Raw genomic sequence first — 57671 nt, forward strand, 5'->3', positions numbered from 1 at the left:
CCCCCGGGGGGGCCGACCGATCCACACGAGGAGAGTGCCATGGCCATGGAGCGCCTGTTCCAGCTGATGAAGGAAAAAAACGCGTCGGACATGTTCTTCGCGGTCAATTCACCGGTCCACATCAAGATCAACGGCAACCTGATCCCCATCAACCAGCAAAAGCTGGAGCCGGACAACATCACCGTGCTGCTGGCCGAAGTGTGCACGCCGGCCCAGATGGCGGAGCTGGAGCGGGAAAATGAACTCAACATGGGCATCTCCGTGCCCAACCTGGGGCGCTTCCGCCTGTCGGCGTTCCGCCAGCGCGGCAGCATCTCGGCCGTGTTCCGCTTCGTGCCGGCCAATATCCCCGTGCTGGGCGAACTGCGGCTGCCGCCCGTGCTGTCGGACCTGATAATGGAAAAGCGCGGCCTGCTGCTGCTGGTCGGCTCCACCGGATCGGGCAAGTCCACCACCATCGCCTCCATGCTGGACCACCGCAACGAACTGCGCCCGGGCCACATCCTGACGCTGGAAGACCCGATCGAGTACCTGTTCAAGAACAAGAAGGCCATCGTCAACCAGCGCGAGATCGGCAGCGACGCCAGGGATTTCGCCACGGCGCTGCGCAATTCGCTGCGCCAGGCGCCAGACTGCATCCTGATCGGCGAGATCCGCGACAAGGAAACCATGGCCGCCGCCATGGCCTACGCCCAGTCGGGCCACCTGGTGCTGGCCACGCTGCACGCCAATAACAGCTACAACGCGCTGAACCGCATCATCTCGTTCTACCCGATCGAGAACCGTCCCGCCCTGCTGCAGGACCTGTCGTCCACCGTCAAGGCCATCGTCTCGCAGCGCCTGGTGCGCTCCATCAACGGCGGCATGCGCACGGCGGCGGTGGAGGTGATGCTCAACACGCGCCATATCGCGGACCTGATCGAAAAAGGCGAAATCGGCCAGATCAAGGAAGCGATGGACAACAGCATGTCGCCCGGCTCGCAGTCGTTCGAGCAGGCGCTGTACAAACTGGTGCAGGATGGCGCCGTCAGCCAGGAAGAGGCGCTGGCCAATGCCGATTCGTCCACCAACCTGCTTTGGCTGCTCAACAATGGCCCCGACAGCAAGCTGGCCCAGGCCGCCGAACCGGACGCACCGGCCAAGCCGGCGCCGGATACGTCGTTTACCGAGTTCACGCTCAACACCTGAAACGCGGTCGGCTCACCGCGCGCCGGTCCGTAGCGCGGCCGGCCCGGCGCCGGCCCGCGCGGCCTGTCCGCCCATCGGCTGTTCCAGCCTCACGCCGCGCAGCAGCAACCACAGTCCGGTAACGATCTCGCTGACAAAAATGGGCGCAAAGCCCAGCTGTATCGTCTCCCGGTATTCCGGCATGACGAGACTGGCCACACTGGTGCAGGCCACCAGTAACGAGGCGCAGATGCCAAACACCGACTGCACCTTCGGCAAGTACGCGCCCTTCAGGAACAGGCTGAAAAACAGCACCGAGCCCACGCTGAAAAACAGCGTCGAGAGATGGAAGCCGACAAAATGGCTGTTACGCGCCACCGTCATCAGCGCCTGCCACTGTTCGGGGCCGGCCGCTCCCGCGCCGTTAAAGCTCGTGTAGATGCGCAGCTGGTCGAAGCTGAAGATGATGGCGACGGCACCGATAAAGATCTCCCCCAGCCGGAACAACAAGGCCATCTGCGCCAGCCGTTCGTTCACCGGCCTGACGACGACGTACAGGGCGTAAGCCAGGACGATGGTGCACACGGGCGCCATGGTCTGCAGGGCCAGCGCCACGCGGTACAGCCGTTCGGCCGACGCCGCACCATGGGCCGCGGCGGCAAAGCCGCCCTCCCCGACGATGCCGCCGATGATGAATTCCCCGCTCATGAACATGACGATCAGCAGCAGATACACGCCACCGGCGATGCGTGCGTAAAAATTCCGTGCTGGTCCATCCAGGTCATCGTACATTGCGCATTCCTTTTCTGTAGATTCGGTTATTGTAGTATTCTTGCAATCTTAAATACCCGCCAATCATATCCCACTCGCCCCCGCAATAACATGACTCCAGGCGCCAACCACATGACCGCAGGTTGCACGGCACGTCCCCACCATGACTGAATTGACGGTGGCGGCCGGCATCGCGCGGGGCTTGATGGAACTGGCCGTGGCCAGGGGCGCCGCCGCCGATGTGCTGGCGCAGCGCTCCGGCATCGCGCCGTCCATGCTGCAGGACCAGGACCGGCGCGTGCCGTTCGCCGCCTACGTGGCCCTGATGCGGGCCGCCAAGGAGCTGTGCGGCGATCCCGCGCTGGCGCTGCACTATGCCGAGCAGATCGACCTGTCGGAAGTGTCCATCGTGGGCCTGCTCGGCCACGCCGCCGAGACCATGCTCGACGCCTTCGCCCAGCTGAACCGCTACGGGCAGCTGGTGGTCGAAGTGGAGGTTGAAGTTGAAGCTGAAGCCGGGGGCGCGACGGCCGCCAGCCGCTTCCGCCTGGCGCGCGAACACGATGGCTTATGGCTGATCGATACCCGCAAGCACCCGGACCGTTTTCCGGAGCTGACCGAATCGACCTTTGCCCGCATGGTGTGCGGCACGCGCCGCTTTGGCGACACGCCGTTTGTCACCGCGGTCCAGGTCACCCATGCCGATCCAGGCTATCGCGCCGAATATGAGCGCATCCTGCGGGCGCCGGTGGCATTTGGCAGCGCCAGGAACGCGATGCGCATCGACGACGCGTGGCTGACCCACCGCATCGCACTGCAGCCGCGCTACGTGTTCGGCATCCTGAGCCAGCATGCGCAGGCGTTGCTGGAGCAGCTGGAGCAATCGAAATCGACGCGGGGCCGTGTCGAGTGCCTGTTGATGGCCGTGCTGCACACCGGCAGCGCCAGCATGGACCTGGTCTGCGCCAGACTCGGGCTCAGTCGCCAGACCCTGTTCCGCAAGCTGAAGGCGGAGGGCACCACGTTCGAGCAGGTGCTCGACCAGTTGCGCCACACGCTGGCGCTCCATTACCTCGACGGGAAGCGCGCCTCGGTCAACGAAACGGCTTACCTGGTGGGCTTTTCCGATCCGGCCGCGTTCTCGCGCGCGTTCAAGCGCTGGACCGGGTGCAGCCCGCGCACGCGCCAGGCGCGCGGCCCTGTGTCGGGCTCCTGACGCCACCCGCCGTGTCGCCGGACCCAAACGGGAGGCCCCGGCCATGTTATTCTATCGGGCTTTGTCCGTTCCCGACGCCGCCCACTGTCCGCGCACAACGCCCGCGCGGCTGGATGATGCGCAAAAAATAACATTGTAAGTGTCTGATCGTATGCATAAAATTACCCTCTACGGCATCCCCAACTGCGACACCGTCAAGAAAGCCCGCGTGTGGCTGGCCGACCAGCAGCACGAATTCGCCTTCCACGATTTCAAAAAGCAGGGCCTGACGCGCGACGTCGTGGCCGGCTGGCTGCAGCAGGTGCCGCGCGACGTGCTGGTCAACCGCAAGGGCACCACCTGGCGCGCCCTGTCGGATGCACAGAAGGCGGCCGTGGTGGATGACGACAGCGCCATCGCCCTGGTGCTGGCCTTTCCCTCCATCGTCAAGCGCCCCGTGCTCGACAAGGACGGCCAGTACGCGGTCGGCTTCTCGGCCGCCCAATACCAACAGATTTTCAATCCCTGACCCCAACAATCCCCCATGATGACTTCCAAGACCCTGGCGCTGACGGAAAAACTGATCGCCCTCTCCTCTGTTACCCCGGACGACAAGGGCTGCCAGCAGCACCTGATCGACCTGCTGTCGCCGCTGGGCTTCGCCTGCGAAGTGATCGAATCGAACGGCGTGACCAACCTGTGGGCGCGGCGCGGCACGACGGCGCCGCTGCTGGTGTTTGCCGGCCACACGGACGTGGTGCCCACCGGCCCCGTTGAACAGTGGCGTTCGGAACCGTTCAACCCCACCCACCGCGACGGCAAGCTGTATGGCCGCGGCGCCGCCGACATGAAGACCTCCATCGCCGGCATGGTGGTGGCGTGCGAGGAATTCATTGCCGCCCATCCCGACCATCAGGGTTCGATCGGCTTCTTGATCACCAGCGACGAGGAAGGCCCGGCCATCGACGGCACCGTGGTGGTGTGCAATATGCTGCGCGAACGGGGCGAACAGCTCGACTACTGCATCGTGGGCGAACCGACCTCCGACGAGACGCTGGGCGACATCATCAAGAACGGCCGCCGCGGCTCGCTGTCGGCCAGGCTCACCATCAAGGGCATGCAGGGCCACATCGCCTACCCGCAACTGGCGCGCAACCCGATCCACCTGGCCGCGCCGGCACTGGCCGAACTGGTGGCCGAGCGCTGGGACGAGGGCAATGAATACTACCTGCCCACCTCCTGGCAGATGTCCAACATCCACGCCGGCACGGGCGCCAACAACGTCATCCCCGGCGAGATGGTGATCGACTTTAACTTCCGCTTCTCCACCGCCAGCACCCACGAAGGCCTGAAGCAGCGCGTGCACGCCATCCTCGACAAGCACCAGCTGCACTACGACCTGAAATGGACGCTGGGCGGCCTGCCCTTCCTGACCCCGCGCGGCACGCTGAGCGACGCACTGGCCGCCGCCATCCGCGCCGAAACGGGCGTGGAGACGGAACTGTCGACCACCGGCGGCACCTCGGACGGCCGCTTTATCGCGCAGATCTGCCCCCAGGTGATAGAATTCGGGCCTCCCAACGCCAGTATCCACAAGATCGACGAGCACATTGAGCTGCGCTTTGTCGATCCGCTGAAGAATATCTACCGGCGCACGCTGGAAAACCTGCTGCGCTGACCCCCGGCCCGGGGCGCCCCACGGCGCCCGGCCCGCGGGCCAACCTTGACCGTTATACCGAGATTGCCATGACTACGACTCCCTTCACCACGCCGCGCGACCTGCTGCGCTACGCCGTCACCCGCTTCAACACCGCCCAGCTGTTCTTCGGCCACGGCAGCGCCGAAGCGCTCGACGAGGCGGCCTACCTGATCCTGCACACGCTCAAACTCCCGCTCGACAAGCTCGATCCGTTCCTGGACGCGCGCCTGCTGCCGGAGGAAGTGGCGGCCGTGCTGGCCGTGATCGAGCGCCGCGCCGTGGACCGCGTGCCGGCCGCCTACATCACCAACGAAGCGTGGCTGGGCACCTACAACTTTTACGTCGACGAGCGCACCATCGTGCCGCGCTCCTTCATCGCCGAGCTCATTCCCGAGTACTTCGCGCCGTGGGTCAATGAGCCCGACAACATCGCCAACGTGCTCGAACTGTGCACCGGCTCCGGCTGCCTGGCCATCATGCTGGCCGACGCCTTCCCGGATGCCCAGGTCGACGCCGTCGACATCTCGGCCGACGCGCTCGACGTGGCGCGCCGCAACGTGGCCACCTACAAGCTGGAAGACCGGGTACACCTGATCCAGTCCGACCTGTACGCCAACGTGCCGGCCAAGAAGTATGACCTGATCATCACCAACCCGCCCTACGTCAACTCCGGCTCCATGGCCAAGCTGCCCAAGGAATACCTGGCCGAACCGCAGATCGCCCTCGACGGCGGCAGCGACGGCATGGACCTGGTGCGCAAGATCGTGGCCGGCGCCGCCGAACGCCTGACCGACGACGGCATCCTGATCGTCGAAATCGGCAATGAACGCGAGTTCGCCGAAGCGGCCTTCGGCCACCTGGGCCTGACCTGGCTCACCACCAGCGCCGGCGACGACATGGTGTTCCTGCTGACGGCCGACCAGCTCAAACTGTAATCACCGAACAACCTCGCCGGCCACCGCGCCGGTCTTCAAGAAGACAAGATGATCCGTTTTATTCAAGTAAGCCTGATGCGCGGCATAAAGCCGCTGCTGGAGCAAGTCGACGTTACGCTCAACCCGGGCGACAAGATCGGCCTGATCGGCGCCAACGGCGCGGGCAAATCGAGCCTGTTCGCCATGCTGCGCGGCGAGCTGCATCCCGACCAGGGCGAAATCGACTTCCCCGCCAAGTGGCGCATGGCTTACGTGGCCCAGGAAACCCCGCCGCTCGAACGCGCCGCGCTCGACTACGCGATCGACGGCGACGTCACCCTGCGCAAGCTGGAGGCCGAACTGGCGCGCCTGGAAGCGGAACCGGAGTCGCATGACAACGGCATCGCCATCGGCGAGATCTACAGCGCCCTTGCCGACGCCGACGCCTACACCGTGCAGTCGCGCGGCGAACAGCTGTTGCTGGGCCTGGGCTTCTCGCTGGACCAGATGCAGCAGCCGGTGGCCAGCTTCTCGGGCGGCTGGCGCATGCGATTGAACCTGGCGCAGGCGCTGATGTGCCCTTCCGACCTGCTGCTGCTGGACGAGCCGACCAACCACCTGGACCTGGACGCCATCATCTGGCTCGAGGACTGGCTGAAACGCTATGCCGGCACCCTGATCATCATTTCGCACGACCGCGACTTCCTCGACGAGGTGGTCAACGTGGTGGTGCACATCGACGAGCGCAAACTGAAGCGCTACTCGGGCAACTACTCGAGCTTCGAGCGCCAGCGCGCGGCGCAGATGGTGCTGGCGGCCGGCGCGCTGGAAAAGCAGCAGCGCAAGCGCGCCCACCTGGAGTCCTTCGTCAACCGCTTCAAGGCCCAGGCCTCCAAGGCACGCCAGGCGCAAAGCCGCATGAAGGCGCTGGCCAAGATGGAAGAACTGGCGCCGCTACGCGCCGCCGCCGAATTCTCGTTCGAATTCCGCGAGCCGCTCAACGCCCCCAACCCGCTGCTGGTGATGGAGGACGTCAACGCCGGCTACCGCATCGAGGACGACAAGACGGGCGACGTGGCCACCAGGAGCATCGTCCACGGCATCAACTTCTCGCTGCAGATCGGCCAGCGCATCGGCCTGCTGGGCGTGAACGGCGCCGGTAAATCGACCCTGATCAAGACCATCGCCGGCGACCTGTCGCCGCTGACGGGCACCTCCACCACCGGCAAGGGCCTGACCATCGGCTACTTCGCCCAGCACCAGGTGGAGATGCTGCGCCACGACGAATCGCCGCTGTGGCACCTGGCCAAGATCGCACCGACCACGCGCGAGCAGGAGCTGCGCAACTTCCTGGGCGGCTTCAACTTCCCCGGCACCATGGTCACCAGTTCCATTGCGCCGTTCTCGGGCGGCGAAAAGGCGCGCCTGGCGCTGGCCCTGATCGTGTGGCAGCGCCCCAACCTGCTGCTGCTGGACGAACCGACCAACCACCTGGACCTGGAAACACGCGAAGCGCTGACCGAGGCGCTGGCCCAGTTCGAGGGCACGCTGGTGGTGGTCTCGCACGACCGCCACCTGCTGCGCGCCACCACCGACCAGTTCATCATCGTGGCCGACGGCAAGCTGCAGCCGTTCGACGGCGACCTGGACGACTACAAGGATTGGCTGTTCCAGACCAAGCTCGGTAAAGGCACCGACGTGCTGCCGGCCGCCGGCAAGGCCAACAAGACGGACTTCCCCGTGGCCTCGCCCGTGGCGCCGGCCGCCGCTCCGGTGGTGGACCGCAAGGACCAGAAGCGCCAGGCGGCCGAAGACCGCCAGCGCCTGGCCGCGCTGCGCAAGCCGCTGGAACAGAAGATCAAGCGCCTGGACGACCAGATCGCCAAGCGCAGCACGCAAAAATCGGAAGTCGATGCCCAGCTGGCCGAGCCGGCCATCTACGAGGCGGCCAACAAGGCCAAGCTCAAGCAGCTGCTGGCCGACCAGTCCTTCTTCACCAAGGACCTGGCGCAGCTGGAAGGCGAATGGCTGGAACTGCAGGAACAGCTGGAGGCGCTGGCCTAACTGGCAACTGCGCTGGCACCTGCGTTGGCCACCGCGCCGGTGGCGCGCGCTGCGCTCACGCGGCCTGGCGCGCGCCGATCGGCACTTTGCGGATCGACATCAGGCGGTCGATGTCGACCACGATCAGGCGCCGCCCGTCCACCTCCCCCAGTCCCAGCAGGTAATCGACAGGCTGGCCCGCCCCGGCACCCGGGATGGGCTGGATCTGTTCCGCGCTCAAGCAGACGATGTCCGTCACGCCGTCCACCACCATCCCCATCACACAGCTCGACAGCTTGAGGATGATCACGTCCGTCATCGGGTCATGCTGCTGCGGCCGGGGACCGAACGCGATGCGCATGTCGACGATGGGCATGATGACGCCGCGCGATACGGCCACGCCGCTGATGATTTCACCGTCAGTGGCGAAGCGCTCCAGTGCCTTCAGCGGGCGCAGTTCCTGCACCTTGCGAAAGTCGAGCGCATATTCCAGGCCGCCCAGCTGGAAACTCAGGTACTGCTGGACGGCCGCTTCGACCGGTGCCGTTCCCGGCAGCGGAGGCGTGGCGCTGGCGCATTGCGTTTTCGCGGTTGGCATGGTGGTCCTTTCGTCCGAAGATCGGCGCTGCGGCGCCAGCCGCGCCGCAGCGTCCAGTAACAGGCATGTGCCATCCTAACCGCCGCCCTCCGGGCCGATGTTGAGCAGGCTCAATGATTGCCCGCGACTTCCAGTTTGCTACAATGGGCGTCCCCCTTCCTCAAGGTGCGTCCGATGTTCGACTGGATCAAACGCTTGTTGTTCCCGGACCCGGGCGCTGGCCCGGCATTGCCGGAACCGGCCGGCCGCGCAGTGCCGCCCGCATCGGCGCCCAAGCCGGCGCCCGAGCCGCCGCCCAAGACCGCGCCTGGTGTGCCAGTTGCGGCGCCGGCGTCCGGCCCAGCCGCTGCGGCGGCCACCGTCCCCAGCTTCGAGCAGCAACATGCGCTGGCCGAATCCTGCCAGCGCTGGCTGTTTGGCGCCGCCGCCGACGGCCTCGATTTCAGTGCGCGCGAAGACCAGGTCCTGGGCGGGCTGGCCGCACTGCTCGCATCGGACCAGTCGAGCGCCGAACTGGTGGGGCGCATGCCCGGCCTGGTGCCGCAGCTGCTGCAATGCCTGCGCAACCCGCAGTTTTCCGGTGCCGACGTGGCGCGCAAGATCTCCGGCGACGTCGTGCTGGTGTCGGCCGTCATCCAGCTGGCCAACAGCGCCGCCCAGCAGCACGCGCACAGCAAGGCCATCGCCAGCATCGAGCAGGCGGTACTGGTGATCGGCCAGGAAGGCTTGCGCCAGCTGGTCACCGCGGTCGCGTTCCGGCCCATCTTCAACCTGCAGTCCGGCCACTACACGCGCCAGCTGGCGCCGCGCCTGTGGGAGCTGTCCGAGCGCAGCGCGCTGGCCGCCCGCCGGCTGGCCGCCGGCGCCGGTGTCGAGCCGTTCGATGCCTTCCTGGCCGGCCTGCTGCTCGGCGTCGGCCTGTTGGTATCGTTGCGTGTGATGGATCAGGCCAGCGCTTCGGGCGCGCTGGGCTCGCCCCTGTTCTGCGCCCGGCTGCTGCGCATGGCGCACGGCCTGTCGCTGCGCGTCGCGCAGGAATGGCACTTCGCCCCGGCCGTGATCGGCGCCATCGGCGAACAGCCGCTGCTGATGCAGCGCGGCGGCGCCGCCCTGTCGGACATGGGCCGGCTGCTGGCCTGGGCCGACTACCTGGGCAAGGCCAGCGTGCTGGCCGCCCATGGCGCCATCGACGGCAACGACCCGGACTTGACCGGCGCGCTGCCGCCGCCGGCGCAAGCCTGTTACGCGGCGCTGCAAGGCGCCACGGCGGCGCCATGAACCACACGCCATCGGTCGCCGTCGATCCGCTGGAAGTGGACCTGATCGCCATCCGCGCCCAGGGGCCGGGCGGGCAGAACGTCAACAAGGTGTCGAGCGCCGTCCACCTGCGCTTCGATATCGGCGCCTCGTCGCTGCCGGCGCACATCAAGGAAAGGTTGCTGGCCTTGCGCGACCACCGCATCACGCGCGAGGGCGTGGTGGTGATCAAGGCGCAGCAGTCGCGCAGCCAGGAGGCGAACCGGGAAGATGCCCTGCGCCGCCTGCAGGAACTGGTGGACAGCGTGGCCGTGCTGCCGCCGCCGCGCCGCGCCACCCGCCCCACCCGCAGCAGCCAGCGCAAGCGCCTCGACAGCAAGAGCCTGGCCGGCGAGCGCAAACAGCTGCGCGGCAAGGTCGTGCTGTAAGGCGGGGCGCCGCGGCGCCAGGTCCGCTACTCGTCCAGCGCCCAGTCGACCGAGCCGCTGGCGCCCGAGAACAGCACCGGCAAACGGCTGCCGGCCGTGCGCAGCATGGTCTTGATGACCTTGGGCGAGCTGTCGTACAGCGGCCCCATGTCCGGATTGAACACCATCGAGCGCACCGTCACGTCGCCGTCCACCAGCCGCACGATGCAGCGCGAACCGCGCACCACCATCTGCTTCTGGCGCCGCACCAGCGCCAGCTGCTCGCGCACCTGCTCCTGGCGCACCTGCTCGGCCTTGATTGCCAGCGACAGCTTGGCCACCGCCTTCAGCGTCGGCCCCACGGCGCCGGCCATCTTGTGGAACAGCTGCTCCTGTTCCGGCGTGAGCACCACTTCATGCTTGCGCACGCGGGTGGCCAGGGTCAGGTAGTTGCGCACCTCGGGCTGTCCCGTCAGGCCGTCCATCTCGTGCTTGCGCTGGCCGGCCTCGCGCTCGTGGCGGGCCAGCTGCGCCTCCAGTTCGGCCAGCTTGAAGTCGTACTTGGCCGTATCCGGCACCAGGGCGAACAGCACCATCTCGGCCTGCTTGCGCGGGCCGGCGCTGCCCACTTCTATCCGGCGCGCGGCCACGGCGCAGCCCACGGCCAGCTTGATCACCGCCTCGTCGGCGATGATCTCGCAGTTGACGGCCTCGCCGATCATGACCCGGGTGCCGGAGATGACGCAGTTCTCGGCCCGCGCCAGTGCGATCTCGCCCTTCTTGGTCTGCAGCACGGCGCCCGAGGCCACGCCCTTCATGCGGATGTCGCCGTCGGCGTTGACGGCGCTGCCGCCCACCAGGTTACGGTGCAGGGCGATGGTGCCCCCGCGCGAGCTGATGTTGCCGAACACGTCGCCGTGGATGGTGATGCTGCCCCCTTCCACCACGCGCTGCTCCTGCACCTCGCCGAACTCCTCGTACTCGCCGCTCAGCTGCAGGTTGCCCGTGGTGCGGGCGCTCACCCCTTCCCGGCTGACGATCTTGGGCCCGATCGCGATGCGCTTGCTGGACGAATCCACGTTCAGGAAGCCCTCCACCGCCGCCACCAGGTATTCGCCGTCTGGCTGGTGCTCGATCACGGTGCCGGTGCCGGCCACGCTGCTCAATTCGATGTCGCGCGGCGGCGGCGGCTCGATCACGATGCCCGACAGCTCGTAGCCACGAGTGCCCGGCACACGCGGCACCTTGCGCAACAAGCGGGCGTGGGCCTTGACCTGCGGGAAGCGGTTCTGGAAGGTGTGCCAGTCGAGCCGGCCGTCGGCCATCTCGCGCGGCGCGTTGCTGCGGTGGATATCGCGCGACACCTCGACGAACGAAGCGTCCACCCCCGGCATGGCGGCCAGGCGCCGCGCCGCGACGATGCGCACCACCTTGCCGCCGGCGATGGCCGCCTTGACGGCCGGCGCGTCGATCCCGAAGCGGATGCCCTTGACCCACATGTCGGCCACGAACTCGTCGAAGCTGAGGCGGGCCGGCTCGGGCGGCGCGCCGGGCAGTTCCAGGAACACCGGCTCGAAATAGTATTCGGCCTCGCCATTGACCACCCGCACCGCCTTGTACAACGCGCGCCGCGCCGACAGGAACGGCTCTATGCTGTCGGCAAAGCGGATCTGGGCGTGGTTCTGCAGGCCCTCGGGCAACTCCGGGCCGCAGTTGTAGAGCACGCGGATGAAGACGGAATAATCGAGTCCGGCGAAGCAGGCGCTCGACAGGAACACCTGGTTGACGGCGGCCTGGCACGCCACGGCCTGCGCGTCGGCCTGGAAATACACGCCGTCCGGCCGCTTGACGATGGCCGGCGGCAGCGCCTCATCTTCAAGTTGGTGTTCAGCCGGGGCGTCGTTCGACACAGTCTTCCTCGATCGGGTGGGGGGCATGGCGCCGCGCGCGGGCGCGCGCTACTGCCGGTCAGCGCTTGCAGCGTACCATGAGAGGGCGGGCGCCGTCACCTGCGCGCCGTCAGCCCTGGTGGGTCGACAGGTGCCAGTCCAGCGAGCCGCCGGAGCGGCAGAACAGCTCCTCGCCGCCGACCGGCGTGCCGCGCAGGCGCTGCTTGATGTCCTTGGCCGCCAGGTGGTACAGGGCGCCGCTGTCGGCCTGGAACGGCATGGTGCGCACCACTGTCTCGCCGGCCACCATGTGCAGGCCGCAGCGGGCCAGCCCGGCCGCCTCGGCGCGCTGTGCCGCCACCCGCGCGCAGCGATCGGTGAGCAGCTTGTGCTGGGTCTGGCCGGCCTGCAGGTCCTGGGTCAGCTTGCCCAGCGCCTGCACTTCGGCGGCGACGGCGGCGGCGATCTTGCGCAGGTGCTGGCCCTGCTCGGGCGTGAGCGTCAGTTCCTGGGTGCGCAGCTTGGCCGCCAACGCCAGGTAGCGACGCACGTCGGGCTGTTGCGAAATGACGTCGATCTCCTGCTGCAGCACGGCGTTCGACGCCTCGAAGGCGGCGCTGCGCGCGCGCAGCTCGGCCAGCTCCTGGTCGAACTGGCTCACGTCGCGCACCAGCACATAGATCACCATCTCGGTGCGCTTGCGCGGGCCGCAGCTTTCGATCTCGATATTGCGGCCCGCGATGGCGCAGCCCTCGGCCACGCCGATGCGCACCTCGTCGGCCACGATCTCGCAATTCATGGCCTCGCCCACTTCCACGCTGGTGCCGGCCAGCACGCAATTCTCGGCCCGCCCCACCACCAGCTTGCCGCCGCGCGTCTGCAGCACCGCGCCCGAGGCCACGCCCTTGACGAGGATGTCGCCGGCCGCGTTGTGCACATTGCCGCCCACCAGGTTGCGGCCCAGGATCACCTGCCCGCCCTTGGAATGGATGTTGCCGAACACATCGCCATGGACCGTGATGTCGCTGCCGTTGACCTCGCGCAGTTCCTGCACGTCGCCGAATTCCTCGTAGCCGCCGGCCAGCTCCAGGTTGCCCGTGGTGCGCCCGCTCACCCCTTCCAGGCTGACGATCTTGTCGGTGATGGAGATGCGGTTCGACTTCGCGTCGACGCTGAGAAAGCCTTCCTTGGTCGAGACCAGGTATTCGCCGTCATCCTGCTGTTCGACGGCCGTGCCGTCGCCGGCCAGGTAGCGCAGCTCCAGGTCCTTGGGCGCGTCCGGCGCGCTGGGCATGCCGGCCAGGTCGTAGCCGGGCAGACCGGGCACGCAGGGCAGCTTTTTGAGCAACCGCATGTGCTGCTTGATCTGGGGGAAGCGGTTCTGGAAACTGAGCAGGTCGACCCGCCCGTCCGCCCGCGCGCGCGGGGCGTCGCTGCGGTGGATGTCCTGCGACACTTCCACCACCACCGCGTCCTGGCCCGGTGCCGGTTCCAGCTCGCGCGCCACGGTGATGCGCTCGCTCTTGCCGGCGCCGATGGCATGGGCCACGGCCGCCACGTCCACCCCGAAGCGCACGCCCTTGAGCCACAGGTCGGCCACGAATTCATCGACATCGAGCCTGGCCTGGCGTTCGGGCAGCAAGGTGCCGTCGGGCAGTTCCTCGGCGTCGAGGAAGATGGGGGCGAAGAAGTACTCGGCATAGCCATGTCCCAGCTTGACCGTCTTGTACAGCGCCTGGCGCCCGGGCGCGAACGGCGCCACCGCGGCGGCCAGGCGCAGCAGCGGCGGCTGGCCCGCCAGCGGCGCCGGCAGCGCCGGGCCCACGTCGTACAACGCCTTCATCAGGGCCGCGTAGTCAAGCCCGACGAAATAGCAGTGCGACAGGAACAGCTGGTTGACGGCCGCCACCCGCAGCGGTGCCGGCACGGCCAGGTCGGCGTACACGCCGTCGGCACGCTGCATCAATCCGGCGGGCAGCGCAGCGGCCGGCGCGGCCGCTGGCGTCACTGCCTGGGAAACTTCTGGAACCACGGTATTCCTCCAGCCTGACGGCCCGCGACGGGCGGGCGCACCACGGCGCAGTGCAATTGGGGATGGACGCAAGGGCGCGCACGCCATTGCGTTTAATAAATTAATATTACACCCGAGTCAAGGAATTTTCGAGAAATTTGCGGAACGCAAGATGAAAACCGCCACCACCTTTAGGCCAGATCAATCATCGGCGTGGCGGATGGGCATAAATGTCCTGCCCCACTTCGTTGATCTGGCGCCGCAGGTCGCGCCGCTCGTCGGGCGTCAGGCGGCCGGCGCGGCGCTCCGCGTTGTGGCCGCTCTCCTGCATGGCGCGGCGCTGCTCCTCGGCGCGCGCGTCGAACGAACGGGGATCGAACTGGCGGGGATCGGCCTGGCGGGGATCGGCCTGGCGCTGTTCCGCCTGGCGCTGCTGGAAGCGCTCGGCGCGCAAGCTCTCGCGCATGGGCTGGACGGCACGGGCCTCGTCATGGCGGCCCCCTTCGCCGGGGCCGGCCATGGCGGCCGAGGCGCCCAGCAGGCCACAGCACATGGCCAGCGTGCTCACGGAGGATCGAACGCAAAAACTTGCGCTTGCTGCCGCGTGGAGTGTTTTGTGATCGATGGTCATACTGTTCCTCATCCCTGATACTGGCCCTGGCGGACACGTGGTACGCATCCATGACCGCAGTGTATGATGCTTTATCAGACGCGGTAAGACCAAATGGGTAAAGTTTGTAACAGTTTGTAATGCCCTGCTGCAAACATTTTCGCCCGTCAAATATGACGTTACCATAGCAACATAAATATGACAAATCTGGCAGGATCATGACTACGAACGCAACAGAATCGAGCAACACCCCGGCCAACCAACATGGCCACCAAGCCAAGATTATGGTAGTGGACGACGACGTCCGCCTGCGCGACCTGCTGCGCCGCTACCTGACGGAACAGGGCTTCAACGTCTTCACGGCCGAAAACGCGACGGCCATGAACAAGCTGTGGCTGCGCGAGCGCTACGACTTGCTGGTGCTGGACCTGATGCTGCCGGGCGAGGACGGGCTGTCGATCTGCCGCCGCCTGCGCGGCGCCGGCGACCAGACCCCGATCATCATGCTGACGGCCAAGGGCGAGGACGTGGACCGCATCGTGGGCCTGGAAATGGGCGCCGACGACTACCTGCCCAAGCCGTTCAACCCGCGCGAGCTGGTGGCCCGCATCGGCGCCGTGCTGCGCCGCAAGGGCCCGGACGAGATTCCGGGCGCGCCGTCGGAAACCCCGCAGACCTTCGAGTTCGGCCAGTTCGTGCTCGACCTGGGCACCCGCACGCTCAAGAAGAATGGCGAGACGGTGCCGCTGACGACGGGCGAATTCTCCGTGCTCAAGGTGTTCGCGCGCCATGCGCGCCAGCCCCTGTCGCGCGAAAAGCTGATGGAACTGGCGCGCGGGCGCGAATACGAAGTGTTCGACCGCAGCCTGGACGTGCAGATCTCGCGCCTGCGCAAGCTGATCGAACCCGATCCGTCGAGCCCGCTGTACATCCAGACCGTGTGGGGCCTGGGCTATGTGTTCATCCCGGAGGGGCAGCCCCGCTAACTGGGGCAGCCGCGCATGAAGCTTTCCGCACCGCTCCCTCCGCTCCGATACTTGTTCAATTTCAGCTGGCTCAAAAGCGGCCTGTTCTGGCGCACCTTCGTGCTGCTGGGCGCGTTGACGACGATGAGCATGACGGCCTGGGTCGGCATGATCAGCATCGTCCAGCACGAGCCGCAGGTGCAGCAGATCTCGGCCCAGGTGATCTCGGTGGTCACCATCACCCACGCCGCCCTGACCCACTCGGCGCCCGAACTGCGGCGCGAGCTGCTGTTCGACCTGGTATCGAACGAGGGCATCCGCGTGTTCCCGCTGGAGGACGACGACAAGGTGGCGCCGCCGCCCGACAACGCGCTCATGCCCGACATCGCCGCGCTGGTGCGGGCCAAGCTGGGCGCCGACACCCGCTTCTCGTCCGAGGTGAACGGCGTGGCCGGCTTCTGGGTCAGCTTCAAGATCGACGACGACCAGTACTGGCTCATGCTCGAGCGTAACCGCATCCGCGGCCTGACGGGCATCCAGTGGCTGGGCTGGGCCAGCGTGGTGTCCATGCTCTCCCTCCTGGGCGCGGCCCTGATCTCCAGCCTCATCAACCGGCCGCTGGCGCGCCTGACGGCCGCCACCCGCGCTTTTGCCCAGGGCAAGCGCCCGGCGCGGCTGCCGGAACGGGGACCGAAGGAAATCCGCGATGCCAACCGCAGCTTCAACCAGATGGTGGACGAACTGCAGCAGGTCGAATCGGACCGCGCCGTGATCCTGGCCGGCATCTCGCACGACCTGCGCACGCCGCTGGCGCGCATGCAACTGGAAGTGGAAATGGCCAACCTGTCGGCCGAGGCGCGCGACGGCATCCAGTCCGACATCGGCCAGATGGACGCCATCATCGGCCAGTTCCTCGACTACGCCAAGCCGACGGAGGCGTCGAGCTTCATCAACGTCGACATCAGCGCCCTGCTGCAGGACATCGTGCGCGAGGCCGAACGGCTGCCCGACGTGCGCATGCAGGCCGAGATCGCCGAGCGGGCCCACGTGATGGGCAACGCCACCGACCTGCGGCGCGTGATCAACAACCTGATCGAGAACGCGCGCCGCTACGGCAAGACGGCCGGCACCGACCTGGCCGAGATCGACGTGCGCTGCACCATCAAGGGCATGCACCTGGCCAAGCGCATCGTGATCGAAGTGCAGGACCACGGCAGCGGCGTGCCGGACGACCAGATCGAAAACCTGCTCAAGCCCTTCACCCGGCTCGACGCGGCGCGCGGCCAGGCCAACGGCGCCGGCCTGGGGCTGGCCATCGTGGAGCGGGTGCTGCAGCGCCACGGCGCCGAACTGCAGGTGCGCAACCGCGACGGCGGCGGCCTGCAGTTCCAGATCACCATGCGCGCCCTGGGCTGAGCCTGGGCGCTAGCTTACCAGCGCGCTGGCCTTGAGCTGGGCCAGGATGGCGTCCGTGAAATCGTGCGCGATACCGCTGTCCGAACCGAAGCGCGAGGCCGACACCACCACCGTGCGCAGCCAGGCCGGCTCGGCGCCGCGCGCCGCCAGCCTGGCCGTCACCGTCAGCACGACCGAACCGTCGGTGTCGACCGCGATGCTCTCGACCACCAGCATCAGCGCGTGGTCCGGGTGGCCGTCCTGGTTGGCATAGGGCGCCAGGCTGGCCTTCAGCTGCAGCGGCAGTTCGCGCGCCAGCATCGCTTCCAGCGCCACGCTGCGCGCATAGGCGACGCGGCGCTCGTCGTCGCTGGTCTTGGGCTGGCTGAAGGCGCCGCGCTCATGCTTGCTGACCAGCATCTGCGGATGGCGATGGGAGACGGCGATGGCCAGCGTGCCCTTGCCGATCGGTGTGAGCTCGCCCGGGTCCGCCGAGCGCACGATGGCCGCCCCGCCACAGGCCGACAAACACAACAGAACGGATAATGCGGATGCGCGATACAGCCTCGATGGATGGAACATGTTCGGATTGAATGACTCGATAAGTGGCAAGGCCGCCCCCATGCGAGGCGGACGGAAACTATTATTTCATGCGAAAAATATATATTTGCATAAAAATATTATCAAATCAACACAATGCTTGGAGGCCACACTCCAACGCCACAGCGGGACGGGACGCGCGGCGCGGACGGTGCCAACGCGGACGGTGACCGCGCTGCTGGCGCCGCCGGCGCTGGCGTTGCCGATGCTGGCGTTGCTGTACTGCGGCGCCGGCATGGCCGGCGCCGGCGCCCTGGCCAGCCCCGTTTCCCGTCCCGCCACGGCGGCCGAGCTGCGCTCCTTCGACCAGTTCCTGCGGCAGTACGATCCGGCGCCGGGCGCCGGCAAGGCCCAGCTGACAGTGGAACGGCCAGCCGGCAAAGGGCCGTGGCAATTGAGCGCCACCATGGAAACGCCGGCCCGCCTGGCCATGCCGGGCGTGTGCCGGCTCGAACGCAGCGTGTTCCGCCATGTGCCGCGGGCGCCGGACGGCCAGCCGTGGCGCAGCGACGGCATGGCCCAGGCCTATGTATGGCTGGCCGTGGGCGGCCCCTGCGTGGCGCCGGCCCGCCCCGTACGGCTGCTGCAAGCGTTGCCGCCGCAACTGGTGCTGCAACTGCTGAAGGAAAACGCCGCCCTGCTGAACCGGGCCCGCCTGCTCTTTGCCGGCAATACCCAGTGCGCGCGGCTGCGCGCCCTGCCCTTCGCGCTCGAAGCCTTGGGCGCGGGCGCGCGGGCAGCGGGCGCCCCCACCATCTACACGCTGCTGTTTCGCGGCGAGCGGGGCGAACTGGCCCAGGTCGACGCCCGCTACAGCCGGGCCGAGCTGACGGCATGGAATGTCAGTTGCCCGGCACCATAGCGGCCGGGCCCGAGTATTGCGCCGCTAGCCGCGCACGGAGGCCGGCTCCAGCAGGCGCGACAGCAACAGCTCGGCCGAACCGTAGCCGTACAGCGAATCGGCCTCCATGCCCTGGGTGTCGTAAGGCACCGATTCCTCGCGTTCGGAGCGGCTCGGGTCTTGGTCGTTATAGGTCACGCGCCAGGCGCGGCGCAGCGCGTCGGCGCGGCGCAGGTAGGCCGGCATGGGCCACAGGGCCGGATTCCAGTTGACCGTTTCGCCCAGCACGGGCCAGCGCCCGCTGGCCAGCGCCATGTCGCCCACGCGCAGCACGCGCAAGGCGTCTTCGGCCCGCAGCCGGGCCAGCGATTCCAGCGGCGGCAGCTGCGCATGGCGCGGCCCGAACAGGTAGGCCAGCATGACGCGGCTCGACGGCGCCAACCGTGCCACCAGTCCGCAGCCGTAGCCGCCCTCCAGCAGCGGCACCGCGAACCAGCTTCCTTCGTGATATGGCTGCTTCATACATCCATCCTCTTGGTTCAGCACTGCGCCGCCGCCCGGCTCATAAGCCATATCGGCAAGGCGGCGCAAAACTGCAGTGTAGCGATGGCGCGACGGTGGCGGCGCACGCCTCCGGGCGGGCCAACATGGGTCTATGTTACACTCCTGCCTCGCTAGGGGTCCTGGAACGCTGTTCCGGGTGAGAGATACCCTCCGTACCTGATCTGGATAATGCCAGCGCAGGAAAGCGCAAAGAGGTTCCCTCCTTTGACAGCTCCCGCGCTGGTTCCAGCCTGACAAGCAACGAACAACGAGCGCCGCGGCTTAGCCGCGCACCAGAGAGCACACCATGTCCACACCTCATTTCGCCCTGTCCGCCCTGTCCGTGGCGGTCCTGCAAGCCCTGTCCGGCAACGCCTGGGCCGATGCCGACGTCCCCGCCGGGCAAGCCGTCCCCGAAATCATCGTCAGCGGCGCCCGCGTCGCGCCCGGCCACGCCTCCGTGGCCGGCTTCAGCGACATGCCGCTGATGCAGACGCCGGCCTCGGTCACCGTGCTGACCTCGCAGCAAATGTATGACCGCGACATCCGCAGCACGACAGACGCGGCCCGCTACGACGCCGGCCTGAGCGACGCCTATAACGCGGTCGGCTACTCGGAGCAGTTCTCCATCCGCGGCTTCAAGCTCGACAACGCCACCAGCTACCGCAAGGATGGCATGGCCATCTCCGGCGACACCCAGATCCCGCTCGAGAACAAGGAGCGGCTGGAAGTGCTCAAGGGCCTGTCGGGCCTGCAGGGCGGCGCCTCGGCGCCGGGCGGCATGATCAACTACGTCGTCAAGCGCCCCACCAGCGCCGCGCTGCGTTCGTTCCTGCTGGAAGAGCGCGAGCGCGGCACCGTGTACGGCGCCGTGGACCTGGGCGGGCGCTTCGAGGACAGCCGCTTCGGCTACCGCTTCAACGCCGCCGCCGAGCGCCTGCGCTCCTACATCAAGGGCGCCGACGGCAACCGCAAGTTCATCTCCGGCGCCTTCGACTGGCAGATCTCGCCCCAGGCCCTGCTGCAGCTCGATGCCGACTACCAGACCAAGTCGCAAGTGTCGGCGCCCGGCTTCCAGCTGCTCGACAACGTGGCGCTGCCCAACATCGCGGCCGACAACATGCTCAACAACCAGCCGTGGAGCCGTCCCGTCGAGACCACCAGCAGCAACCTGGGACTCAGCTTCCAGTACCAGCTGTCGCCGCAATGGCACGCCACCGTGCGCGCCAACCAGCACCAGTTCAAGCGTGACGACTACACGGCCTTCCCGTACGGCTGCACGGCCCAGTCGCTGTATCCCGGCTTCTGCGGCAACGGCGACTACGACGTGTACGACTACATCAGCCTGGGCGAGAAGAAGTCGCCCCTGAACGTGCAAGCGCTGCTGCAGGGCAGCCTGGCCACGGGCGCCGTGCGCCACGCGCTGACGGTGGGCGGCACTTACTTCCGCAACAGCGAAAAATGGGGCGACTATGTGTACGACTTCGCCGGCGTGAGCAACATCTACCATCCGGTGGTGGTGCCGCCCGTCGAGCGCAGCAGCGGCCCCGTATCCGAACGCCGCCGCAGCAGCGAACGCGCCGTGCTGGCCCAGGACATCGCCAGCCTGACCGATACCCTGGCCCTGCACGCAGGCGCCCGCTACGCGCAGCTCAAGCGCGATGAAGTGGTCGACGCCACCCTGCCGGCCGTCCACACCGACCACGGATTCTGGCTGCCCAACGTGGCGCTGGTCTACAGCCCCGCCGCCACCGTGTCGCTGTACGGCTCCTATGCCCAGGGCCTGCAATACGGCAGCGTGGCCCCGATCGGCACCAGCAACGCCCAGCAGGCACTCGACGCCGGCAAGTCCAAACAGCTGGAAGCGGGCGTGAAGGCCGCCCTGGCCCAGGACCTGAGCATGACGGCCGCCCTGTTCCAGATCCGCCAGGGCCTGGAATACATCGACGCCGCCAACACCTGGGTGCGCAACGGCCAGGACCAGCATCGCGGCATCGAACTGACGCTGGACGGCAAGGTAAGCAAGGAACTGGCCATGGGCGTCACGGCCACGGCCCTGCACACGCTGGCCAGCGGCACCGGCCGCAGCGACATGGACGGCAAGCGCGTCACCAACGTGCCGGCCTTCAAATCGAGCGTCTATGCCGACTACGCCGTGCCGCAGGTGCACGGCTTGAACCTGAACGCCAACTGGCAATACGCGGGCAAGAAGGCCTTCGATCCGGCCAACACGGTGATGGTGCCGGCCTACCATGTGGTCAACCTGGGTGCGGCCTACGTCACGCGCGTGGCCGGTACGGCCACCACCTTCCGTGCCCACCTCGACAACGCGTTCGACCGCTTCTACTGGCGCGACGTGACCCCGGACCTGGGCGGCTACCTGTTCCCGGGCGCCAAGCGCACCTTCCGCGTGTCGGCCCAGTTCGACCTGTAAGGCTGGCAGCCGCCGCGCCGGCCGGCGCGGCGGCGTGGCGTGGCAAAACACCTCAAATCAATTGGCAGCGCCTTCCAGCGCAAGAGCGCTGCCATGATCGGATAAAATGAACCCTGACTTGAGCGCCGCGCCGCGCACTTGAATCCGGACACCATTCCAGGCACGGATGACCACGAGTTGCAAGGCCGCAACTTTGGCAACCGACTGGAGATCACTTGAATTTTCCGCCACGCAGCATCAGAGCCCGCGCCCTGCTCGCTCTCGGTCTGATCTTCGCGGTCGTGCTCGGTGTGGCAACCTATCGCGCCTATGAACGACGCGCCACGGATCTGGCCTATGCAATGGAACGGCTGGCAACCCATGCTCAGCTCATTGCAGAAAATCAAAGCGACGTCATCCGCTTTGCGCAGCAGTTTCTGGAAGTCATGGTGAGTACCGGCAGCGCAAGCAGACTGATACATGAGCCGGATTGCGGAAATTTTCTTCAGCGCTACAAGGCGCGCTCGCCGCACGTTGCCACGGCCGTGTTTGCCACGCCTGCAGGTGCGCTCGCATGTAATGCCGTCGCCTCGTCCGTCCCGACCAACATTGCCGACCGCGATTACTTTCAGCGGGCCTTGCGGACCACCGACGTCGTCGTTGGCAAGGCAGTCACCGGCCGTACCACCGCCAAATGGAGCCTGCCTTTGGCGCAGTCGTTTGCCGACGATGCGGGCAAGGTCGAGGGCGTGGTGGCCGTATTACTGGATCTGGGGTGGATCAACCAGGAGTTCGCCAAAGCCGGCTACCCGCTGGACGCACGGCTAGGCCTGATCGATAGTGACGGCACGGTGCTGGTGCGGTATCCGGACCCCGACGCCCAGATCGCAAAAAATCTCAGGAACTCGCCCTTTTTCAAGACCCTGGTCGCGCAGCACGGAACCGGCACGGCCGAGGCCACCGGCTTTGATGGCGCGCTCCGGGTCTACGCCTTCTCCCATTTCGCGGAAACACCGTCCGGCCCGATCTATCTTTGGGTTGGCATGACCAAATCGTCCATCACGGAAAAGGCCGAACAGCAATTTTACAGCGCGATCTACACCACCGCCGCCATGGTGGTGGCGGCGATACTGACGGTCTGGTTTGGCGCCGAGCGGCTGCTCATACTCCCCATACGGGCGATCGTCGACACTGCGCGCCGCTTAAGCAAAGGCGACTACCGGGCCCGCAGCGGGGTGCCGCACACCGCCAGCGAGATCGGCCGGCTGGCCTGCGCATTTGACGAGATGGCGCTTGCCTTGTTGTCCAACAGCGAAATTCTGCGCCTGAACCGGTCGCTCGAAGTGCTCAGTGGCTGCAACAAGATACTCATCCATGCGACCAACGAAGGCCAACTGCTCGAAGACATCTGCCGGAACATTGTAGAAGTTGGCGGTTATCGCATGGTATGGGTGGGCTATGCCATGGACGATGACGACAAGTCGGTCCAGCCGGTGGCGCATTTTGGCTTTGACGACGGTTATCTGGATACCGTGCAGGTCACATGGGCCGATTCCGAACGGGGGCAAGGCCCTACCGGCAAGGCCATCCGGACCAGAGCGCTACAGGTGAATAAAAGCTTTTCAAGCAATACTGCCGTGAAACCTTGGCAAGATAACGCCACCGTCCGCGGTTACCGCTCCTCCAGCGCCTTCCCACTGGTATCGAATGGCCAGGTGTTGGGGGCATTGACGATCTATTCCGCCACGGAAAATCCATTCAATGCGGACGAGATCAGGCTGCTGGAGGAACTTGCCGCCGACTTGGCCTTTGGGATCACCTCGCTGCGCATGAGCGACGCCAATACCCATAGCCGAAAACGGCTGGAACTGAGTCTGGAGGCGACGGTCCAGTCCATGGCCGCCACCCTGGAACTGAGGGATGCCTATACGGCCGGCCACCAGCGACGGGTGAGCGAACTGGCCACGGCCATCGCGCGGGAACTGGGGCTGCCCGAGGATGACATCCGGGGCATCCATTTGGCGGCTGTCGTTCACGATTTAGGCAAGATTCAGGTGCCCGCCGAAATCCTCGTCAAACCCACCCGGCTCGATGAATACGAGTTCAAATTGATCCAGCGCCATCCGCAAGCGGGCTATGACATTCTGAAGGCCATCGATTTCCCCTGGCCCATCGCTGAACTTGTCCGGCAACACCACGAGCGGCTCGACGGCACGGGCTATCCACGCGGCTTAAAGGGGGACGAGATATTAATCGGCGCGAAAATATTGGCGATAGCGGACGTGGTCGAAGCGATGTCCTCGCATCGGCCCTATCGCGCGGCATTGGGTATCGATATCGCCCTGGAGGAAATCATACGCAACAGGGGCAAGTTCTACGACCCGGCCGTCGCCGATGCCTGCATCAGGCTCTTCAGAGAAAAGGGGTTCAAATTTGGCGTGGGCACGTAAGCCCTTGTCACCTGCGCGGGCCGGCCTGCGAATGTCCGCCAACGCGTCAGAACAGATACTGCAGGCGCATGGTGAAGCTCTTCGCCGCGCGCCCGTTGTTGCGGCCGACCAGATAGGCCGCCTCGTATTTCAGCTCCTTGCCACCGATGTCGCGGCTGCCGAATATGGCCGGGCCGGCGCGGTGCGACTGCCGGTTCAGCGGCAGCCAGTCGTTCCACTTCCCCACTTCGCCGAACGCCTGCAACCCGGGCTGGAACCAGCTTTTCCAGCGATGCTTGACCTGCAGCTGGTAAGCCATCTCCATCGGCCCGCCGTCCTCGGTGCGGTAGTCGCGCTGGAAGAACACGTTGGCGTTGAACTGGGTGCGGCCGATCTCCGTCTGCAGCACGGGGCCGATCTCCAGCGCATAGCCTTCGCTGCGGTCGCGCGGCCGTTCGAGCTTGGTGTGGATGGCCAGGTCGAACGGATACTGGCCCTGGGTCAGCATGTAGTCGTTTTGCCACGCCAGTTCGCTGAACACGGCGCCGCCGCCGTTGAATTTGATCCAGGTGCCGTACAGCTCCGTGTACCAGCGCGACGTGACGCCGTAGCCGATGCCGATCTCGGGCGCGGCCACGGTGCGGCCGTTGTAATGGGCGTTCCAGTACTTGTAATCGACGGAGGCCTGCCCTTCCACATCGTAGGCGGTGACCATGTAGTAGCCGGTGTCGGCCAGGGCGAGGTCAGGCAGCAGGGGCAGCAGGGTGGCAAGCGCGATGAGTTTTTTCATGGCGGGCAGTGCTTGGCGAGTGGGAATGGCCCAATTTAGCGCGCCGCGCGCCCCAATGCAACGGAAAAAATCGCGTTGCGTCAGCTCCGCAGCACTTCTTCAACCTGTCCGATACGCTGCTCCAGGCCACCCTGCACCAGCACGTAGGGAATGGCGCGGCGCGCCAGTTCCTCCAGCAACAGGCCGTGGACGATGCGGCTGACCTGCTCGCATTCACGCTGCAAGCCATCAGCCACCCAGGGGATGTCGGGCGCCGTGACCAGCGTGCGGTGGTAGCGGTGCTGCGCTACCAGCTGCTCGAGCTGGGGATCGATGCCGCCGAAATAGTGGCGGCTGTAGACGGCCGTCATCAGCGGCGTGGTGTCGCAGAACAGCAAGGCGCGGGCGTGGGCGGCGGCCGCATCCTCCCGTTCGAGCTGGGTGCGGGCGATGGGGTACTGGTCCTCTGCCACCGGCACGCGCGCCTGCGTATCGACGAATTCGCGCAGGTATTCTGGCACCCACAACGTGCCGTGGCGCTGCGCCAGGGCGGCCGCCAGCGTGGACTTGCCGGACGAGGCCGTGCCCAGGATGGCGATACGCAGCGGCCAGGCCGGGGCGCTCATTTGAACACCATGCCGCCCTGTGGAGCAGCGTCGTGGCCATGGCCACTGCCTTTGCTGCCCTTGCTGCCCTTGCTGCCTTTGCCGTCCGCGCCGCCTGCCCCGCCGTCCGTGCCCGCGGTGCGACTCCAGGCGCGCAGGCCCACGACGGCCATCGCCACGAACGCGCCATACAGCACGGCCGTCAGCAGCAGGTGCTTGTGGATGTAGAGCGCCACGTACAGCACGTCGACAATGATCCACACGTGCCAGTTCTCGACTTTTTTGCGCGACAGCAGCAGCTGGCCCACCAGGCTGCCGGCCGTCAGGAAGCCGTCCGCGCGCGGCACGTCGGTGTCGGTATAGGTGTGCAGGAACCAGGCCAGCAGCACGAAGCCGGCCAGCCAGCCGACCGCGCAGGCGGCGCGCCCGCGCGCGCCCAGGCGCGTGACGGGCAGCTGCGCATGGCTGTCGTCGCCATGCAGCCACTGATACCAGCCCCACACCGACACGGCGATGAACACCAGCTGCAGCCCCATGTCGCCATACAGGCTGGAGCCGAAGAACACCATGCCGTAGGTGGCCGAGGAGATGATGGAGAACAGCCAGGCCCAGTGGGTCTGGCGAATGTTGAGCCATACCGTGATCACCGACAGGATGAAGGAAATGAGCTCCAGCGGCGTGGTGACAAAGCCCAGCAGGACCAGGATATCGTTCATCGGGAGGAAGGGAGGCAGGCGAAAAAAGGAGGCCAAATTATAGACCATTGCGGCCCGCCCCAAGAAAACAAAGGGCCGGCGGCGCCATCGCGGCGCCCCCGGCGTCCGCCGCTTACTGCTTGGGATACTTGATGTGCATTTCCTGCAGCAGGTTGTCGGCGTGATCCACTTCCTGCATCACCCACAGCATGTAGCGGATATCCATGTGGATGGCGCGCGTGATATCGCGGTCGAAATACCAATCCTTGGTGATGGACTCATAGGTCGAATCGAAGTTCAGGCCGATCAGTTCACCGTGCCGGTTCATCACGGCCGAACCGGAATTGCCGCCCGTGGTATCGGCGCTGGTGAGGAAATCGACCGGCACCGTGCCCAGCACCGGGTCCTTGAACTGGCCATAGCGCTTGGCCTTGATCGCCTCCAGCAGCTTGGCCGGCGCGTTGAACGGCTCCTTGCCCGTGTGCTTCTCGACGATGCCCTCGATGGTGGTGAACGGTCCCTTGGTCACGCCGTCGCGCGGCGAGTACGGCGCCACCGTGCCATAGGTCACGCGCAGGGTGGAATTGGCGTCCGGGTAGACCGGCTTGCCCTGCGACTGCTTCCACGCGATCACGGCCTGCATGTACTGCGGGATCACCCGTTCCAGGTTACCGTCCACTTCCTTGCGGCGCTCCTCGAGCGCCGTCATGACGCCGTTCAGCTTGACGGCCAGCTTGAGGAAGGCGTCGTCCGAGGCGGCGATGGCCGCCGCGTCCTTGCCCAGCCAGCCCAGGCGGGCCGCCGTGTCGCCCAGCTTCGATTGCTGGTACAGGACCGGCACCGCGTCCACGGCCGGCAGCAGCGCGTCCACGCCGTGCGCATGCATGGACGCCGGCAGGCGCGCGTAGCGCTGCAGGGCCGCCACGTAGCGGGCCTGGTCCACGGCGCCCACATAGGATTGCTCGAGGCGGGTCAGGCGCGCCTTGATGAAGGTCAGGTCACGCTGCTGGTAGCCCGATTCGCGCGCGGTATCGGGCTTGCGCCCTTCCAGCGCCAGCCGGTGCAGCGTGCGTGCACTCTTCAGCAGGTCGCTGTTGGTGGCCACACTCATGCCGAATTCCTCGTCGCTGAGGGCGATGTCGGCCGCGATGACCGCGTCCAGTTCGGCCAGCAGCGTCTTCGACACCTTGGGCTGGGCCGCGTACCAGGCGCGGAACTGGGCATCCTGCACGTCCTTGATGGCGGCGATGTCCTTGCGGGCGAAGCCGTCCAGCAAGCCCTGGGTCTTCTTCATCACGTTGTTGAGGCCCTTGGCCACGCTGGCGTAGCGCACCTCGTCGGCGGCGCTGCCCTTGGTGGCGGCGGCGATCGTGTCCAGGTCGGCCTGGAGCTCGGCCACCTTGGCCGGATAGGCCGCGTCGCGGGCGTAGCGGATCTCGGACGGCAGCTTGTAGCGGCTGGTGCGGCCCGGATAGCCGGCCAGCAGGATAGGATCGCCGTTCTTCAGCCCTTCGGCCGACACCACCAGGAAGTCCTGCGAGTGGTAAGGCACATTGTCGGGCGACGGATCGGCCGGACGGCCATCCTTGCCCACGTAGGCGCGCAGGAAGGAATAGTCGCCGTCATGGCGCGGCCATTCGTAATTGTCGACGTCGCCGCCGAAATTGCCGATCATGTCGGCCGGCGCGTACACCAGGCGCACGTCGCGTATCATCATCTGGCGAATGCGGTAGTACTCCAGGCCGCGGTGGAAGGCCGGCACCGAGCAGCGGTACATCTTGTCGGTTTCGCATTCGGCGATCAGGGCCTTGATGGCGCCCTCCACGGCCTCGTGGCGCTGGCGCCCGGTCATGGCCGGCTTGACGGCGCCCAGCACGCGCGCGCTGACGTTTTCCACCTTGTCGGTCACGTACACCAGCGTGTTCGGGCCGCCGGCCAGTTCCTCGGCGCGGGTCCTGGCCAGGAAGCCGTTGGCGATGTAGTTGTGCTCAGGGGTGGAATTGCGCTGGATCGCACCGTAGGCGCAGTGGTGGTTGGTGACCACCAGGCCCGCGTCGGACACGAACGAGGCCGAGCAGCCGCCCAGCGAGACGATGGCGCTCATCGGATGGCGCGACAGGTCGGCCAGCTGGTCGGCCGGGATCTCGATGCCGATGCGCTGCAGTTCGGATTTCAGCTGCGGAAGCTGGTGCGGTTGCCATTGTCCTTCGTCGGCGTGGGCCGCGCCTGCGCATAGCAGGACGGCCGGGAATACTAATTTTTTGAACAAGATTTGCCCCCTGAAAGTAAATTCAGCGGGAGTATATGCCTTCTGCACGTGGCTGAACATGGTTTTTCCCGGGCCGCGCCGCGATCGGCTCGAAACGCAAGGTCAGCACGCAGCCCTGCCCCGGCACATAGCGTTCCACCTCGAAGCGCCCGCCCAGCGCCGCCACCCGCTCGGCGATGCCGATCAGGCCGAACGAGCCGGCCTTGACCCGTTGCGCCGGCGCGATGCCCACGCCATTGTCGGCGATGCGCAGTTCGACCCGCTCCGGTTCGACCAGCAGCCGCACTTCGACGTCGGTGGCGCCGGCGTGGCGCAGCACATTGGTCAGCGATTCCTGCAGGCTGCGAAACAGCACGATGGCCAGCTCCGGATCGATGGTATCCACCACAGCTTCGGGCGGCAGCAGCAAACGGCACGCCAGCCCGCTGCGCTTGCGGAACTCGCCCGCCTGCCACTCCAGCGCCGCCTGCAGGCCCAGGTCCAGCACGGCCGGGCGCAACTCGTTGATGATGTCGCGCACGCTGCGGATGGTGGCGTCCACGTTGTCGAGCACCGCGTCCACCCGCTGGCGCAGGCGCGGGTGGCGCGCCTCCGTGCGCGTGCGCAGGGAGGCGATGTCGAGCCGCAGCGCCAGCAGGTTCTGGCCCAGCTCATCATGGATCTCGCGCGCGATACGCTTGCGCTCCTGCTCCTTGATGGTGGCCAGGTGGCCGGCCAGCTGGCGCAGCTGCTCGCCCGACTGCTGCAGGGCGGCCTCGGCGCGCTTGCGTTCGGCCACTTCGCGGCGCAGCATGACGTTGGCCGCCGTCAGCTCGGCGGTGCGCGCCACCACGCGCGCATCGAGCTCGCGCGACAGCTCGAGCAAGGCCTGTTCGGCGCGCTTGCGCTCGGAAATATCGGCAAACACGGCGATGTAATAGTCGACGCTGCCGTCCTCGCTGCGCACCACCGTCATCGACGTCTGCGACGTAAACGCTGTGCCGTCGCGGCGCAGGTTGTGCACCTCGCCCTGCCACACGCCACCTGCCAGCAGCTGTTCGCGCGCCGCCGTATGGTAGCCGGCCGGATGGGCGCCGGGCTGGCCCAAAAAGGCCGGATCGCGCCCCAGCGCCTCCTCGGCCAGGTAGCCGGTGATGCGGGTGAAGGCCGGATTGACGGCCACGATGCGGCGAGCGCTGTCGCACACCAGCACCCCCTCCTCTATGCTGTCGAGCACCAGGAAGGCGCGCCGCCGCGCCGCCTCGCGCGCATGCCGGTCGCCCATGGCGGTGAGCACCATGCGGCAGGACGGTCCGGCCGGATCGAGATTGGCTTCGATGCGCACGGTGCAGCCATCGTCCACCCCGTCGCCGCCGAACAGGGGCAGCTCCAGCGCGCCGCGCGCGCCGCTGGCGAACACGCCGGCCAGGAAACGGCGCAGCGCCGCCTGCGCGTCCGGCGCCACGAACTGCTCGAACGGACGCCCCAGCAACTGCGGCCGCGCGCGGCCCAGCAGGCTGGCCGCGGCCAGGTTGGCGCGGCTGATGCGCCCGTCCTGCCCCACCGACAGGTAGCTGGCCGGCGCCTGGTCGTACAGGGTGGCGAAGTGTTCCAGATCGGCCTCGGCCGCGTCGCGCTGCTGCCGCATGGCCGCCAGCGCCGCGTTCTGCATCTCCAGCTCGATCTGGCTGACCTGCAGTTCATGCAGCTGGCGGCGCATGTCGGCCCCGCTCTCGTCCAGCATGGCGGAGGTGCCCGCCGGGCGCTGCTCGCGCCGCGCGCCGGCGGCGGCCGGATCAGGCGCGGCGCGGCGGGTCATGAGCGCACCGCGCCGCCCTGCACGGCGCGCAGCCGCGCTTCCAGCTGCTTGGCCTCCGTGATGTTGATGAAGGTGACCACCACGCCGTCGATCACGTTGTCCACCGTACGGTAGGGCATGATGCGCACCGTGTACCAGCGCCCGCTGCGGGTGGGCACCTGGTGCTCGCAGTACACCAGCGTGCGCAGCACTTCGCGCGCATGCAGTTCCAGGTCGGGATAGTCGAGGTCATTGACGATGTCGCCCAACGGCCGGTTCAGGTCCGACGAAATCAGCTTGTAGATCTGCGTGGCCTGGTTGGTGAAGCGCCGGATGCGCAACTCATTGTCGAGGAAGATGGTGGCGATGTCGGTGCTGTTGAGCAGGTTCTTCATGTCGCCGTTGACCATCGACAGGTCGTCCACCTTGGACTGCAGCTCGGCGTTGACGGTGTACAGCTCCTCGTTGAGCGACTGCATTTCCTCCTTGGAGGTGGTCAGCTCCTCGTTGGTCGACTGCAGTTCCTCGTTGGTCGACTGCAGCTCCTCGTTGGCCGACTTGAGCTCCTCGCGCGAGGCTTGCATCTCGTCGCGCACGGTCTGGATATCGATGCGTGCCTGCATCAGCTGCTGTTCCAGCTCCTGCACCCGCGGGTTGGACGAACGGCTGCGGCGGCGCTGCGGCGGCAGCGGCGCCGTGGCAAAGGTCACCAGTATCGTGCCGGCCATCGGATCGTCGTCCGGCATGGCCTCGGCCGTCAGGTCCACCGCCAGCGGCGGCGTGTCGCCTTCCTTGAGCACCAGGCCGCGCACGGCGATCAGGCCGCCGCCACGCGCGGCGCGCGAGATCAGGTCGGCCAGCTCGAAGCGCAGTCCTTCGCGCGCCATGGCGTGGATGTTCCAGTTGGCCTTGCCCGCGGCCGGTTCCAGGAAGGCGCCGGTGCGGCCATGGATGTACAGGATGTCGCCCTGCGGATTGAGCAGCGCCGCCGCCGGCGTATGCTTGCGGAGCAGATGCTGCTCCACCTGGTGTTGTAGATTGCCGCTCATGGATGGGGTGCGCGTTTCGCTCGCAGGTGGTGGGGCCGTGTTGCCGGCCCGGGTGGGAAAATAGTGGGTCACGCGCTGGTCGGCGCCGTCCAGCCGGCGGTAGATGCGTCCCGACCCCGGCACGGCCGCGAACAGGTCGGTAAAGCGGCCCGGCGTGTCGGCGCTGCCCAGTATCAGCAGGCCGTCGCGCTTGAGGGCGTAGTGGAACAGCGGAATGAGCTGCTCCTGCAGTTTGACGTTAAAGTAGATCAGCAGGTTGCGGCAGCACAGGATATCGAGCTTGCTGAACGGCGGATCGGAAATGATATTCTGCTGGGCGAAGATGATGCTGTTGCGTAGTTCCTTGCGGATGCGGTAGCCCTGCTCGTCGGCCACGAAATAGCGCTGCAGCCGCTGCGGCGACACGTCGGCCTCGATACTGCGCCCGAAGTGGCCCTGGCGCCCGCGGTCGATCGCGTCCGGATCGAGGTCGGTGGCGAAGATCTGCAGCGTGTAGCTGGCCGTGGGCGCCAGGCGCTCCACCACTTCGGAAAACACGATGGCCAGCGAATACGCCTCCTCGCCCGTGGAGCAGGCCGGCACCCACGCCTTCAGCGCCAGTCCCTCGGGATGGGCCGCCAGCAGTTCCGGCAGCGCCGTCTGGGCCAGGTAGTCCCACACCTTGGCGTCGCGGAAGAACTGGGTCACCCCGATCAGCAGCTCCTTGAACAGCAGCTCCACCTCCTGCGGATTGTCGTGCAGATAGTCGACATACTGTTCCATGCTGCGGAACTGGCGCAACTTCATGCGGCGCTCGATGCGGCGCAACACGGTATTGAGCTTGTAGTCGGAAAAATCGGCGCCCATTTGCTGCTGCAGCAGTTGGTACAACTCGTGCATGGCGTTGCGCTGGCCGGCGCCTACTGCGTCGAGCATGAGCGCGGGGCGGCGCCAGTGGGCCAGGATCAGGGCCGGCATATCGCCCGGCAGCGCCACGATGTCGGCCGCGCCAGCGTCGATGGCGCTCTGCGGCATGGGATCGAACCTGGCCGACGAGGGGGTTTGCACCAGCGTCAGGCCGCCCTGCACCTTGATGGCCTGCAGGCCGCGCGTGCCGTCGCCGCCCATACCCGACAGGACGATGCCGATGGCGCGGTCGCCGCAGCCGTCGGCCAGCGCGGCGAAGAAGGAATCGATCGGCAGCCGCTGGCCGCGCGGGGCGGCCGGGGGCAGCAGGGTCAGCGCGTTGCCGGCCAGACCCAGGTCGCGATTGGGCGGGATCACGTAGACGCAATCGGCTTCGAGCGCCATGCGGTCCGTGATTTCGCGCACCCGCATCGGCGTCACGCGTTGCAGCAGCTCGGGCAGCATGCCCTTGTGCTCGGGGTCCAGGTGCTGGATGACGACGTAGGCCAGGCCGCTGTTGGCCGGCACGCTGGCCAGGAAATCGCTGATCGGCTCCAGCCCGCCGGCCGAGGCGCCTATGGCCACCACCGGCACGGCATCGTCCGCCGGGGCGGACCCGGATGGGGCGGAAGATGGCGCGGTGGCGTGCTTGGTCATCGTGGCATGCGATAGGCTGGAAGTGGACCGCCGGGCGGTAGACGCCGGACGGGCGTTATATTTCTGGTCATCTTGCCAGCCGATTATACAAAGGCCCACCCCAAACGCCAAGCGACCCTTGGCGGGGCCCGATTACTGCGGCGGGCGCCAGCCGCCGCCCAACGCCTGGATCAGGGCCACGGCCGTGCTCTGGCGGTCGGCCTGGGCCTGCACCAGGGCGCGGCGGGCGGCCAGCGCCGTGTTCTGGGCAGTCACTACCTCCGTGTAAGCGACTTGTCCGGCGCGGTAGCGGTTCAGCATCTGCGCCTCGACCTGGTCGGCCGCCTCGGACGCGGCGCGCCGCAGTTCCTGCTGGCTGGCCAGCGTGCGGCTGGCCGCCAGCTGGTTCTCCACATCGGCAAAGGCGGCCAGCACGGTCTGGCGGTAGTGGGCGATGGCCGCGTCGCGCCCCGCCTCGGCGCCGCCGACGCGGGCCGCCGTGGCGCCCGCGTTGAACAGGTTTTCGGCCGCCGACAGGCCCAGCGACCACAGGCTGTTGGACGCATTGAACAGGCCCGCCGCCTGGCCGGCGCCCACGCCGTATGACGCCGTCAGGTTCAGGCTGGGAAAATAGGCGGCGCGGGCGATGCCGATCTGCGCGTTGGCGGCGGCCACCCGGCGCTCGGCGGCGGCGATGTCGGGCCGGCGCTGCAGCAGCGTGGACGGCACGCCGGCCGGGATCTCCGGCACGGTTGTGCTCCACGGCGCCGGCGCCAGCGTGAAGGCGCCGGCCGGCTGGCCCACCAGGACGGCGATGGCATGTTCAAACTGGGCACGCTGGCGCACCACCGTGCTCTGGTCGATGCGGGCGCTGGCCAGCTGGGTCTGCGCCTGCAGCACGTCCGACCGGGCGGCCAGGCCGGCGTTGAAGCGGTTGGTGGTGATCGTCAGCAGGCGCTGGTAGCCTTCCACGGTGGCGTCCAGCAGTGTCTTTTGCGCGTCGGCCTGGCGCAGCGCGAAATAGTCGGCCGCCAGTTCGCCCTGGGCCGACAGGCGGGCCGCCGCCAGGTCCGCCGCGCTGGCCTGGGCGGCAGCGCCGGCGCTGTCGGTGCCGGCGCGCAGCTTGCCCCACACGTCCGGCTCCCAGCTGCCGCCGATGTTCATGCGGTACTGGCTGGCGCTGCGCGTGTCGCCCCCGCCACCGGAGCGGACGGCGCCGCCGTTCAGGTCCACCACGGGGAACAGCGCGGCGCGCTGCTCGCTCACCAGCGCGCGCGCCTGGGCGTAGGCTGCCGCGGCGGCGGCCACGTTCTGGTTCGACACCTCGACGGCGGCGGCCAGTTCATTGAGCACGGGGTCGCCGAACAGCGTCCACCACGGGCCACGCTCCAGCGCGTCGGCCGGCGCGGCCGGCTGCCAGCCTTGCGCCTCCTTGTAGGCGTCGGGCTGCGCCACGGCGGGCACATGGTAGGCGGGAGCGACGGCGCAGCCGCTGGCCACGCTGGCCGCAAAGGCCATGACGGCCAGGCGCATGGGAGCGCGGTTAATCAGCTTCGGTTTCATGGTGAGTTCGGCGACGCAGTTGCCTGCTCGCCGTGGAGACGGCTCAAATGTTGTTCGGATGGGCTGCGCCGGCGCAGCTTGTCGAGCAGGATGTAGACCACCGGCGTGGTCAGCAACGTCATCAGCTGACTGGCGACCAGGCCGCCGATGATGGCGATGCCCAGCGGCTGGCGTAGCTCCGAGCCTTCGCCGAAGCCGATGGCCAGCGGCAGCGCGCCCAGGGCGGCGGCCAGGGTCGTCATCAGGATGGGGCGGAAGCGCAGCAGGCAGGCTTCGCGCACGGCCTGCACCGCGTCCAGCCCCCGGCCACGCTCGGCCTCCAGCGCGAAGTCGATGATGAGGATGGCGTTCTTCTTGACGATGCCGATCAGCAGGAACACGCCGATCAGGGCGATGATGGAAAACTCCATCCTGAACATCAGCAGCGCCAGCACGGCGCCCACCCCGGCCGACGGCAACGTGGACAGCACGGTGATCGGATGCACCAGGCTTTCGTACAGGATGCCCAGCACGATGTAGATCACGACGATGGCCGCCAGGATCAGCAACGGTTGCTGGCGGCTGCTCTCGTCGGCGCTGCGGGCCGTGCCCTGGAAGCTGCCGCGCACATTGGCCGGCATGGCGATGTCGGCCTCGGCCTGCTTGACGGCCTCCTGCCCGTCGCCCAGGCTGTAGCCGTCGGCCAGGTTGAACGACACGGTGGTGGCCAGCTCGCCGTCCTGGTGCTCCACCGAAGTGGGCGCGGAGCGTTCGGAAAACTGCGCGATGGCCGCCAGCGGCACCATGACGTTGGCCGCCGTATTGAGCGCCGCGCCCGTGGCCGCGTCGCGCGCGGTGCCGCTGTTGTTGCTGGCGTTGCTGGCGTTGCCGGCGTTGCCGGCGCCGGTAGCCGTGGCGTTGCCGACACCCTTGCCCGGCACGTACACGTCGCGCAGCGCCTCCGGGCTCTGGGCATAGCGGGGCGCCACCTCCATGATGACGTGGTATTGATTGAGTTCGTCGTAAATGGTGGAAACCTGGCGCTGCCCAAAGCCGTTGTAGAGCGCATTGTCCACGTCGCGCACCGTCATGCCCATTTTGGCGGCGCTGTCCTTGTCGATGCTGACGAAGGTTTCCACGCCGTTGTCCGCCTGGTCCGTGTCCACATCGATCAAGGCCTTCTGGCTCTTCATGGCGTCCGCCAGCCGCGCTGCCCACACCTTCAGCGCGGCGCGATCGTCGCTCTTGAGCGTGTACTGGTAGGTGGAATTGGACTGCCGCCCACCCATGCGCAAGTCCTGAACCGGGTTGAGGAACAGCGATACGCCACTGATGCGGGCCAGCTGCGGGCGCAGCCGCGCCATCACGGCCTGCCCCGCCTCGTGGCGCTGCGACGGCGGCTTGAGCGTGATGAACATGAAACCGCCCCCTGCGCGCGAGCCGCCCGTGAAGCCGACCACCGTATCGACGGCCGGATCGCGCTTGATGACGTTGACCAGCTGGCGCAGCTTCTGCTGCATGGCCTGGAACGAAATGCTCTGGTCGGCGCGGATGCCGCCGCTGATCTGGCCCGAGTCCTGCTGCGGGAAAAAGCCCTTGGGCGCGGCCCGGAACAGGTAGACGTTCAGGCCGACCACGAACACCAGGATCAGCATCACCAGCCACAAACTGGACAGCGCCCAGTCCAGCGAATGGGCATACATGCGGTGCATCCAGTCGTAGCCCCGTTCCGCCCAGCGCGCCAGACGGCCCGGTGGCCGGTGCCGGGCGCCCGGTTTGAGCAGCCAGGCGCACATCATGGGCGTGGTGGTGAGCGAGATCACCAGCGAGATGAGCACCGCCACCGACAGCGTGACGGCGAACTCGCGGAACAGCCGCCCCACCTGCCCGCCCATGAACAGCAGCGGAATGAACACGGCCACCAGCGACAGGCTGATCGACAGCACGGTAAAGCCCACCTCGCGCGCGCCCAGCAGCGCTGCGCGGAAGCGGTCCATGCCCGCCTCGATATGGCGCGACGTATTCTCCAGCACCACGATGGCGTCGTCCACCACGAAGCCGGTGGCCACCGTCAGCGCCATCAGGCTCAGGTTATTGAGGCTGAAGCCCATCAAATACATGACGCCGAAGGTGCCCAGCAGCGACACGATGGTGGCCACGGCCGGCACGATGGTGGCGCGCGCACTGCGCAGGAAGGCGCTCACCACCAGCACCACCAGCACGATGGAAATCAGCAGCGTGATCTCGATTTCCTTGAGCGAGGCGCGGATGGAGTTGGTGCGGTCCGACGCCACCTGCAGCTTGACGTCCTGCGGCAGCTGCGCCTGCAGTTGCGGCAGCAAGGCGCGCACGCTGTCCACGGTTTCGATCACGTTGGCGCCGGGCTGGCGGGTAATGAGCACGATGACAGCCGGATCGCCGTTGAACAGGCCCAGCGTGTTGTTGTTCTCGGTGCCGTCGATCACCTCCGCCACGTCCTGCAGGCGGATGGCCGAGCCGTTGCGCCATGCCACCACCAGCGTGCGGTAGTCGGCGGCGCTGCGCCCGCCCCTGGCGCCGTTGGGCGCGGAATAGAGCTGCAAATGGCGGCCTTCGCCCTCGATGGCGCCCTTGGGCCGGTTGGCATTGGTGGCCTGGATGGCGGCCCGCACATCCTCGGTCGACACGCCGTAGCGGTTAAGCGCATACGGCAGCAGCTCCACCCGCACCGCCGGCAGCGAGCCGCCGCCGATTTCCACGTCGCCCACGCCCTGCACCTGCGCCAGCTTCTGCTGCACCAGGTTGGAGACGGCTTCGTAGATCTGGCCCGGTGTGCGGGTGGGCGAAGTCAGGGCCAGGATCAGCACCGGTGCGTCGGACGGGTTGACCTTGCGGTAGGTGGGATTGCTGCGCAGCGTGGCCGGCAGGTCCACGCGCGACGCGTTGATGGCCGCCTGCACCTCGCGCGCGGCCGAATCGATCTTGCGGTTCAGGTCGAACTGCAGGTTGACCCGGGTCTGGCCGGCGCCGGAGCTGGAGGTGACCTCGTTGACGCCGGCGATCACGCCCAGCCGCCGTTCCAGCGGGGTGGCCACGTTGCTGGCCATGGTTTCCGGACTGGCGCCCGGCAGCGTGGCCGTGACGGAAATGGCCGGAAAATCCACCTGCGGCAGCGGCGACACCGGCAGCCCGAAGAAGGCGGCGATGCCGGCCAGCGCGATGCCGATGGTCAGCAGCACCGTGCCGATGGGACGGCGGACGAACGGCTCCGACAGGTTCACGGCGCCACCCCGTCCGCGCCGTCCACGCGGCCGGCGTTCTTGCCCGCGCCGCCACGGCGCCGCCAGCGCTGCGCCAGCGCGTCAAAGCCCAGGTAGATCACCGGCGTGGTGAACAGCGTGAGCATCTGGCTCACGATCAGGCCGCCGAAAATGGACAGGCCCAGCGGCCGGCGCAGTTCGGCGCCCTCGCCCCAGCCCAGCATCAGCGGCACGGCCGCGAACAGGGCCGCCAGCGTCGTCATCAGGATGGGGCGGAAGCGCAGCAGCGCCGCCTGGTGGATCGCTTCCCGCGCCGACTTGCCCTCCTCCCGTTCGGCCTCGATGGCGAAGTCGATCATCATGATGGCGTTCTTCTTGACGATACCGATCAGCAGGATGATGCCGATGATGCCGATCACGCCCAGGTCCTGGCCGCTGACGGCCAGCGCCAGCAAGGCGCCCACCCCGGCCGAGGGCAAGGTGGACAGGATGGTGAGCGGATGGATATAGCTCTCGTACAGCACACCGAGCACGATGTAGACGCAGATCACGGCCGCCAGGATCAGCCACAGCTGGTTGGACAGCGAATTCTGGTAGGCACCGGCCGCCCCCAGGAAGGTGAGCGACACGGACGGCGGCAGCTTGATCTCTTCCGATGCCTCGCGCACGGCATCCACCGCGTTGCCCAGCGCGACGCCGTCGGCCGTGTCGAAGCCCAGCGTGGTGGCCGGATACTGGGCCACGTGCGTGATCTGCAGCGGTGCCGGGCGCTCGCTGACGGTGGCCACGGCCGACAGCGGCGTGGCCTTGCCGGAGCTGGTACGCAGCTGCAGGTTGCCCAGCGATTCGGGCGTGGTCAGCGTATCGGGCCGCGCTTCCAGGATCACCCGGTACTGGTCGGTCTGGGCGAAGATGGTCGAGACGATGCGCTGGCCGAAGGCGCTGTAGAGCGCGTCGTCGATGGCGGCGGCCGTGATGCCCAGCCGCGAGGCGCTGTCGCGGTCGATGCTGATGTAGGCCGCGTTGCCGGTGGCGCCCGCGTCCGACACCACGTTGCGCAGCCGCGCCTTGGTGCGCATCTGCTGCGCCAGGCGCGCGGCCCAGGTATTGACGGTGGCGTAATCGGCCCCTTCCAGCGACACGCGGTACTGGGTCGGCCCCGTCTCGGCGTCGATGGTCAGGTCCTGGGTCGGCTGCAGGTACAGCGTGACGCCGGCCACCGCGCTGGCGCGCTGGCGCAGGCGCGCCATGGTGGCGTCCTGGGTGGAAGTGCGCTGGCGCTTCAGGTTGATCAGCATGCGGCCCGTGTGCAGCATGGTGTTGTTGGCCGCGTCCACCCCGACCAGGGAACTGAGCGACGCCACGTCGGGGTCGGCCAGGATGGCGCGCGCCGCGGCCTGCTGCAGTGCGGCCATGCGCTCGTAGGACACGGCCTGCGCCGTCTCCACCCGGGCTTGCAGCTGGCCCGTGTCCTGGGTCGGGAACAGGCCCTTGGGAATGAAGATGTACATGGCCACCGTCAGCAGCAGCGTGGCCAGCGCCACCAGCAGCGTCATGCCCTGGCGTTCGAGCACCCATTGCAGGGCGCGGTCGTAGTGCGCGATCACCTGGTCAAAAAAGGCCTGGGTGTGGCGGGCCAGCGCGCCCGGATGCTCGTCCGCGTGGCTGCGCAGCCAGCGGCCCGACATCATGGGCACCAGCGTCAGCGACACCACGGCCGAAATCAGGATAGTGATGGCCAGCGTGACGGCGAACTCGCGGAACAGCCGCCCCACCACGTCGCCCATGAACAGCAGCGGGATCAGCACGGCGATCAGCGACACCGTCAGCGAAATGATGGTGAAGCCGATCTGGGTGGCGCCCTTGAGCGCGGCCGCCATCGGTTCCTCGCCCTGCTCGATGTAGCGGGCAATGTTCTCGATCATGACGATGGCGTCGTCCACCACGAAGCCGGTGGCGATGGTCAGCGCCATCAGCGACAGGTTGTTCAGGCTGTAGCCGAGCAAATACATGACGCCGAAGGTGCCGATCAGCGAGATGGGCACGGCCAGGCTGGCGATCACGGTGGCCCGCACGCTGTGCAGGAAGCCGAAGATGACCAGCACCACCAGCACCACGGCCAGCATCAGTTCCGTCTCCACATGCTCGACCGAAGCGCGGATGCCCGTGGTGCGGTCGTTCAGCACGTCCACCCGCAGCGCGCCGGGCAGGCCGGCCGTCAGTTCCGGCAGGCGGCTCTTGATGGCGTCCACGGTGGCGATCACGTTGGCGCCGGGCTGGCGCTGCACGTTGAGGATGATGGCCGGCCGCAGGCCGGACCAGGCGCCCAGCTTGACGTTCTCCGCGCTGTCGACCACCTGGGCCACGTCGTCCAGCCGCACGGGCGCGCCGTTGCGGTAGGCCACGATCAGCTTGCGGTAGTCGTCGGCGGCCAGCAGCTGGTCGTTGGCGTTGATGGTGAAGGAGCGGGTCGGGCCGTCGAAGCTGCCCTTGGCGCTGTTGGCGTTGGCGCTGGTGATGGCGCTGCGCAGCGTGTCCAGCCCCAGGCCGTAGGACGCGAGGGCCTGGGTGTCGGCCTGGATGCGCACGGCCGGCCGCTGGCCGCCGCTCAGCGTGACCAGGCCCACGCCGCTGACCTGGCTGATCTTCAGCGCCAGGCGGGTGTTGACGATGTTCTGCACCTGCGTCAGCGGCATGGTGTCGGAAGTGATGGCCAGCGTCAGCACCGGCGCATCGGCCGGGTTGACCTTGGCGTACACGGGCGGCGCGGGCAGATCGGTCGGCAGCAGCGAGGCGCCGGCGTTGATGGCGGCCTGCACTTCCTGCTCGGCCACGTCCAGCGTCTGGCCCAGCGAGAATTGCAGCGTGATGAGGGACACGCCGGCGGCGCTGGTGGAACTCATGCGCTGCAGCCCGGCCATCTGGCCGAACTGGCGCTCCAGCGGCGCCGTCACGGTCTGGCCCATCACTTCGGGGCTGCCGCCGGGGTACAGCGTCTGCACCTGGATCGTGGGGAAGTCGACCTGCGGCAGCGCCGACAGCGGCAGGAACTTGAAGCCGACCAGGCCCGCCAGCACGATGGCCAGCATCAGCAGCGAGGTGGCCACCGGGCGCTGGATGAACGGTGCGGACGGACTCATGGCAACGTCTCCGTGCGGGCGGCGTCCAGCCTGGGGCGCGCCATCGTCATTGCGCGCTCCCGCGCGGTGGGCGTTGCGCTTCCGAGCCGCCACTGGCGCCTACACTGGCCCCTGCGCCAGCGCCGTCACCGGAGCGTCCGCCCGCGTGCGCGCGTCCGCCCATGCCGGCACCGGAGCCTGCGCCGCCATCGGGAGCCGCACCAGCGTTTGCGCCCGCACCTGCCCCCGCGCCGCCGCGATGGCCGCCACGCCGGCCGCCGCCGGCGCCAGCACCGGGCTTGTCGCCCGCCAGCACCACTCGGGCACCATCCTTCAGCCGGTCGGCACCTTCCGTGATGACCTGCTCGCCGGCCTGCAGGCCCGTCTTCATCTGCACCTTGTCGGTCGTCGCCTGGCCGCGCGTGACAGGCCGCAGCGACACGGTGCGGTCGGCGTTGAGCACGTACACGAAATCGCCGCTGGCGCCATGGCGCAGCGCCGTCACCGGCACCATCACCGCATCCTTGATGGTGCGCAGTTCCAGCCGCAGGTTGACGAACTGGCTGGGGAACAGCGCCATCTTGTCGTTGGCGAAGCGTGCCTTGGCCTTGACGGTGCCGGTCTGGGTGTCGACCTGGTTGTCGAGCGCCGCAAAGCGGCCCTCCGCCAGCGCCGTGGTGCGGGTGCGGTCGAAGGCGGTGGCCGGCAACGCGCCGCCCTCGCCCGCGCGCGTCAGCACGTCCGGCGCCTGGTCCTGCGGCACGGTAAAAGTCACGTCGATCGGCGAGAGCTGGGTGATGACGGCGATGCCGCCCGCGTCGCCGGAGCCGACCAGGTTGCCCACGTCCACCGCCCGCAGACCCACCCGGCCGCCGATGGGCGCCACCACCTTGGTGTAGCCCAGGTTCAGGCGCGCCATGCCTTCGGCCGCGCGGTCCGTCATCACCGTGCCTTGCAGCTGCTTGACCAGCGCGGCCTGCGTATCCACATCCTGGCGCGCGATCGAGTCCTGGCCCAGCAGCGTGCGGTAGCGTTCCAGCGTCAGCTTGGCGTTTTCCAGCTGGGCCTCGTCGCGCTGGCGCTGGCCGCTCGCCTGCAGCAACGCCATCTCGAACTGGCGCGGGTCGATCTGGGCCAGCACCTGGCCGGCCTTGACCATCTGCCCTTCCTTGAACAGCACCTGCTGCAGGATGCCCGACACCTGCGCCCGCACGGTGGTGGTGGCCGCCGCCGTCACGGTGCCCAGCGCGTCGAGCGTCACCGGCACATCGGCTTTTTCGGCCGTGGCGACGCCGACCGTGGTGGCCGGGCCGCCGCGCCGGCCGCCGGGACCACCGGGGCCGCCCGGTCCACCTGGACCTCCCGGTCCGCCAGCGCCACCCGGTCCACCGGGGCCGCCGGCCATGCCGGCCGCACCGCCCGCACCGCCGGCGGGATGGGTCAGATACCACGCCAGCCCGCCCAGCGCCGCCATCACCGCAACCGCGATCACACCACCGGCCAGCCTGGCGCGCCCGCTGCGCCGGGGTGGGGTTGCGTAACGTTCCGGTGTCGCTTGCGTATTCATGGTGTTTCCTCGTCTTGGCCCCGCCGGGGCGGAATGGTGCTGTCGGATGCGTGCCATTTTACGGGCGCCCATCGCCATTCTGTGCCCAATTTACAAACTTGCTACAAATGCGGCTTTACAAAACTTTACCTGCGCGACATGGCCCCGTTACGGCGCCCTTCCATACTGGTTCCCGTAGTTTCCTCCAACCAACCAAGGACTGAACATGAGCATCTTCAATCGCAACACCATTGCCGCCTTCCTGCTGGGCAGCGCCCTGGCCGTGGGTGCCGGCGCCTTCGCCGTCGAACGTCACCTGAACAGCGCCGGCCCGCACAGCGCCATCGACGCCACCGCCCACGTCGACCGCATGCTCAAGCACATGTACGTGGAAATCGACGCCACCGATGCCCAAAAGGCGCAGATCGAGCCGCTGGTGCGCCAGGCCATGCAAGACCTGATGCCCATGCACGAGCAGCTGCACAAGGCCCACGCGGCGGCGCTGCAGATGCTGACGGCGCCCACCATCGACCGCGCCGCGCTGGAAGCGGCACGCGCCCAGAACATGCAGCTGGCCGACCAGGCCTCCAAGCGGCTGGTGCAACTGATTGCCGACGTGGGCGACCAGCTGACTCCGGCCCAGCGCCAGAAGCTGGCCGACCACCTGTCGCGGCTGCATGGCCACCGCGGTCACCACCAGGGCTAAGTCCTCCCGAGCGAACCGCCTGGACGCGCGGCGGCTTGTGAAGGCCCCCGCCACTCCGTAGAATGAACCACATGGCCGACTGTATCCTCCTCGTTGAAGACGATCCCCGCCTGGCCGAGATGCTCACCGAGTACCTGGGCCAGGCGGGCTTTCGCGTGCATGCCGCCGCCACCGGCGCCGACGCGCTGGCGCAGCTTTCCGCCACCCCGGCCGACGCCGTGGTGCTGGACCTGATGCTGCCCGACATGGACGGCCTGGACGTCTGCCGCCAGCTGCGCACCCATTCCGACGTCCCGGTGTTGATGCTGACGGCGCGCGGCGACGCGGTGGACCGCATCGTCGGCCTGGAGATCGGCGCCGACGACTACCTGCCCAAGCCGTTCGAGCCGCGCGAACTGCTGGCGCGCCTGCGCGCCATCCTGCGCCGGCGCGTGGACGGCAAGCGCGATGGCGCGCCCGCGCTGCGTTTCGGCCGGCTCGAGATCGACCCGGACGGCCACAGCGCCAGCGTGGACGGTGCGCCCTGCGAGCTGACCTCCTACCAGTTCGACCTGCTGCTGGCGCTGGCCCAGCATGCGGGCCGCGTGCTGTCGCGCGACACGCTGATGGAACTGGTCAAGGGCGAACAGATCGAAGCGTTCGACCGCTCGATCGACGTCCACATGTCGCGCATCCGCGCCGCCGTCGAAGACGATCCGAAAAAGCCGCGCCGCATCATCACCGTGCGCGGCGCCGGCTACCTGTTCGCGCGGGCGCAGGACTGATGTCGCGCCTCTACTTCCGCTTCTACGTCGCCCTGCTGGCCAGCCTGATGCTGTTCGCGCTGGCCGTCTCGCTGCTGTGGCACCGCAGCGGCGGGCCCATGGAACGGGCCGACGCCACGCTGGCCCGGCTGGTGCAGAACACGCTGGCCCCGGCCGGCGCGCCGCCCGCACAGCAGCAGGCCGCGCTCGAGCGCATGGCCAGCGGCATCAACGCCCGCATGACCCTGTACGGCGCCGACTGGACCGCGCTGGCCACCGTCGGCCCGCCGCTGGCCAAGCCGGAATGGCGGCTGCGCACCATGACGGCGCCGCCGCGCGCCTCCTACGTGCGCCTGCCGGACGGCCGCCAGCTGCTCTCGAGCCGGCCGCTGGGCTTTACCAGCGCGCGCCAGGTGCTGCATGCCATGCTGCTGTTGCTGGTGCTGGGCGTGGCGGTGGCCGCCTACCCCGTCGTGCGCCAGCTCACGCGCCGGCTGGAACGGTTGCAAACGGGCGTGGAATCGCTGGGCGCGGGCGACCTGTCGGCCCGGGTCCAGGTGGAAGGCAAGGACGAGGTCGCGCAGCTGGCGCGCAGCTTCAACCGCGCCGCCGACCAGATCGAACAGCTGGTGGGCGCCCACAAAACGCTGCTGGCCAACGCCTCGCACGAACTGCGCACGCCGCTGGCGCGCATCCGCCTGGCGCTGGAGCTGATGAAGGAAACGGCCGATCCCAAGCGCCGCGCGGGGCTGGAACAGGACATCGGGGAACTGGATCACCTGCTGGACGAAATCCTGCTGGCCAGCCGGCTGGGCGCCATCGACGACGCCATGGCGGTGGAGGAAGTGGACTTGCTGGCGCTGGCCGCGGAGGAATGCGCCCATTACGACGGCGCCGTGCTGAACGGCGCCAGCGCCACCGTGCAAGGCGACCCGCGCCTGCTGCGCCGCCTGTTGCGCAACCTGCTGGAGAACGCGCACCGGCACGGCGTACCGCCGGCCCACGTGCGCATCGAGCGCCATGACGAGGCCGAGGCGCCCATCGTCACGCTGAGCGTATGGGACAGCGGCCCCGGCATCCCGGTGGCCGAATTCGAGCGCGTGTTCGAGCCGTTCTACCGCCGCGCCGGCACGCGCGACAACGGCGGCGCCGGACTGGGACTGGCACTGGTGCGCCAGATCGCCCGCCGCCACGGCGGCGACGCCCGCTGCGCCACCATGCCCGACGGCCGCAGCCGCTTTGCCGTCACCCTGCCGCTGCTGCCGCTGCCGGACTGACGGCTACCTCAGGGCGATTCGCACAGGCAGTGCGTGATGGCCATGAACGGCTTGTGGCCGGCACTGACTTCGTTCAGCCAGCCCAGGTCATGGGCGATGTCGCTCGCCGCCCCCGGCGGCAAGCCCGTCGTCGTCAGGCCCAGCTTGACCTGTGCGCCCACGGCCTGGGCCACGGAGCCGCCGAACATCTCGAGCAGCCGGTCGAACTTGCTGGTCTCGCGCTCGATGTAGGTGATGCGGTAGTCGTCGCCCAGCTTGGCGCGGCGGGCCGCCGACTTGATGGCGTCGTTGTAGCTGCCCAGCGTATCGACCAGGCCCCGGTCCTTGGCCTGCTGGCCGGTCCACACGCGGCCCTGGGCCACGGCGTCGATTTTCTCGGGCGTCGTCTTGCGCGCCTGCGCCGCCTTGGCCGTGAATTCGCCGTAGATGTGGTTGATGCTGCTCTGGATCACCTGGCCAAAGCGCGGGTCGAGCGGACGCAGCGGATTGCCCGCGTCGCCCAGCCAGGTGGTGGGCGCGCCGGCCGTGTGGATGCCCAGCTTGTCGATCACTTTTTCCGCCGTCGGCAAGATGGCGAACACGCCGATCGAACCGGTGATGGTGCTCGGGTCGGCGATCACTTCGTCGGACGACATGGAAATCCAGTAACCGCCCGAAGCGGCCACGTTACCCATCGATACCACCACCGGCTTGCCGGCCGCGCGCGTCAGTTCCAGCTCGCGCCGGATCAGCTCCGAGGCGAACGCGCTGCCGCCGGGCGAATCGACGCGCAGCACCACGGCCTTGATCTTGTCGTCCTCGCGCGCCATGCGGATCAATTTGGAAGTCGAATCGCCGCCGATGGCGCCGGGACCGGCCGTGCCGTCGCTGATCTCGCCGGCCGCAATCACCACCCCGATGGCGTCGCCCGTCAGCTTGGGATGCAGGCGGGCCAGGTACTCGTCGTAGGCGATCTGGCGGAAGCTCTTGCCGTCGGGGACGCCCCGCTCCACCATCAGCTGGCGGATCTGGTCGCGCGTCTTCAGGCCATCGACCCATTTGGCCGCCAGCGACAGCTTGGCCAGGTCGCCATTGACGGCCGCCGCCTTGGCCGGCAGGTCGTTGATGGTTTTCATGACAGCACCCTGGGGCAGCTTGCGGGCCCGCTCCACTTCGCCCGTGTAGGCATTCCACAGGCCGTTGTTGAGGTAGGCGTCGGCCTCGCTGGCCGCCTGCGACGGACCGTTGGCGATGAACGGCTCGCCGAAGCTCTTGTAGGTACCCACGCGCAGCAGGTTGACCGTCACGCCCAGCTTGTCGAGCGCGTCGCGGTAGTAATTGCGGTAGCGGCCAAAGCCTTCCAGCATCACCATCCCCATCGGGTGCAGATAGACTTCGCTCGCGTGCGCGGCCAGCAGGTACTGGCTCTGGTCATAGCTGGCGCCCCACGCCACCACCGGTTTGCCGCTGGCCTTGAAACGGTCCAGCCCGGCCGCCACTTCGCGCAGCATGGCCTGGCCGCCGCCCTGCAGCTCGTCGGCCAGCAGCACGGCCGCGCCGATGTTGGGGTCCTTGGCGGCCGCGTCCAGCACGGCCAGCACGTCGCGCAGCTGCACCATCTTGCGTGCCTCGCCGCCCCGTACGCTGGTCAGCAGCGCTTCGCGCGCGCCGCCGCTGTTCTGCTCGACCAGCGTCCCCTTCAGGTCCAGCACCAGCGTGGTCTTGGGCGACAGCGGCTTGATGCCGCCGCCAAACAGGCCGTAGACGAGGGCGATCAGCAGCGCCAGGAACAGCAGGTTCAATACCGTGCGACGGCCGGCGTCCAGCACGCGCCAGCAAAAGGCGAAGCCGCGGCGCGCATACGATAGGGGTGAAAAAGACATCGGTACTCCTGATCTGTGTAAAGCGTGACAATGTAATCCAAAAAGCAAGCGACTGGCTAGCGGGGGCGGCTCGGCCGCCCCCGCGGGCTGCGCTGGCCGTTCCCCGCAATATACACCCGCCAGGGCGGCACGCGCCGGCCGCCCCGCCGCGGCGGCTATTTCACGCCTGGTCCGCGCTTTTTCCTTTATATTGCATGCCATGGAATCGGAAAAACTCGCCCTGCTGGTCCGTCGCGAAATGCCCTACGGTAAATACAAGGGGCGGCTGCTGGCCGACCTGCCCGGCCACTACCTGGGCTGGATGGCGCGCGCCGGCTTCCCGGCCGGCGAACTGGGCGGTTTGCTGGCCCTGATGTATGAACTCGACCATAACGCCCTGCGCCATCTGCTCGATCCGCTACGCGCGCGGGGTTGACTGACTTGCAAGGCAATGTTGCCAAAAAAATACAGGCCGTTTTTTCGGCTTGCCCAAACAGCACACATTGAGCATCATCGTTGCAATGCGCGCAGCAATTACCGTTGCTAGTCCCGCAAATCGTGGCGCAAGGCACCCCATCCATCCACATTGCGCCACCGTGATTCCAGTATGGCAATTGTCAGGCCAGGCCGCCTCAGCGTGTGACAATGTGCGTACATTTGCAATGATATAAAGACTATATTACCGAGGAAGTGCACCACCATAAGCGGCCCCGGCCGCTACCGGGCGGCGCACTTGTGGCGCCCGGCTTGCCACGGCTGACAGAGGATCCGGGCCCGTTGCGGTCTTTGAGGAAGATAGTCATGCATACCCATCATCACCACTGCACCTGTTTCATCATCCCGTCCGACATGCTGCGCAAGCTGGCGGACGCCGCCGCCACGGACGCGGAGCGCCAGTCCCTGCTGGACCAGGCCGAGCATTCCGCCTATCTGCGCGGCCAGCGTTCCGTCACGCCCGCCCTGATGGGCATCAGCGCCGGCGAGAAACGCCGCACCGTCTACAACGCCAGGCATGGCACCACCCTGCCCGGCAAGCTGGTGCGGGGCGAAACCGACCCGGCCGGCCACGACCTGGCCGTCAACCAGGCGTATGACGGCGCCGGCGCCACCTACGATTTCTACTTGAATGTGCTGAACCGTAATTCCGTCGACGGCAAGGGCCTGCGCCTCGATTCGACCGTCCATTACGATAGAAAGTTCAACAACGCGTTCTGGAACGGCCAGCAGATGGTGTATGGCGACGGCGACGGCAAGCTGTTCCTCGGCTTCACGGGCGCCGTCGACGTCATCGCCCACGAACTGACCCATGGCGTGACCCAGTACACGGTGCCCGGCGGCCTCGTGTACCGGGGCCAGAGCGGCGCCCTGAACGAATCGATTTCCGACGTGTTCGGCAGCATCGTCAAGCAATGGACGCTCAAGCAGAGCGTGGACCAGGCCGACTGGCTGATCGGCGCCGGCATCATGGCCCCGGCCGTGGGCAAGGCGCTGCGCTCGATGGCCGAGCCGGGCAACCGGGCCCTGACCTGGTCCGGCGACGACCAGCCCGCCACCATGGCCGGCTACCGGGACGAGGCCGACGTGCACACCAGTTCCGGCATCCCCAACCATGCGTTCTACATCGCCGCCACCATCCTCAAGGGCCATGCCTGGGACAAGGCGGGGCCGATCTGGTACCGCGCCCTGCCCCTGCTGAGCTCCAACGCCACGTTTGCGGAAGCGGCCCATGCCACCATCCAGGCCGCCACCCTGCTGTACGGCGCCAACTCGGCCGAGCAGCAAGCCGTCCAGACCGCCTGGAAGGAGGTTGGGGTGATTTGAACGGGAGAGCCATGCGCCTCGTATTGCGTAGTACAGGAGGATTTACCGGACCGGCCGGCGCCCAGACGCGCACGGCCGATACGGCGACGGCGTCGGCCGGCGTCGGCGTGCGGCTGCGCCAGCTGGTGCGGGACTGCGACTTTTTCGCTTTGCCGGCCCAGCTGCTGGCCGCCGCGCCGCAGTCGTGGGACTTCGTGCATACCTTGCAGGTGGAGGCCGACGACGGCCTGGCCCACACGGTAAGCTATCACCTCGACGCGGCGCCGCCGGCGCTGCGCGAGCTAACGGCCGCCCTGCAAGCGCAGGCACCGGACTGACGCAGGCAGGAGATGGCATGAACCAGCCCGGAACCCGGCCCCGCATCCTCATCGTCGATGACGAGGGCGCCCACATGCAGGCCCTGTGCAGCACGCTGCGCGACCACGGCTACGACACCTGCGGCTACGACACGGGCGAGGCCGCGCTGGGCGCGCTGCGCGCAACCGGCTACGACCTGCTGCTGGCCGACCTGATGATGCCGGGCATGGACGGCATCACCCTGGTGCAGGCCGCGCGCGCCATCGATCCCGACCTGGCCTGCATCATCATGACGGGCGAAGGCTCGATCGCCTCGGCCGTGCGGGCCATGAAGGTGGGCGCGCTCGACTACATCATCAAGCCGTTCAAGGTATCGACCATCCTGCCGGTGCTGGCGCGCGCGCTCGAGACGCGCATGCTGCGCATGGAAAACGCCAAGCTGGAGAGCCAGCTGCGGGCCCACGCGGCCGAGATGGACGTTCTCAACAAGGACCTGGAACTGGCCCGCCAGCAGGCCGAGCGGGCCAACCAGGAAAAATCGACCTTTTTGTCCCACATGAGCCACGAGCTGCGCACCCCGCTCAACGCCATCCTCGGCTTCGCCCAGATCCTCACCTCCGACAAGCTGCCCTCCACGGCCGACGAGAAGCAAGCGTTCGCGCGCCACATCCTGCAGGCCGGGCGCCACCTGCTGACGCTGATTAACGAAGTGCTGGACCTGGCCAAGATCGAGTCGGGCGCCATGACGCTGTCGCTGGAACCGGTGGCGCTGGCGCGCGTGTTCCAGGAATGCCAGGCCATGATACAGCCGCTGGCCACCCGGCGCGGCATCGAGCTGCGCTTCCCGGCGCGGGCCCCGGCCCACGTGCTGGCCGACCGCACCCGCCTCAAGCAGGTGCTGATCAACCTGCTCTCGAACGCCGTCAAGTACAACCGCGAACGGGGCACCGTGGCGCTCGACTGCGTGGCGGCCCAGGCGGGGCGGGTGCGCATCGCCGTGCGCGACACGGGCGCCGGCCTCACGGCGGCCCAGCTGGAACTGATCTTCCAGCCCTTCAACCGGCTGGGCCAGGAAGGCTCGAGCGAGGAAGGCACGGGCATCGGCCTGGCCCTCACCAAGCGCCTGATGGAAGCCATGCGCGGCCAGATCGGCGTGGCCAGCATGGTGGACGTGGGCAGCACCTTCTGGGTCGAACTGCCGGCCAGCGACGGCGGCCTGGCCGTGGTGCCCGAGCTGGTCGCCTTCACGCCCGTGCCGGGCGTGCCGGAAACGGCGCCGCCGCCGGCGCCCGAGCCGGCCGGCCCGCCGGCGGCGCCCGACGGCGCCGGCCATACCCTGCTGTATGTGGAAGACAACCCGGCCAACCTGCAGCTGATCGCCGACCTGCTGCGGCTGCGGCGCGGCATCCACCTGCTGTCGGCCACGGACGGCGCGCGCGGCCTGGAGCTGGCGCGCCAGCACCGCCCCCAGCTGATCCTGATGGACATCCACCTGAACGGCATGGACGGGCTGGAGACGCGCCGGCGCCTGCTGGCCGACCCGGACACGGCCCACATTCCCGTGATCGCCATCAGCGCCAGCGCCATGCCCGACCAGGTGCGCCACAACATGGCGGCCGGCTTTTTCCGCTATCTGACCAAACCGATCGATGTAACCGCCTTTACCGAAGCCGTCGACAGCGCGCTGCGGCTGACGGCACCCACCAGGGAGGAACGAGATGACACAGCCATCGGGGCCGCGCTTGACCGCTAAAGGCGCCATTGCGGCGCTGGCAGGACTGCTGATCCTGATCGCGCTGACCCTGCTGGCCGGGCGCTACGGCTGGCTGGACCTGGGCGCCTCGACCCGCCCCGTGGCCGCGCTCGAGCAAATCTCGATCGCCACCAACAGCGCCTATGCCGGCACCTGCCCGGTGGCGGCCGCGCGCGAGAATGGCTATTTCGCCGACCAGGGCTTGCTGGTCACGCTGCAGGCGCGCTCGAGCGGCAAGGCGGCCATGGAGGCGGTGATGCAGGGCCAGGCCAACCTGGGCACGGTGGCCGACATCCCCATCATGTTCGCCGGCATCAACAACGATCCCGTGACGGTGATCGCCACCATCTTCCGCACCGAGCGCGACCACGGCGTGGTGGCGCGGCGCGACCGCGGCATCCACACCCCGGCCGACTTCAAGGGCAAGCGCATCGGCGTCACCCTCAACACCTCGGCCCATTTCGCGCTCGACGCCATGCTCAACCGGCACGGCCTGGCGCCGGCCGACGTCACCATGATCAACTACCGGCCGGAAGACCTGTACGACGCCATGGCGCGCGGCGAAATCGACGCGGCCGCCACCTGGGAACCATTCCTGGACGCCCTGCTGACCCAGCAGGGCGAAAACGGGCGCGCCTTCTACGGCAAGGATATCTACGAAAGCCTGTACAACATCACCGGCCTGCGCGACTACGTGCGCCAGCGCCCGCGCACCATGGAAAAAGTGCTGCGCGCGCTGGAACGGGGCGCGCAGTACTGCAGCAGCCATCCGGACGCGGCCCGTGCCCTGATGAGCGCCAGCTCCCAGAGCGACGACCGCCAGTTGCGCGCCTCGTGGCCGGCTTACCGCTTCGGCGTGGTGCTGGACCAGGGCCTGATCCTGGCGCTCGAGGATGAGGCGCGGTGGGCCATGAAGAACAAGCTGACGGCCCGCACCGACCTGCCCAACTACCTCAGTCTCATCTACCTGGACGGCCTGGAGGCGGTGTCGCCGGCCGCCGTCACCATCATCCACTGACGAGGACCCGGTGAAGATCTCTACCCGCCTCAAACTGGCCGGCGTGCTGGCCCTGCTGCTGGTGTCGGCCATGCTGGCCGTGCTGCTGTCGACGGCCGTGCAGACCCGGCGCGAGCTGGCCAAGAATGAAGCGGCCGGCAACTTGCTGCAAGGGGTGACGGCGCTGCGCTACCTGATGATGGAATACGCGCTGCGCCACGAGGAGCGCACCCGCATCCAGTGGCAATGGCGCAGCGCCTCGCTGACCCAGCTGCTGGTGGCCATGCCCAGCCCGGGCGACCGGCAGGAAGAGGAATTGCTGGCCGACCTGCGCAACAACCAGCTCAGCGTGGAGCAGCTGTTCGGCCTGCTCGTGGCCAACCAACGCCAGCTCGCGCAGACGGCGCTGGCCGAGCGGCGCGCCATCCACGAGGAACTGGCCACCCGCCTGTCGGGCCAGATCACCAACAAGACCCAGGCCATGATCTCGGGCGCGCTGGTGCTGTCGCAGCGCAGCCGGGCCGGCGTGGTGGAGGCCCAGCAGCGCGCCAACGGCGCCGCCATCGGCTCGGGCGCGCTGGTGCTGGTGTTTGTCGTCATGACGTTCCTGATCGTGCGCCGGCGCGTGCTCGCGCCCCTGGCCACGCTGCGCGAAGGCACGGCCATCGTCGGCGCCGGCAACCTCGACTTCGCCCTCAACATGGGCACGCGCGACGAGATCGGCGAACTGGCCAACGCCTTCGACAACATGACCGACAAGCTCAAATGGACCACCGTCTCGCGCGATGAGCTGGGCCGCAGCAACGACGCGCTGCAGACCGAGATCGTGGTGCGCCAGCAGGCCGAACACAAGGTGCAGGCCCAGCTGGGCCGGCTCAACCTGCTGCACCAGATCACCCGCTCGATCGGCGAGCGGCTCGACTTGCGCAGCATCTTCCAGGTCGTCATCCGCAGCCTGGAAGACCAGCTGCCCGTCGATTTCAGCTGCATCTGCCTGTACGACCAGGGCCAGAACATGCTCGAGGTGAGCAGCGTGGGCCTGCGCAGCTCGGCCCTGGCGATGGAATTCGCGATGACCGAGCACAGCCGCGTGCCGATCGACCAGAACGGCCTGTCGCGCTGCGTGGCCGGCCTGCTGGTGTACGAACCGGACATCAAGGCGGTCGACTTCCCCTTCCCCCAGCGCCTGGCGCGCGGCGGGCTGCAGGCGCTGGTGATGGCGCCGCTGCTGGCCGAGAGCACCGTGTTCGGGGTGCTGGTGGCGGCCCGCCACGAGGCCAACAGTTTTTCCAGTGGCGAGTGCGAATTCCTGCGCCAGCTGAGTGAACACGTGGCCCTGGCCGCCAACCAGGCCCAGCTCTACAGCGCCCTGCAGCGGGCCTACGACGACATCCGCCAGACCCAGCAGACGGTAATGCAGCAGGAGCGGCTGCGGGCCCTGGGCCAGATGGCCAGCGGCATCGCGCACGACATCAACAACGCCATCTCGCCCGTGGCCCTGTACACGGAATCGCTGCTCGAGACGGAGCCGGACCTGAGCCCGCGCACGCGCGAGAACCTGGAAGTGATCAAGCGCGCCATCGACGACGTGGCCGCCACGGTGGCGCGCATGCGCGAGTTCTACCGCCAGCGCGAGCCGCAGCTGAGCCTGACCCCGGTGGACGCCAACCTGCTGCTGCAGCAAGTGATCGACCTGACGCGGGCGCGCTGGAGCGACATGCCGCTGCAGCGCGGCATCGTGATCCGCATGATGACGGAGCTGGCGCCGGACTTGCCGCCCATCCACGGCATCGAGGGCGAGATCCGCGAAGCGCTCACCAACCTGATCTTCAACGCGGTGGACGCCATGCCCGACGGCGGCACGCTCACGCTGCGCACGCGCCACCGGCGCAGCCAGCCCGACGGCGTGCACAACCCGCCGCCGCAGCAGGTGCTGATCGAAATCTCCGACAGCGGCGTGGGCATGGACGAGGCCACCCGGCGCCGCTGCCTGGAACCGTTCTTCACCACCAAGGGCGAACGGGGCACGGGGCTGGGGCTGGCCATGGTGTACGGCATGACGGAACGGCACGGCGCCGGCATCGAGATCGACACCCGGCCCAACGGCGGCACCACCATGCGGCTGCGCTTCCCGGTGCAGGCCAACGCCTGCGCAACGTTGCCGGTGCAGCAAGGCACGCCGCCGTCGGCGCGCCGCATCCTGGTGGTGGACGACGACCCGATGGTGCTCAAGTCGCTGCGCGACATCCTCGAGATCGACGGCCACACGGTCACCTCGGCCGACGGCGGCCAGGCCGGCATCGACCTCTTCACCGCCGCCGTGCACAGCGGCGCGCCATTCGAGCTGGTCATCTCCGACCTGGGCATGCCCTACATCGACGGACGCAAGGTGTCGGCCGCCATCAAGGAACTGTCGCCCACCACGCCCATCATCCTGCTCACGGGCTGGGGCCAGCGCCTGCTGACGGACGGCGACAGTCCCAACCACACGGACTGCGTGCTGAGCAAGCCGCCCAAGCTGCGCGAGCTGCGCGCCGCCCTGACCCAGCTGCTGGGCAGCGGCACGGCGTCGGAGGAAACGGAACTGGCCAGCGAAAAATAGGGTTCATCACGGATTGGCGTGAATTCCAGGCGCTGCCGCGCCTCTTCCGAGAGTCGCCAGGTCGCAGGATACAGGGTGGTCCTGTTCTTTTCGCCCGCTTTTACTAAAATGCGCGATTGCGTAATAGATCACTATGGCTGCCACGATTTCACTCTGATTAGTGGAAAATCGTGGTACTAAAACATACTGGACGCCGCTAAGACCTATATCGCCGTTTAGCGGAATTTAGTGTTGCCGCAATGGCTATTTTAGTAAGCGATAGCGCGTTGCAGTAGTCTCCCGCGGGGATTAGCTGCGTTTATAAAACCACCGCCCCGGCAGCACCACCATGGCTGTCCTCCCCCTTCATTGCTCCCCCGGAACAATGAAGGGCCCGGAACTTCGGCAACGGCCAATGCCGGCCGTCCGCTCGTCAAGCCGGTTGCGGTTCCGCCAGCAGCGCGGCGAACTGGCCCTGCGCCACCAGCTGTTGCAGCTCCTGGGCGCCGCCCACCAGCACGCCGCGCACGAACACCATGGGCATGGTGGGCCAGCCGGTCCACATCTTGAGCGCATTGCGGCGGCGCCATTGCGACAGGTAGCTGCCGTATTCCAGGTATTGGTAAGGCTGGCCCAGCTCGTCGAGGATCTTGCGCGCCTTGCGGGGGAACGGATTCTGGGCCATGCCGACCACCACCACGGCGTGGGCCGCGATGGCGGCCTGCACTTCGCGCACCACATCGGCGTGGCTGTTCGTGATAACGGTGCGGATGGCGGGATGGATGTGCGCTTCGTCCAGGATGCTGCGGGTCATGGTCATTCCTCGTTGGTTGACAGGAGACTGAGCGTAGCCTGATCCGGCGTTCCGGCAAAGTACTTTTGCAAACATTGCGCAAAAATGGGCGCCTCGGCCGGCGCCACCGCGCGGGCGAACAGAGTCAGGCAGGAATGGAACTTCAGGTCGTCCGGGCTGCCGAAGATGGCGTGCGGGTCGTGGCCGGGCCAGCCGGCCAGCAGCGCGCAGCACGCGCGCAGCCGCCCGCCCAGCACAGGGTCGGCCAGGTAGGCCCGCGCCTCGTCCAGGCCCGACAGCGCGTAATGGCGGGCCGTCTCGCTGCGCCCCAGCCCGATCAGCTGCGGGAAGATGAACCACATCCAGTGGCTGCGCTTGCGGCCCTGCGCCAGTTCGGCCAGCACCGTGTCGTACACGGGCGCCTGCGCCGTCCTGAAGCGCTCCAGGTCATATGGATGTGGCGTTGTTTGCGGTGTCATGGCGGCCTCCTTGCGTGTTCCCGGCGCCCATCATGGCACGAAACGGCATCCGCGGCAGCGGCCGGGCCGCATCCTGTGCGCCCCGCGCCGTCAGCACATGGCGCGGCGCAGGCGCATGGTCATTTGCGGCCCTGCCCGAACAGGATGGCGCGCTCCTCGTCGCTCATCTTGCGGTCGCTGCGGGCATACACGTCCTCCACGCCCTGGTAAGCCTTGACCACGGACGGGCGCGCCCGCATGGCCTCGAACCAGCGCTGCAGATGGGGGAACTGGTCCAGCTGCTGGCCATGGGCGGCGTGCGGCACGATCCACGGATAACAGGCGATGTCGGCGATGGAGAATTGACCAGCGATGAAGTCGCGTCCGGCCAGCTGCCGGTCCAGCACCCCGTACAGGCGGGCCACCTCGCGCGTGTAGCGGTCGATGGCGTACGGCACCGTTTCCGGCGCGTAGATGTTGAAGTGGCCGATCTGGCCTGCCATCGGCCCCAACCCGGAAATCTGCCAGGCCAGCCATTGCAGCGCCTCCAGCCGGGCGCGCGGCGCCTTGGGCAGGCCGAAGCCCGTCTTCTCGGCCAGGTATTGCAGCATGGCGCCCGATTCGAACATGGACAGCGACGCGCCGCCGTCGGCCGGCGCGTGGTCCACCAGGGCCGGGATCTTGTTGTTGGGCGAGATGGCCAGGTATTCCGGCTTGAACTGCTCGCCCTTGCCCAGGTTGACGCGGATCAGGCGGTAATCGAGCCCCGCCTCCTCCAGGTAGATGGTCATTTTCAGGCCGTTGGGGGTGGCGGCGTAGTACAGGTCGATCATGGGTGCTCCTTGGTCAGGTGATGCGCCCATTCTGCCCCGCCCCATGGCGCTTTCAAAGTGCCACAAACCAGGAAAAACATGGAGCCAGCGGAGCCGGCGCTCAGGGCGCGTCCACCGCCAGCCGCCGGTCCTCGCGCAGCATGGCCGCAAATTCCGCCGCCGGCACGGCGGGACTGAACAGGAAGCCCTGCAGCTGGTGGCAGCCCAGGCCGCGCAGGAAGGCCATCTGCTCCGGCGTTTCCACGCCTTCCGCCACGATTTCCTGGCGCAGCTGGCGCGCCATGGTGACAATGGCGCGCGCGATGGCGCAATCGTTTTCCTCGTCCGGCAAGCCGATCACGAACGAGCGGTCGATCTTGAGCGTACTGATGGGGAATTTCTTCAGGTAGGCCAGGCTGGAATAGCCGGTGCCGAAATCGTCCAGCGCCAGCGCCATGCCCATGGCCACCAGCTTGTTCATGATGGCGATCACGTTCTCCGTGCCGCGCACCAGCAGGCTTTCCGTGATCTCCAGCATCAGCTGTTCCGGCAGCACGCCGCTGCGCTCCAGCAGTTCGGCCAGCCGCTCCGGCAGCTGGCTGTCGAACTGGCGGGCCGACAGGTTGACGGCGATGGCCGGCACCGGCACGCCCGCGCCGCGCCAGGCCTGCAGCTGGCGGCACGCCTCTTCCAGCACCCAGTTGCCCAGGTCCAGGATCAGGCCCGTCTCCTCGGCCACGGGAATGAACACGCCGGGCGACACCATGCCGCGCACCGGATGGCGCCAGCGCAGCAACGCTTCCGCGCCCATGATGCGCCCCGTGCGCAGGCTGACCTTGGGCTGGTAGTACAGCTGCAGCTCGCCGTTCTGCAGCGCCAGCCGCAGTTCGCTTTCCAGCCGCAGGTGTTCCTTGGCCCGCAGGTTCATTTCCTCACTGTAGAACAGGAAGCCCGACTCGACGCTCTGGCCGGCCTTGCTGGTGGCCACGTCGGCGCACCGTATCAGGGCCGGCGTCTCGCTGCCGTCCTCGGGATAGACGGTGATGCCGATGTGGGCCCCCACTTGCAGCCGGTGCACGTCGATCGCGATCGGTTGCTCCAGCGCGGCCAGCAGCTTTTGCGCCACGATGGCCGCGTGTTCGCGCTTCTCGATGTGCAGCAGGGCCACGGCGTAGCGGTTGCCGTCGAGCTTGGCCAGCACGTCCGCCTCGCGCAGCGCCAGCCGGAACAGGCGCCCGATCTCGCACAGCAGCTCGTTGCCGATCTCGTGCCCCAGCGTGTCGGTGATGGCGCCGATGCGGCTGATCTCGATCACCAGCAGCGCGCCGTGTTCGCGGCTGCGGCGCGCCTCCGTCAAGGCCTGGCCCATCAGCTGGCTCAGCAGGCACAGGTTGGGCAGGCCCGTCAGCACGTCGTAGTTGGCCATGCGCTGCATGCGCGCCTCGGCGTCCTTGTGCACGCTGATGTCGGAAAACAGCGAAAAGGTGTGGCTGATCTGGCCGTGCTGGTCGCGCACCACGCTGATGGTGACGGACTGGGGAAACAGTTCGCCGTTCTTGCGCCGTCCCATGATCTCGCCGCGCCACGGTCCCTGCCCTTGCATGGCGGCCCGCACCTTGACCCGGAACTCGGCGTCGTGGATACCCGAGCGCAGCAAGTCCGGGGTCTGGCCGATGGCCTCGGCCGGCGTGTAGCCCGTGATGCGGGTGAAGGA

General features: G+C 67.7%; 44 protein-coding genes and 1 riboswitch (1 of these 45 running past the window's edge). Of the genes, 22 read left to right on the plus strand and 22 right to left on the minus strand.

What is annotated here, in order from left to right:
- Window positions 1–39: 39 nt before the first annotated feature.
- Complete coding sequence (locus AC3WOS_RS06470; RefSeq protein WP_492715184.1) at window positions 40–1188, plus strand: PilT/PilU family type 4a pilus ATPase; 1149 nt, start codon at window positions 40–42, stop codon at window positions 1186–1188.
- Window positions 1189–1200: 12 nt separating this feature from the next.
- Here AC3WOS_RS06470 and AC3WOS_RS06475 read toward each other — a convergent pair whose 3' ends face one another.
- A complete protein-coding gene (locus tag AC3WOS_RS06475) occupies window positions 1201–1959 on the minus strand; it encodes a DUF4386 domain-containing protein (protein ID WP_492715053.1) in 759 nt (252 codons plus the stop codon).
- A 142-nt stretch (window positions 1960–2101) separates the two neighbouring features.
- On the opposite strand from AC3WOS_RS06475, the gene AC3WOS_RS06480 reads away from it, so the two are divergent.
- The 5 genes from AC3WOS_RS06480 to AC3WOS_RS06500 all read left to right on the plus strand — a co-directional run bounded on the left by AC3WOS_RS06480 (window position 2102) and on the right by AC3WOS_RS06500 (window position 7810).
- Window positions 2102–3154, plus strand: coding sequence for an AraC family transcriptional regulator (locus AC3WOS_RS06480; protein ID WP_492715054.1), 1053 nt, complete (start codon window positions 2102–2104; stop codon window positions 3152–3154).
- A gap of 151 nt (window positions 3155–3305) precedes the next feature.
- Window positions 3306–3662: an ArsC family reductase gene (locus tag AC3WOS_RS06485; RefSeq protein ID WP_492715055.1), complete on the plus strand. Its 357-nt coding sequence runs from the start codon at window positions 3306–3308 to the stop codon at window positions 3660–3662.
- A 15-nt stretch (window positions 3663–3677) separates the two neighbouring features.
- The gene (gene dapE / locus AC3WOS_RS06490; protein WP_492715056.1) at window positions 3678–4811 is read left to right on the plus strand and encodes a succinyl-diaminopimelate desuccinylase; all 1134 of its coding nucleotides are present in this window, start codon (window positions 3678–3680) and stop codon (window positions 4809–4811) included.
- Between the two features lie 68 nt (window positions 4812–4879).
- Window positions 4880–5767: a 50S ribosomal protein L3 N(5)-glutamine methyltransferase gene (gene prmB / locus AC3WOS_RS06495; protein WP_492715057.1), complete on the plus strand. Its 888-nt coding sequence runs from the start codon at window positions 4880–4882 to the stop codon at window positions 5765–5767.
- Window positions 5768–5815: 48 nt separating this feature from the next.
- The gene (locus AC3WOS_RS06500) at window positions 5816–7810 is read left to right on the plus strand and encodes an ATP-binding cassette domain-containing protein (protein WP_492715058.1); all 1995 of its coding nucleotides are present in this window, start codon (window positions 5816–5818) and stop codon (window positions 7808–7810) included.
- 55 nt (window positions 7811–7865) lie between these two features.
- Here the strand turns inward: AC3WOS_RS06500 and AC3WOS_RS06505 are convergent, their stop codons facing one another.
- A complete protein-coding gene (locus tag AC3WOS_RS06505) occupies window positions 7866–8387 on the minus strand; it encodes a chemotaxis protein CheW (protein ID WP_492715060.1) in 522 nt (173 codons plus the stop codon).
- Window positions 8388–8561: 174 nt separating this feature from the next.
- Between AC3WOS_RS06505 and AC3WOS_RS06510 the strand changes: the two genes are divergently transcribed.
- Window positions 8562–9665, plus strand: coding sequence for an HDOD domain-containing protein (locus AC3WOS_RS06510; RefSeq protein ID WP_492715061.1), 1104 nt, complete (start codon window positions 8562–8564; stop codon window positions 9663–9665).
- A complete protein-coding gene (gene arfB, locus AC3WOS_RS06515) occupies window positions 9662–10072 on the plus strand; it encodes an alternative ribosome rescue aminoacyl-tRNA hydrolase ArfB (RefSeq protein WP_492715062.1) in 411 nt (136 codons plus the stop codon). The genes AC3WOS_RS06510 and arfB overlap by 4 nt, the downstream gene beginning before the upstream one ends.
- Before the next feature lie 26 nt (window positions 10073–10098).
- Here arfB and AC3WOS_RS06520 read toward each other — a convergent pair whose 3' ends face one another.
- The 3 genes from AC3WOS_RS06520 to AC3WOS_RS06530 all read right to left on the minus strand — a co-directional run bounded on the left by AC3WOS_RS06520 (window position 10099) and on the right by AC3WOS_RS06530 (window position 14519).
- Window positions 10099–11961 (minus strand): flagellar assembly protein A, encoded by a 1863-nt coding sequence (locus AC3WOS_RS06520; RefSeq protein ID WP_492715063.1) that lies wholly within the window; start codon window positions 11959–11961, stop codon window positions 10099–10101.
- 109 nt (window positions 11962–12070) lie between these two features.
- Complete coding sequence (locus AC3WOS_RS06525) at window positions 12071–13972, minus strand: flagellar assembly protein A (RefSeq protein WP_492715064.1); 1902 nt, start codon at window positions 13970–13972, stop codon at window positions 12071–12073.
- A gap of 184 nt (window positions 13973–14156) precedes the next feature.
- On the minus strand, window positions 14157–14519 hold the full coding sequence (locus AC3WOS_RS06530) for a hypothetical protein (RefSeq protein WP_492715065.1): 363 nt from the start codon (window positions 14517–14519) through the stop codon (window positions 14157–14159).
- 260 nt (window positions 14520–14779) lie between these two features.
- Between AC3WOS_RS06530 and ompR the strand changes: the two genes are divergently transcribed.
- Complete coding sequence (ompR, locus tag AC3WOS_RS06535) at window positions 14780–15547, plus strand: osmolarity response regulator transcription factor OmpR (protein WP_492715067.1); 768 nt, start codon at window positions 14780–14782, stop codon at window positions 15545–15547.
- A gap of 15 nt (window positions 15548–15562) precedes the next feature.
- Window positions 15563–16942 (plus strand): sensor histidine kinase, encoded by a 1380-nt coding sequence (locus AC3WOS_RS06540; protein WP_492715068.1) that lies wholly within the window; start codon window positions 15563–15565, stop codon window positions 16940–16942.
- Between the two features lie 9 nt (window positions 16943–16951).
- On the opposite strand, the gene AC3WOS_RS06545 is transcribed toward AC3WOS_RS06540, so the two are convergent.
- Window positions 16952–17422 (minus strand): hypothetical protein, encoded by a 471-nt coding sequence (locus AC3WOS_RS06545; protein ID WP_492715069.1) that lies wholly within the window; start codon window positions 17420–17422, stop codon window positions 16952–16954.
- A 250-nt stretch (window positions 17423–17672) separates the two neighbouring features.
- Between AC3WOS_RS06545 and AC3WOS_RS06550 the strand changes: the two genes are divergently transcribed.
- Window positions 17673–18383 (plus strand): hypothetical protein, encoded by a 711-nt coding sequence (locus tag AC3WOS_RS06550; protein ID WP_492715070.1) that lies wholly within the window; start codon window positions 17673–17675, stop codon window positions 18381–18383.
- Between the two features lie 24 nt (window positions 18384–18407).
- Here the strand turns inward: AC3WOS_RS06550 and AC3WOS_RS06555 are convergent, their stop codons facing one another.
- Window positions 18408–18884: an Imm26 family immunity protein gene (locus tag AC3WOS_RS06555; RefSeq protein WP_492715071.1), complete on the minus strand. Its 477-nt coding sequence runs from the start codon at window positions 18882–18884 to the stop codon at window positions 18408–18410.
- A gap of 144 nt (window positions 18885–19028) precedes the next feature.
- Window positions 19029–19126, plus strand: a riboswitch (TPP riboswitch).
- An 86-nt stretch (window positions 19127–19212) separates the two neighbouring features.
- On the opposite strand from AC3WOS_RS06555, the gene AC3WOS_RS06560 reads away from it, so the two are divergent.
- Together AC3WOS_RS06560 and AC3WOS_RS06565 are read left to right on the plus strand one after the other, a co-directional pair.
- Window positions 19213–21339: a TonB-dependent siderophore receptor gene (locus AC3WOS_RS06560; RefSeq protein ID WP_492715072.1), complete on the plus strand. Its 2127-nt coding sequence runs from the start codon at window positions 19213–19215 to the stop codon at window positions 21337–21339.
- 215 nt (window positions 21340–21554) lie between these two features.
- Complete coding sequence (locus AC3WOS_RS06565; RefSeq protein WP_492715073.1) at window positions 21555–23768, plus strand: HD domain-containing phosphohydrolase; 2214 nt, start codon at window positions 21555–21557, stop codon at window positions 23766–23768.
- 46 nt (window positions 23769–23814) lie between these two features.
- On the opposite strand, the gene AC3WOS_RS06570 is transcribed toward AC3WOS_RS06565, so the two are convergent.
- The 10 genes from AC3WOS_RS06570 to AC3WOS_RS06615 all read right to left on the minus strand — a co-directional run bounded on the left by AC3WOS_RS06570 (window position 23815) and on the right by AC3WOS_RS06615 (window position 41899).
- On the minus strand, window positions 23815–24537 hold the full coding sequence (locus AC3WOS_RS06570; protein ID WP_492715074.1) for a hypothetical protein: 723 nt from the start codon (window positions 24535–24537) through the stop codon (window positions 23815–23817).
- Window positions 24538–24617: 80 nt separating this feature from the next.
- Window positions 24618–25142 carry an AAA family ATPase gene (locus AC3WOS_RS06575; protein WP_492715075.1) on the minus strand — a complete coding sequence of 175 codons (525 nt, stop codon included), beginning with the start codon at window positions 25140–25142 and terminating at the stop codon, window positions 24618–24620.
- Window positions 25139–25837, minus strand: a complete 699-nt coding sequence (pnuC, locus tag AC3WOS_RS06580; RefSeq protein WP_492715076.1) for a nicotinamide riboside transporter PnuC — start codon at window positions 25835–25837, stop codon at window positions 25139–25141. The genes AC3WOS_RS06575 and pnuC overlap by 4 nt, the downstream gene beginning before the upstream one ends.
- A 112-nt stretch (window positions 25838–25949) precedes the next feature.
- Window positions 25950–28145: a S46 family peptidase gene (locus AC3WOS_RS06585; RefSeq protein WP_492715077.1), complete on the minus strand. Its 2196-nt coding sequence runs from the start codon at window positions 28143–28145 to the stop codon at window positions 25950–25952.
- Window positions 28108–29883, minus strand: a complete 1776-nt coding sequence (locus AC3WOS_RS06590) for a sensor histidine kinase (protein WP_492715078.1) — start codon at window positions 29881–29883, stop codon at window positions 28108–28110. Before AC3WOS_RS06590 ends, AC3WOS_RS06585 begins: the two co-directional genes overlap by 38 nt.
- Window positions 29880–32453 (minus strand): chemotaxis protein CheB, encoded by a 2574-nt coding sequence (locus AC3WOS_RS06595; protein WP_492715079.1) that lies wholly within the window; start codon window positions 32451–32453, stop codon window positions 29880–29882. The genes AC3WOS_RS06590 and AC3WOS_RS06595 overlap by 4 nt, the downstream gene beginning before the upstream one ends.
- Window positions 32454–32585: 132 nt before the next feature.
- Complete coding sequence (locus AC3WOS_RS06600) at window positions 32586–33995, minus strand: efflux transporter outer membrane subunit (RefSeq protein ID WP_492715080.1); 1410 nt, start codon at window positions 33993–33995, stop codon at window positions 32586–32588.
- Window positions 33992–37234 (minus strand): efflux RND transporter permease subunit, encoded by a 3243-nt coding sequence (locus AC3WOS_RS06605; protein ID WP_492715081.1) that lies wholly within the window; start codon window positions 37232–37234, stop codon window positions 33992–33994. The genes AC3WOS_RS06600 and AC3WOS_RS06605 overlap by 4 nt, the downstream gene beginning before the upstream one ends.
- A complete protein-coding gene (locus AC3WOS_RS06610) occupies window positions 37231–40353 on the minus strand; it encodes an efflux RND transporter permease subunit (protein WP_492715082.1) in 3123 nt (1040 codons plus the stop codon). Before AC3WOS_RS06610 ends, AC3WOS_RS06605 begins: the two co-directional genes overlap by 4 nt.
- Before the next feature lie 46 nt (window positions 40354–40399).
- A complete protein-coding gene (locus AC3WOS_RS06615; RefSeq protein ID WP_492715083.1) occupies window positions 40400–41899 on the minus strand; it encodes an efflux RND transporter periplasmic adaptor subunit in 1500 nt (499 codons plus the stop codon).
- Window positions 41900–42104: 205 nt separating this feature from the next.
- Between AC3WOS_RS06615 and AC3WOS_RS06620 the strand changes: the two genes are divergently transcribed.
- The 3 genes from AC3WOS_RS06620 to AC3WOS_RS06630 all read left to right on the plus strand — a co-directional run bounded on the left by AC3WOS_RS06620 (window position 42105) and on the right by AC3WOS_RS06630 (window position 44604).
- Window positions 42105–42584 carry a Spy/CpxP family protein refolding chaperone gene (locus tag AC3WOS_RS06620; RefSeq protein WP_492715084.1) on the plus strand — a complete coding sequence of 160 codons (480 nt, stop codon included), beginning with the start codon at window positions 42105–42107 and terminating at the stop codon, window positions 42582–42584.
- Between the two features lie 71 nt (window positions 42585–42655).
- The gene (locus tag AC3WOS_RS06625) at window positions 42656–43348 is read left to right on the plus strand and encodes a response regulator (protein ID WP_492715085.1); all 693 of its coding nucleotides are present in this window, start codon (window positions 42656–42658) and stop codon (window positions 43346–43348) included.
- Complete coding sequence (locus AC3WOS_RS06630; RefSeq protein WP_492715086.1) at window positions 43348–44604, plus strand: sensor histidine kinase; 1257 nt, start codon at window positions 43348–43350, stop codon at window positions 44602–44604. Before AC3WOS_RS06625 ends, AC3WOS_RS06630 begins: the two co-directional genes overlap by 1 nt.
- Before the next feature lie 8 nt (window positions 44605–44612).
- Here the strand turns inward: AC3WOS_RS06630 and sppA are convergent, their stop codons facing one another.
- Complete coding sequence (sppA, locus tag AC3WOS_RS06635; protein ID WP_492715087.1) at window positions 44613–46466, minus strand: signal peptide peptidase SppA; 1854 nt, start codon at window positions 46464–46466, stop codon at window positions 44613–44615.
- Window positions 46467–46665: 199 nt separating this feature from the next.
- Between sppA and AC3WOS_RS06640 the strand changes: the two genes are divergently transcribed.
- From AC3WOS_RS06640 to AC3WOS_RS06665, 6 genes are all read left to right on the plus strand, one after another.
- On the plus strand, window positions 46666–46881 hold the full coding sequence (locus tag AC3WOS_RS06640; protein WP_492715088.1) for a DUF3820 family protein: 216 nt from the start codon (window positions 46666–46668) through the stop codon (window positions 46879–46881).
- A 365-nt stretch (window positions 46882–47246) separates the two neighbouring features.
- Window positions 47247–48266 (plus strand): M4 family metallopeptidase, encoded by a 1020-nt coding sequence (locus AC3WOS_RS06645; RefSeq protein ID WP_492715089.1) that lies wholly within the window; start codon window positions 47247–47249, stop codon window positions 48264–48266.
- An 11-nt stretch (window positions 48267–48277) separates the two neighbouring features.
- Window positions 48278–48583 carry a protealysin inhibitor emfourin gene (locus AC3WOS_RS06650; RefSeq protein WP_492715090.1) on the plus strand — a complete coding sequence of 102 codons (306 nt, stop codon included), beginning with the start codon at window positions 48278–48280 and terminating at the stop codon, window positions 48581–48583.
- A 17-nt stretch (window positions 48584–48600) separates the two neighbouring features.
- Window positions 48601–50316, plus strand: coding sequence for a response regulator (locus AC3WOS_RS06655; RefSeq protein WP_492715091.1), 1716 nt, complete (start codon window positions 48601–48603; stop codon window positions 50314–50316).
- Window positions 50306–51334: an ABC transporter substrate-binding protein gene (locus tag AC3WOS_RS06660; protein WP_492715092.1), complete on the plus strand. Its 1029-nt coding sequence runs from the start codon at window positions 50306–50308 to the stop codon at window positions 51332–51334. The genes AC3WOS_RS06655 and AC3WOS_RS06660 overlap by 11 nt, the downstream gene beginning before the upstream one ends.
- Window positions 51335–51344: 10 nt before the next feature.
- Window positions 51345–53915, plus strand: coding sequence for an ATP-binding protein (locus tag AC3WOS_RS06665; protein ID WP_492715093.1), 2571 nt, complete (start codon window positions 51345–51347; stop codon window positions 53913–53915).
- Between the two features lie 412 nt (window positions 53916–54327).
- Here AC3WOS_RS06665 and AC3WOS_RS06670 read toward each other — a convergent pair whose 3' ends face one another.
- From AC3WOS_RS06670 to AC3WOS_RS06685, 4 genes are all read right to left on the minus strand, one after another.
- Entirely contained in the window at window positions 54328–54708 is a 381-nt protein-coding gene (locus AC3WOS_RS06670; protein WP_492715094.1) for a glutaredoxin, read from the minus strand.
- A 2-nt stretch (window positions 54709–54710) separates the two neighbouring features.
- The gene (locus tag AC3WOS_RS06675) at window positions 54711–55166 is read right to left on the minus strand and encodes a DUF1810 domain-containing protein (protein WP_492715095.1); all 456 of its coding nucleotides are present in this window, start codon (window positions 55164–55166) and stop codon (window positions 54711–54713) included.
- Window positions 55167–55285: 119 nt separating this feature from the next.
- Window positions 55286–55978 (minus strand): glutathione S-transferase N-terminal domain-containing protein, encoded by a 693-nt coding sequence (locus AC3WOS_RS06680; RefSeq protein WP_492715097.1) that lies wholly within the window; start codon window positions 55976–55978, stop codon window positions 55286–55288.
- Window positions 55979–56078: 100 nt separating this feature from the next.
- Window positions 56079–57671: the 3' portion of a putative bifunctional diguanylate cyclase/phosphodiesterase gene (locus AC3WOS_RS06685; RefSeq protein ID WP_492715098.1), read on the minus strand. 558 nt of this gene lie beyond the right edge of the window; the window shows 1593 of its 2151 coding nt (coding positions 559–2151); its start codon lies off the right edge, out of view; it ends in the stop codon at window positions 56079–56081.

The sequence above is a fragment of the Rugamonas sp. FW305-51 genome, from assembly GCF_058786935.1.

Excerpts from the sequence above, each read along its gene's own strand:
- AC3WOS_RS06470 (WP_492715184.1), top strand. The coding sequence starts at position 40 with ATGGCCATGGAGCGCCTGTTCCAGCTGATGAAGGAAAAAAACGCGTCG.
- AC3WOS_RS06475 (WP_492715053.1), bottom strand. The coding sequence starts at position 1,959 with ATGTACGATGACCTGGATGGACCAGCACGGAATTTTTACGCACGCATC.
- AC3WOS_RS06480 (WP_492715054.1), top strand. The coding sequence starts at position 2,102 with ATGACTGAATTGACGGTGGCGGCCGGCATCGCGCGGGGCTTGATGGAA.
- AC3WOS_RS06485 (WP_492715055.1), top strand. The coding sequence starts at position 3,306 with ATGCATAAAATTACCCTCTACGGCATCCCCAACTGCGACACCGTCAAG.
- dapE (WP_492715056.1), top strand. The coding sequence starts at position 3,678 with ATGATGACTTCCAAGACCCTGGCGCTGACGGAAAAACTGATCGCCCTC.
- prmB (WP_492715057.1), top strand. The coding sequence starts at position 4,880 with ATGACTACGACTCCCTTCACCACGCCGCGCGACCTGCTGCGCTACGCC.
- AC3WOS_RS06500 (WP_492715058.1), top strand. The coding sequence starts at position 5,816 with ATGATCCGTTTTATTCAAGTAAGCCTGATGCGCGGCATAAAGCCGCTG.
- AC3WOS_RS06505 (WP_492715060.1), bottom strand. The coding sequence starts at position 8,387 with ATGCCAACCGCGAAAACGCAATGCGCCAGCGCCACGCCTCCGCTGCCG.
- AC3WOS_RS06510 (WP_492715061.1), top strand. The coding sequence starts at position 8,562 with ATGTTCGACTGGATCAAACGCTTGTTGTTCCCGGACCCGGGCGCTGGC.
- arfB (WP_492715062.1), top strand. The coding sequence starts at position 9,662 with ATGAACCACACGCCATCGGTCGCCGTCGATCCGCTGGAAGTGGACCTG.
- ompR (WP_492715067.1), top strand. The coding sequence starts at position 14,780 with ATGACTACGAACGCAACAGAATCGAGCAACACCCCGGCCAACCAACAT.
- AC3WOS_RS06540 (WP_492715068.1), top strand. The coding sequence starts at position 15,563 with ATGAAGCTTTCCGCACCGCTCCCTCCGCTCCGATACTTGTTCAATTTC.
- AC3WOS_RS06555 (WP_492715071.1), bottom strand. The coding sequence starts at position 18,884 with ATGAAGCAGCCATATCACGAAGGAAGCTGGTTCGCGGTGCCGCTGCTG.
- AC3WOS_RS06560 (WP_492715072.1), top strand. The coding sequence starts at position 19,213 with ATGTCCACACCTCATTTCGCCCTGTCCGCCCTGTCCGTGGCGGTCCTG.
- AC3WOS_RS06570 (WP_492715074.1), bottom strand. The coding sequence starts at position 24,537 with ATGAAAAAACTCATCGCGCTTGCCACCCTGCTGCCCCTGCTGCCTGAC.
- AC3WOS_RS06575 (WP_492715075.1), bottom strand. The coding sequence starts at position 25,142 with ATGAGCGCCCCGGCCTGGCCGCTGCGTATCGCCATCCTGGGCACGGCC.
- pnuC (WP_492715076.1), bottom strand. The coding sequence starts at position 25,837 with ATGAACGATATCCTGGTCCTGCTGGGCTTTGTCACCACGCCGCTGGAG.
- AC3WOS_RS06585 (WP_492715077.1), bottom strand. The coding sequence starts at position 28,145 with ATGTTCAGCCACGTGCAGAAGGCATATACTCCCGCTGAATTTACTTTC.
- AC3WOS_RS06590 (WP_492715078.1), bottom strand. The coding sequence starts at position 29,883 with ATGACCCGCCGCGCCGCGCCTGATCCGGCCGCCGCCGGCGCGCGGCGC.
- AC3WOS_RS06595 (WP_492715079.1), bottom strand. The coding sequence starts at position 32,453 with ATGACCAAGCACGCCACCGCGCCATCTTCCGCCCCATCCGGGTCCGCC.
- AC3WOS_RS06600 (WP_492715080.1), bottom strand. The coding sequence starts at position 33,995 with ATGAAACCGAAGCTGATTAACCGCGCTCCCATGCGCCTGGCCGTCATG.
- AC3WOS_RS06610 (WP_492715082.1), bottom strand. The coding sequence starts at position 40,353 with ATGAGTCCGTCCGCACCGTTCATCCAGCGCCCGGTGGCCACCTCGCTG.
- AC3WOS_RS06615 (WP_492715083.1), bottom strand. The coding sequence starts at position 41,899 with ATGAATACGCAAGCGACACCGGAACGTTACGCAACCCCACCCCGGCGC.
- AC3WOS_RS06620 (WP_492715084.1), top strand. The coding sequence starts at position 42,105 with ATGAGCATCTTCAATCGCAACACCATTGCCGCCTTCCTGCTGGGCAGC.
- AC3WOS_RS06625 (WP_492715085.1), top strand. The coding sequence starts at position 42,656 with ATGGCCGACTGTATCCTCCTCGTTGAAGACGATCCCCGCCTGGCCGAG.
- AC3WOS_RS06630 (WP_492715086.1), top strand. The coding sequence starts at position 43,348 with ATGTCGCGCCTCTACTTCCGCTTCTACGTCGCCCTGCTGGCCAGCCTG.
- sppA (WP_492715087.1), bottom strand. The coding sequence starts at position 46,466 with ATGTCTTTTTCACCCCTATCGTATGCGCGCCGCGGCTTCGCCTTTTGC.
- AC3WOS_RS06640 (WP_492715088.1), top strand. The coding sequence starts at position 46,666 with ATGGAATCGGAAAAACTCGCCCTGCTGGTCCGTCGCGAAATGCCCTAC.
- AC3WOS_RS06645 (WP_492715089.1), top strand. The coding sequence starts at position 47,247 with ATGCATACCCATCATCACCACTGCACCTGTTTCATCATCCCGTCCGAC.
- AC3WOS_RS06650 (WP_492715090.1), top strand. The coding sequence starts at position 48,278 with ATGCGCCTCGTATTGCGTAGTACAGGAGGATTTACCGGACCGGCCGGC.
- AC3WOS_RS06655 (WP_492715091.1), top strand. The coding sequence starts at position 48,601 with ATGAACCAGCCCGGAACCCGGCCCCGCATCCTCATCGTCGATGACGAG.
- AC3WOS_RS06670 (WP_492715094.1), bottom strand. The coding sequence starts at position 54,708 with ATGACCCGCAGCATCCTGGACGAAGCGCACATCCATCCCGCCATCCGC.
- AC3WOS_RS06675 (WP_492715095.1), bottom strand. The coding sequence starts at position 55,166 with ATGACACCGCAAACAACGCCACATCCATATGACCTGGAGCGCTTCAGG.
- AC3WOS_RS06680 (WP_492715097.1), bottom strand. The coding sequence starts at position 55,978 with ATGATCGACCTGTACTACGCCGCCACCCCCAACGGCCTGAAAATGACC.